Here is a 55,845-nt window from a genome sequence, read left to right on the forward strand (position 1 = left end):
AGGTGGCGGGCCGCACCATCGGCGGGCTGGGCGGCGCTGCCACAGGCATGGCGTTTTCGTTTGCCACCACCTACGCGCTGGGGCAGGTGGCCAAGCGCTATTACGCCGGTGGCCGGGTCATGAGCACGGCCATGCTGCGCGAGACCTTTCAGGGCCTGCTCACGCCCGCCAAGCAGCTGCAAACGCAGTACTTGCCACAAATTCAGCAGAAGGCAGCGACGCTGGACGCGGGCCAGATCATGGCCCTGGTACGGGGCAAATAGCGAACGCTATTTAATTGATAGCTGCTTGCGCATATTCGACTAGCGCTTGCAGCCGATTTGGCTCAAAACCCGTCCCACAGGCACGTAGTGGCCTGCTCGGACGCCCCGCAGCGCGCCACCACGCTGCGCGCACTCGTTGCCGCCGCGCAGCACCTTGCGATTCGGCAGGTAACACACCGCCCGGTGCATGACAGAATCCGACCATGCTCGACCACACGGATCCTGTCGCCTCCATCATCCCGGCCATGTCGCTCGATTCACCGTCCGACAACGCCATGGCCGCCATGTCGCGCCTGGCCCTGGGGCCCGTGAACACGGACTACTACCTGAAGGTGTTCGAGCGCTTTGACGACACGGGCCGCACGACCACCACCTGGAACTGGGCCGCCTGCCTGTGCACCCTGAACTGGATGCTGTTTCGCCAGCTGTGGGGAGCTGCGCTGGTCTACGTAGCGGCGGCCGAGGGTCTGGCACTGATCGTGTTTGGCGTGGGCCGTTCGTTCTTGCACTGGCCCGTGGGCATCGAACTGGGCGTGCTGGGCGCCTTTGCGGTGCTGGCCTTTGCTGTGCCGGGGCTGTACGGAAACGCCATCCTGTACGCCGACATCCGCAAACGCATTGCGCGTGCGCTGGCTGCATCGCGCACCGTGCCCGAAGCCTGTGCGCTGCTCGAAAAGCAGGCCAGCTCGCGCAAGCGGCTGCAGGTGCTGGTACTGGCGAATGTCGTGCTGGGCCTGGCCGCACTGATTGCCTACCTGGCACTGTCCCCCTCGGACGTGAAGCCGCTGGCACTGGAGCCCGCCGTGACGGTGGCGCAGGCCACGGCAGCCGCCCAGGCCGCTTCTGCAACCCACCCCGTGGGGGCCTTGCCGGCGCCGGAGGCCGAACATACGCCCGCCACACCCACAACGCCTGCCACCGAGGCCACCGCAGCGCCTGCAGCGACCCCAGCCCCTGCTGCTGCAGCAGTCCCCGCACCTGTGGCACCCGCGCCTGCAGCAGTCGCCCCCCCCGCCGCCGCCATTGCCGCCCCCAAATCGACCGAGCCCCCGGCCTCTGCACCGCCCGCCGCAGCCAAGGCCTCCACGCCGGCCACCAAAGCTTCTACACCCAAGCCCGCCCCACCTGCAGCATCGACCCGCACCCCCACGGCTGCGGCCAGCACCCCGGCGCCAACGCGCCGTGAGGCCGCCAGCCGCCCCGCTGCATCCGCAAAGCCCAAGGCTCCAGCCGCTGCAGCATCCAGCGCCGACACCGCGCTGCCCACGGTGGGCACAGCCCCGGGCTACTACATCAACGTGGGCCTGTTTGCTGAGGAAGCCAACGCCCGCAAGACACAGGCGCGCCTGCTCAACGAAGGCCTGCCCGCGTTCCGCCAAGAGCTGAACAATTCCAAGGGCCGCCGCATCCGCGTGCGGGTGGGGCCTTACGCCACCCGCGCCCAGGCCGATGCCGCGGCCGAGGCGATCCGCGCGATGGCGCTGGACGCCGTCGTGTTCAAGCAATAGCAACGTCTGGATGCGGCGCGTAGCTCTGTCCTACGCGCGCGAATGCCCGACGCCGACGCAGGGTCGCCGAGTCTGCAGGTACGCTGAGCCCAGAGCAACTTTGGGCGCATGCACCATGACGCGAAAGACCTCCCCGCACCACAATGCCACCCGCCGGTGGGCCACCCTGGCCGCGGTGGCTGCGGGCGCACTGCTGCTGACGGGCTGTGCCCCCTGGCGCATGTGGACGGCCGCCGACCTGGCCCGCGACGCGCGCCCCTATACCGCGCAGCCCCCACAACCCACGCAGCGCGTGCTGGTGGTGGGCGACAGCACCGCTGTGGGCACCGGGGCCAGCACTGCAGCAGACAGCCTGCCCGGGCGCATGGGCCAGGACCATCCCCAATGGCGCATCGACAACCTGGCGGCCAACGGCGCCAAGTTTGGCGACGTGGTGCAGCAGCTGGAGCGCGCAGACGGCGGCTATGACCTGGTACTGGTGCTGGCGGGTGGCAATGACGTTATCCGCTTCACCCCCGAGGACACGCTGCGCGATCAGATACAGCAGGCCGTGGCGCTGGCACGCCGGAAGGGGCAGCAGGTGGTGCTGATGCCTTGTGGCAACGTGGGCCACGCGCCCTTTTTTGTGCCGCCCCTGTCGTGGGCCATGTCACGCCGGTCCGAGGCGCTGCATGCCCTGGCGCGCGAGGTGGCCAGCGCGCAGCAGGTGCACTATGTGCGCTTGCTCAAGCCGCGCGACCAGGACCCGTTCGTGACCCGCAGCCAGGAGCTGAATGCCGCTGACGGCCTGCACCCCAGCAGCGCGGGCTATGCCGAGTGGTACCGCGAGCTGGTGGCACAAGGCGGGTTGAATGGCCTCACGCAGTAGCCCTTGTTAATCGTCCGTTGACTCGCTCTTGGACAGCCACTGCAGCACGGCATCGATGACCCACTGCGGGTCGTCCAGCGGCAGGTCGTGCCCCGCCCACGGATGCAACTGCAGCGGCAGCCCCCAGGCCTGCGCAATGGCCTGCGAGCATTGGCTGGACACCAGCCGATCCGCTTGGCTGCCCAGCAGCAATACACGCTCCACAGGCGCGGCAGTAGGCGCGCAGTACCGCGCTGCAGCCACCAGCTGGCGCACGGCATTGCGGGCCGACACGGGCCGTTGCCTGCGCACAGCGGCCCACTGCGCCACCGCGCCCGCAGCGGCGGATGGTGCGCTGCGGCTGGTGATCTGCCACACCAGCTGCTCCGCAGCTTCCGCAGATCGCCACCGCCAGGCCAGCCGCAGCAGCGGTGCGATGTTGTGCAGCTGCAGACGGTGCCAGAACGGGCTGAACGGGCGCAGGCTGGTGTTGATGAGCACGCAGCCCGCCACCTCGTGGGGCGCCACGCGCGCCCATTCGGTGGCCACCATCGCCCCCAGCGACATGGCCAGCAGGTGGTAGGGCGGCGCCACCGCATGCTGTGCCAGCTCTGCACGGCAGGCTTGCACCATACCTTGTACCGACAAGGGTGATGTCAGATGGTGGAACTGGCCGTTGCCCGGCAGGTCCAGCGCCAGCACGTCGTCGCCCGGCACCGCTTGCGCAAAGCGCTCGCCAAAGGCGCCCCAGTGCGCGGCCTCACGCGTCAGACCGCGCAGCAAGATCCATTGGCGTGGTGGGCGCGCGGGCATCTCAGTACCACGCAGCCAGGGCATCGGCACGGCGCTGCGCACGCTGCTCGGGCGCTGGCACCCAGCGTGCGTGGCTGCAGGCCGCACGCGACAGAAAGTCGAGCAGCGACAGGTGCCGCCGTAGCACCCGCTGCTGGCGGTGGTTGATGAGCGGGTTGAAGATGCCATTGCGCGAGAACAGCTGGCGCGGGTTCTTCTTGATCCACAGCCACGAGCCCATCTCCAGCGTGAGCGGCAGGAAGGTGTGCGCGGGCACCTCACGGCAGGCCTGCAGGTACAGGTGATCCCACAGGTCGCCATGGGCAAGGTACTGCGCACTCTGCGGCTCGATGATGTACTGGTGGTTGCTGTGCGCCTGCAAAAAAATGTCCTGCAGCGCATGCAGCTCGGCCAGGTGCGGAATGGGCCGGCGGGTGTGGGCAAACGGGAACCACAGCCGGTCCTTCACCCCAAAACCCGAGTGGCAGTCCAGCGCAATGCTGAACGGCCGCGCCAGCAGCTGCTGCGCTACCACGTCGCACAGCGCCTGGCTCTCGGCCTCCATGGGGTCGCCAAGCCTGCCCCGGTACCACGGCAGGCCCGCGCTCACGCGCTGCCCACCAACACCCCAGGGTACCGGGTCCACCGCATCGACGGGCGCATTGCGCATCAGGTCGACACCGCGCGGGTTGGCGCGCGTGGCAGACCACATGCCGCCAGGGTTGACGATGGGCATGAAGACCAGGCGCACACGCTCCAGCTGCTGGTGCAAGGTGGTGTCCCACTGCAGCCGCATGACCACGTTTTGCAGGTAGGCAATGACCACCTCGGCACCAATGCGTTCCAGCCCATGCACGCCGCCAAAGAACCCCACCGCAGGCACGTCCAGCGCCGGGTTGCCCAGCCCGATGGCATAGATGGGAAATTGCGGTCCCGATGCCACAGCCACCTGCTGGACGACCTGCACCTCCAGATGAGGCGCCCCCAGGTCGAGGATTTTTTCCAGCGCCGCAAGCTCGGGCAGCATGTTCAATGTGTGGGGTAAGTCGGTGTGTACGGCACGCCAGAGCGCGTGCCAAGCAGCGAGGATAGCGCCCGGGGCGCGGCACGAACAGCGTCGCGGTGGGCCTGTGGGGTTTGGGCGAACCGACGCGAAACCGTCACACAACAGCGCTACCTTGCCAGCAGTTACCACCCTTTGGAAGAGGCGCACCATGCTCTGGAAACTGTTCGGACTGCAGCGGCTGCTCGATGAGCTGTTCGATGAACGCGGATGGCTGAGCCTGGACCTGCCCCGCACCACCGGCTGGGACCACGACGATGTACCCGCCATCGCGCAAGACTGAGGCCTACCGCTGGGCCATGGGCTGGGCGATGCTGGCCTGCGCACTGGCCTGGGGCGTGGTGGAGTTTCTGGCCCTGCAGCGCGCGCGCTGGCAGCTGTGGCGCGAGCGGCTGCACACGCCTGCCCACCATTAGCGAGACCGCCGTGAGCGACCGGCCGCAGGACCTGCACGAAGAGGTGGCGAACAGTGCGCTTCACGGTGCTGCGCTGGTGGGCGCCTGCCTTGCCGTGCCGCAGCTGCTGCAATCAGCCCCCGCCGCGCATCCTGCTGCCATCTGGGGCGTGCTGGTGTTTGGGGCCACCATGGCGCTGCTGTATGGCGCCTCCACCCTATACCACGCACTGCCGCCGGGGCGGGCCAAGCAATGGGCGCTGCAGCTGGACCATGCGGCGATCCACCTGTTCATTGCGGGCAGCTTCACCCCGTTTGCGCTGAGTGCGCCAGGCCACAGACACCACATCGCGGCCCTGGTGCTGGTGTGGGTTGCGGCGCTGGCGGGCTGCTGGCTGCAGTTGCGCACGCGGCGCGCAGCACCTTGGCTCTCCACCGTCTTGTATGTGGCGATGGGTTGGGTAGCGCTGCTGGCGGCCCTGCCCCTGATGGCCCATGTGCCCGCCGTGAGTGCCGCCTGGCTGGTCATCGGCGGGGCCGCCTACACAGCTGGCGTGGTGTTTTTCGTGATGGACGCCGTGGTGCGCTATGCCCACGCTGTGTGGCATGGCTGCGTCATCGCAGGCACGGGCTGCCACGTGATCGCGGTACTGGGCTTGCAGACGGTGACCTAGCCAAGCCACCAAAAACGGTCACAGCGCACGCGCGCGCGACCGCCTCGCGGGCCCTGCACCTGCAGGCGATGCCGCATCGATGCAACGGCTGCAAACACCTGCAGCATGCAGGCCCTATCGCGCATGGCGTTATCGCACCTAAAATCACGCAGGTCCTCGCCCGCAGAGGCAGGGCCCATCGTCATTCCAATCAACGAAAAAACATCATGGCAACTGCAAAGAAAACTCCCGCTCCCGCAAAGAAGGTGGCCGTCAAGGCCGCAGCACCCGCCGCCAAGAAGGCCGCCCCTGCAGCCAAAAAGGCTGCGCCAGCCGCCAAGAAAGCTGCTGCCCCCGCCGCCAAGCCCGTGGCCGCTGCTGCACTGAAGCCCATCAAGACCGCGTTCAATAAGACGACGCTGGTCGCCCACCTGGCTGAACAGTCGGGCGTGGAACCCAAGGCCACCAAGGCCGTGCTGGCCGCGCTGGAAGCCGCCATCCTGGGCTCGGTGCACAAGAAGGGCTCTGGCGAGTTCACGCTGCCTGGCGTGCTCAAGATCGGCCTGCAGCAAGTGCCCGCCAAGAAGAAGCGCTTTGGCAAGGACCCGTTCACGGGTGAAGAGCGCTGGTTCCCCGCCAAGCCTGCTTCGGTCAAGATCAAGACCCGTGCCCTGAAGAAGCTGAAGGACGCAACCGTCTGATGCACCTGGCGCCGCAAGGCGCTTGCGTCAGCACCAGGGGCCGCAAGGCCCCTTTTTCTTTGGTGGAGCTTGCAACGGCTGCGCGACGACGCCCCCATGCACGCCCTGGGCCTTGCGCAATCAGGCCATGATGGCCCCTGGCGCCGCAGGATGGGCATACAACGCCTGCACCGCCGCCGCGCGGCGCGAGAGCACCGCCCCCTGGTTGATGTAGCCCTTGTCGGTGATCTCTCCGGCATCTGCATCGGGCGCGGAGTCCATCACCATGGCCCGCGTGGGGCACTGCGAAGACCCCACACCAGCATCGCGGCGCGCGCGCATCACGGCCTGCAGCGCTTGCTCCAGCCGCGCGGCATCGGCGGCACCGGCCGCAGACGGGAACACCAGCATGCCCACCTCATCCCGGTCATGCCCGGTGAGCACGATGTCCTGCACCAGTGGCGCCAGTTGCGACACCAGGTCCACCCGCAAAGTGCCCACCGACACCCAGCTGCCGCTGGACAGCTTGAAATCCTCCGCCACACGTCCGTTGAAGACCACGCCTTTGTCTGGCTGCTGTGCGTCCACCAGATAGCCCGCATCGCCGATGCGGTAGAACCCTTCGTGATCGAACGCGGCGGCCGTCTCGCGCGGCGCATTGCGGTAGCCCGCAAACACCGACACGCCCCGCACCCGCATCTCCAGCTTGCTGCCGTTGGGCACCAGCTTCAGCTCCAACCCCGGCAAGGGTGCACCAATGCAGCCCGCGCCCTCCAGGTGCCAGTGCGCGGTGGTGACAGCGGGCGCTGTCTCTGTGGAGCCCCACGAGGTGGTGAGCCACAGCGGCTGCGCGGGGCGCACGCGCCGGGCAACGGCCTGCAGGCGCTGCCAGGTCGATGGAGCCAGCGCCGCCGCTGCATAGAAGGCCAGACGCATGCGCGCCAGCACGTCGGCGGCCAGGCGGTCGTCGGCCTCCAGAAACGGCAGCAGCATGTCAAAGCCCCGGGGCACGTTGAACAGCATGGTGGGCTGCACCTCGCGCAAGTTGCGCACCGTCTTGTCGATGAGCCCCGGCATCGGCCGCCCCTCGTCGATGTAGAGCGTGCCCCCGTGGCACAGCACCATGTTGAGGTTGTGGTTGCCGCCAAAGGTATGGCTCCACGGCAGCCAGTCCACCAGCACCGGCTTTTCATGCGCTAAAAAGCGCCATGCCTGGGCCATCATCTGCTGGTTGGCGCAGAGCATACGGTGGGTGTTGATGACCACCTTGGGCCGGCCGGTGGAGCCAGAGGTGAGAAGGTATTTGGCATGGTCATCGGGCAGCAGCGCCTGCATGGCCTGCTGCACCTGGGGTGTCTCCTGCCCGGCAAGCAGATGCTCCCAAGGCAGCGCCCCCGGACACGCAGCGGCGTTGCGGCTGAACACGCGCACGGCGCCACTATCCCAGCCTTGCAGGGCTGGCGCATAGACGCTGGCATCGGACGCATAGACCAGACTGGGCTCCAGCACCGACAGCATGCCGTGCAGGCGGCTGTGGTCCTGAGATCGTGCGTATGCGCTCGACAGCGAGCAGGGGGTGATACCCACATGCATGGCTGCCAGCATGAGCACCGCATGGTCCACCGCGTTGTCGGACAGGATGGCAATCGGCCGCCCGGCGGGCAAGCGCAGGTCCAGCAGCGACTGCGCCACGGCGCCCACCTGGCGGCGCAGCTGGGCATAGGTCAGGCTGCGCCAGCCCTCTGCGCTGTCGCTCCGCTCGGCCAGTGCCAGGGCATCAGGCGTCTCTTTGGCCCAGCGCTCCAGCCATTCCCCCACGCAGCGGGCATAGGGTTGCAGCGCCATGGGAGAGCGCAGCGTGAAAGAACCATCGTCAAACTGGGTGCGCACGGCGCGCGCCGGGGCAATCTGGCGCTCGTCATCAAGAAAGGCTGGGTACATGGTGGGTTCTCGGGAGCGATGGAGGTTCAAACACTGAGGCGCTATGCCTCAGGCATCGAGATCGGGATCAGGTTGACCGAGCAGCCCAGACGCCTGCTTGGCGCACAACAGCTCGATGAGCAAGGCATCCCGCGCACGGGCCAGATCGCTGGCCTGCCTGTCACCCAGCGCCTGCGCCACACCTTCGGTCACCTGGCGCTGCAAGGATTCGGTCATGGACGGGGCGCCCAGGTCCTGCCACCAGCTTTCGATGGGGCCACCCAGGTGGGCCAGCAGGTGGGCGATGCCACCGTCGCCGCCCGACAGGTGCAGGTTCATGAACGGCCCCATCAGCGCCCACCGCAAGCCAGGGCCCTGCGAGATGGCGGTGTCGATGTCTTCCACGGTGGCCACGCCCTGATCCACCAGGTGGAAGGCCTCGCGCCACAGAGCGGCCTGCAAGCGGTTGGCAATGTGCCCCTTGATCTCGCGCCGCACCTGGATGGGACGCTTTCCGATGTGGGCATAGAACGCCATCGCATCAGCCACTGCCTGGGGCGCGGTGCGCTCGCCGCCGCCCACTTCGACCAGCGGGATCATGTGCGGCGGATTGAACGGGTGGCCCAGCACCACGCGCCCGGGGTGCGTGCAATCCTGCTGCATGTCCGTCACCGCCAGCCCCGAGGAACTGGACGCCAGCACCACATGCGCCGGGGTCGCGGCATCCATGCGGCGGAACAGGTCCAGCTTGAAGTCGAGCCGCTCGGGTCCGTTCTCTTGCACAAAGTCGGCCTGTGCCAGAGCGTCTTCCAGCCGCGCGTGAAAGCGCAAGCGCTGCGGGCTGGCGCCGGGCGCCAGCCCCTGCTGCGCCAGCGCCACCCAATGCGCAGCGACGGCGTCCCGCAGTCGCTGCTCGGCCCCGGGCGATGGGTCGGTGGCCTCCACGTCCAGGCCCCGCGCCAGAAAGTACGCAGCCCAGCTGGCGCCAATGGTGCCGGTGGCCACGACGGCCACGCGCTTTACGGTGTGTGCCATGCGAGACCTTTCAGGACTCGGCCGTGAAGCCGACCTTCTTCACCAGCGGCCCCCAGCGCTCGTACTCGGCCTGTTGCGAGGCCAACATCTCTGCGGGCGTAGAGCCTTTGGCGATGAGCCCCACCACAGCCAGGCTGTCCATGACGGCCTTGTCCTTGATCGCAGTGTTGATGGCAGCGTTGGCGGCGGCCACCACGGCCGCTGGCGTGCGCGCCGGAGCGTAAAAGCCGAACCATTCCTCGGTCGTGAGTTCTGGAAAGCCCTGCTCTGCAAACGTGGCGACCTCGGGCGAAAACGGTGACCGTGCCTGGCCCGAGGTGGCGATCAGCCGCAGCTTTCCCGCCTTGTGGTTGGGAATGAAGTCTCCACTGGGGGTGACCATCGACGCGATCTGCCCGCCCACCACATCGGTCACCCCCGGGATGGAACCGCGGTACGGCACATGCTTGAGGTCCACGCCGTTGTTCAAGCCCAGCAGCGCACCGATGAAGTGCGGCGTGGAGCCTGCTGCAGGCGAGCCGTAGTTCGCCTGCCCGGGGTTGGCCTTGGCCCAGGCCAGAAAGTCCTTCACCGTCTTGACGGAGGCGGGCACCAGCGGCCCCACGGCCAGACCGTGGTGCATGACAGCGCCGATGGACACCGGCACAAAGTCCTTGGCCGGGTCGTAGCTCAGGCGGCTGTAAATATGCGGGTAGATGGAGGTGCACGAAAACGGCGACAGCGTGAGCACGCTGCCATCGGCAGGCGCGCCCTTGAGCGACTCCAGCGCAATGCGGCCGCCCGCGCCGGGCTTGTTTTCCACCACCGCAGGGTTGCGGGTGTAGGGCGATGCGGCCAGCTTCTCGCCCACCCTGCGCGCCACGCTGTCGCCCGCGCTGCCAGCAGGAAAGCCGTAGAAGATCTTGACCTGGTCGATGGTCTGCGCCCAGGCGGCCAGTGGCGACAAAGCCCCCAGCGCAGAGGCGCAACCGACGTGGTGCATGAACTGGCGGCGCGTGTGCATCATCATGTGTCTCCTGTGGATGGAGCGGTCATTATTTTTTGTAGCCCCGCGCCACTCAGTCATCGCGATGACATTTGGACTCAGGGAATACGCGCACGCGCCTGTACAGCACCCGGGGGCGCAGGAGACACTCTCACCATGTTGGTCAAACTGGCGCCCCCTACCCTCACCGATCTGCTGCTGCACTCCGCCTGGTTCCCGGCCCTGGACAGCGCCGCCCAGCAGCGGGTGATGGACGATGTGCGCGAGGTCGAAGTGCTCCAGGGCAGCGCGCTGTGCCGGCGCGGCCACACCCCGGTGCACTGGTATGGCGCCATCGAGGGGTTGCTGAAGTGGACGGTGACCTCCGGCGATGGCCGCTCGGTCACGCTGGGCGGGCTGTCGGCGGGGAGCTGGTTTGGCGAAGGCACCTTGCTGCGCGGCACGCCGCGCACGGCCGACGTGATCGCACTGCGCCCCAGCCGCGTGGCGCTAGTGCCGATGGAGACCTTTGAATGGCTGCACGCCACGCAGCGCAGCTTTGACCACTTTCTGCTGCGCCAGATCAACGAGCGCATGCACTGGTTTCTGGGCAACTTCACGGCCCACCATTTGCTCGATACCGACAGCCAGGTGGCCCGTGCGCTCGCCGGCCTGTTCCACCCCTGGCTGCACCCGGGCAGCGACACGCACCTGCAGGTGTCGCAGGAGGAAATTGCCAACCTCTCCGGCGTGTCGCGCCAGCGCTGCAACGCGGCGCTGAAGCGGCTGCAGGCCGCGGGCCTGCTGGAGATTGAATACGGCGGCATCACCGTCACCGACCTGGAAAGGCTGCGGCGCCAGGTGGAATAGCGCTGTCGCTTGGACTCACTGGGGGCACGGGCTATTGCCCTGCCACCGCCCCGTCCGCAGCTATGCAGGAGTGTGGTGCGCTTGGATGAAGGCAACCGCAGCGGCCACCACCGCGTCAGGCTGGTCGCGGTGCGGAGAATGCGCGCAGTCCGGCAGCTCCAGCAGCTTGGTGCCCGGCACGCGTTGGGCAATGCCCCGGATTTGCGCCAGGGAACCGTACTCGTCGTCGCAGCCCTGGATGGCCAGCACGGGTGCGCGGATCTGGGCAACCTCGGGCTCGATGTTCCACGCGCGGAAAGCAGGGTTCAGCCAGATGCGGTTCCAGCCCCAGAAGGCGGAATCCACATCGTCGTGATAGCGCCCCAGCTTGTGGCGCAGATCGGTCTGTTCGTAGGCCTCCCGCGCGTGTTCGATGTTCTGCACCGTCACTTCTTCCACAAAGATATGTGGCGCCATCACCACCAGCCCTTGCACGCGCCGCGGCCAGCGCGCGGCCATCAACAAGGCAATCGACGCGCCATCGCTGTGGCCAAACAGCCAGGCGGCCTCCTGCACTCCCAGTGCATCGAGGAATGCAGGCACCACCTCATGTGCCTGTTGGTGCATGAAGTCCGGGCCCCACACCTCGTCCGCGCCCCGGGGGGTGGAGCGGCCATACGCGGGGCGGGAGAACACCAGCCCCCGCAGCCCGCCCGCATCGCACAGCTGGCGCGGGAAGTCCTTCCACATCGCCACCGAGCCCAGGCCTTCGTGCAGGAACACCACCAAGGGGGCGTCGCTGCGCTCGGGTGCTATCCACTGGTACTCGATATGAACCGTGCGGTTGCGCCAGACCACGGGCACGCGCTCTGTGCCCCCCACGGGGCCGGGTGCAGCGACGTTGGCATTCACGCCCGCTGCTCCCGTTCGCGCAGCCGAAAGCGCTGGATTTTGCCGGTGGCTGTCTTGGGCAGCTCGGGCAAGAACTCGATCAGACGCGGGTACTTGTAGGGCGCCAGGCGTTCCTTCACAAAGGCCTTGAGTTCATCTGGTGTGACCGCCTGCCCATCTTTGAGCACCACAAACGCCTTGGTCTTGGTCAGGCCGTCGGCATCCTGCGTGCCGATCACGGCCGCCTCCAGCACGGAGGTGTGCTGCATCAGCGTGGCCTCCACCTCGAAGGGGGACACATAAATGCCGCTGACCTTGAGCATGTCGTCGCTGCGCCCGGCGTAGGTGTAGTAGCCCTCGGCATCGCGCACGTACTTGTCGCCGCTTTTGGTCCACGCGCCCTGGAAGGTCTCGCGGGTCTTGGCGCGGTTGTTCCAATACATCAGCGCTGCACTGGGGCCCTGGATGTAGAGGTCGCCGATCTCGCCCTGCGGCACCTCGCTGCCGTCTTCGCCGCGCAGGGAAATCTCGTAACCCGGCACCGGTTTGCCCGTGCTGCCGTAGCGCACGTCGCCCGGGCGGTTGGACAGGAAGATGTGCAGCATCTCGGTCGAACCAATGCCATCAATGATGTCGCACCCGAAATGGTCCTTGAAGCGCTGTGCAATCTCGGCCGGCAGCGCCTCGCCCGCCGACGAGCACATGCGCAGCGCCACCGCGCTGCGGGAAGGCAGGCGGGGCGAGGCGAGCATGCCGGCAAAACCGGTGGGCGCCCCAAAGAACACCGTGGGCTGGTGGCGCGTCCAGCGCTCGAACGTGGCGTCTGGCGTGGGGCGTTCGGCCATCAGCACCACCGTGGCGCCCACCGACAACGGGAAGGTCAGGCTGTTGCCCAGCCCATAGGCAAAGTAGAGCTTGGCAGCGGAAAAGCACACGTCCTTGTCGGTCAGACCCAGCACCGCCTTGCCATACAGCTCGGCCGTCCACCAAAGGCTGCCCTGGGTGTGCACCGTGCCCTTGGGCTTGCCCGTGGAGCCCGAGGAATAGAGCCAGAACCCTGGCTCGTCAGGCCCCGTGCGCGCGGGCGCGGCGAGCGCGGGGGTGCTGGCCATAGCGGCCTCCATGTCCACCGCCCCCGCAGCCAACGTGCCCTGCGGCTGCGACACCACACAAGCGCGCACTTCGTGGTGGGGCGCCAGGGCCAGCGCGTCGTTCAGCACCGGCAGCAATGCTCCAGAGACCAGCGCCGCCTGCGCGCGGCAATGCGTCAGCATGTAGGCATAGTCGTCCGGCTTGAGCAGGGTGTTGACCGCCACCGGCACCACACCGGCGTAAAGACAACCCAGAAACGCCACCGGCCAGTCGCTGGTGTCCAGCATCAGCAGCAGCACGCGTTCCTCGCGCCGCACACCGGCGTTGGCCAGCACAGCCGCCAGCCGCCGCGCACGGTCTTCCAGCGCGCTGTAGCTCAGGGTCCCCTGGTCGTCGATGTAGGCAATGCGGTCACCCCGCGCGCGGTTCAGGGCGAACAGATGCTCTGCAAAATTGAACTGTTCTGGAAGGCTGTTCATGGCGTGTCTCCGTCGCGATGGCGTTGTTTTTGTGGGTGGGTTCGGGGTCAGCAGCCCAGCGCCGCGAGCACTTCGGGGCTGGCCTGCACCGCACTGCGCTGGTGATAGAAGTCCAGCGCCCGCAGGCCGCCCAGCTCGGCACCACCGCCAGCCCGGCCGGGCCCACCATGCAGCGACATGGGCATGACATTGCCGTGGCCCGTGTGCGCAGTGGCCACGGCCGGCGTCACCACATGCACCCGGCCGTTGCTCGCCGCCAGCGCAATGGCGGCCTTGGCCAGGGCCTTGTCGTCGGCGCCGTAGAGCGAGGTCACGAGCGAGCCCTGGCCTCGCTGCGCCAGGGCCAGCGCATGGGGCAGGTCGTTGTAGGGCAGCAAGGTGGCCACCGGGCCAAACACCTCTACGTCATGGACGATGGTGACCCGGTCGGCATCGCGCGCGCCCAGCAGCACCGGGCCGACGCAGGCCGCCACGGCAGGGTCGGCGTCAACCAGGGGCCGGGTTCGGCCGTCGTGCAGGACGTCGGTATGGGCGGCCAGGGCGGCAATGCCGGCCTGCACGCCATTGAACTGCGCGCGACTGACCAGCGAGCCCATGCGCACTTCCGGGTTGCGGGGGTTGCCCACCACCACGCTGGCCAGTTGGGCACTGACCGCCTCGGCCACCGCGGCGTACAACGCGGCGGGAACCAGGATGCGGCGGATGGCGGTGCACTTCTGGCCGGACTTGACGGTCATCTCGCGGACGACTTCGCGCACCAGCAAGTCAAAGGCGGCGCTGCCGGGCGCCGCATCAGGCATCAGCAGCGCGGCATTGAGGCTGTCGGCCTCGACGTTGGCGCGCACCGAACGCTGCGCCACCGCCGGATGCGCCCGCACAAGGCCCGCTGTCTCGGCAGAGCCGGTGAACGAGACCACATCAAACGGTTGCAGCGCATCCATCAGGCCCGCCGAGCTTCCCGCGATGATCGACAGTGCACCGACGGGCAACACCCCCGCGTTCACCACGTCCTGCACCATGCGCTGGGTCAGCCATGCCGTGGATGTGCCGGGCTTGACGATGACCGGCATGCCCGACAGCAAGGCGGGCGCGGCTTTTTCCCACAGCCCCCAGGCGGGAAAGTTGAAGGCGTTGATGCACAGCGCCACCCCAGGCCGGGGCACCTGCAGGTGTTGCGACTGAAAGACCGGGTCCTTACCCAGCCTGACGGCGTCCCCGTCGCGCAGCACGCGCACATCGCCCAGCGCATCACCCCATCTGGCGTATTGGCCGAGGGTGAAGATTCCCCCGTCGATGTCCACCGCTGAGTCTGTCTTGACGGTGCCGGAGTTGGCAGTGGCAATGTCGTAGTAACTGTCGCGGTGCGCCTGCAACACCTTGGCGACCGCACCGAGCATGGCGGCCCGCTCACGGTAGGTGGCGGCGCGCAGCGCAGTCCCGCCCTGTTCGCGGGCAAACGCAAAGGCCTCTGGCAGGTTCAACCCCGTGGCGTCCACCCGCACCAGGGCGGTGCCCAGTACAGGATCGCGCAGCTCGATGCCGGGCCCTGTTCCGTGTTGCCAGCGGCCGGCAACGTGGTTGGCGAGCAATTCAGTCATGCAGTCGGTCTTTCAGAGCGAGAAGGTCCATGGGGAAGCAGCGCAGGCGCCAGCACTAGCGGGTGAACTGGATCTGCCCCTCGGGCAGCAGGTACAGCACCAGCGCTCTGCCGTGTGCCACCGTGGGGTGGTGGGCACTGCCGGGCGGGTAAACGCACCATCCGGCAGGGTGGCCGTCAAACACCGCATCGCCCTCCCGCGGCATGATCAAATCGATTTCGCCCTGCGGGTGGGTGTGGTGGGGGCCTGCAATGTTTTGCATGTCCACCACGTCCACAGAAAACCGGTGCAGGGCATCTTCGGGCTTGAACACACGGCCGTAGCGAATGCCACCGCCCTCGCGTTCACACAACCACCCCTCACGCGCACCCTGAATACACGCCTCCCGCAAGCGCTGGTAGGTCGCACTGGTGGGGCCGTGTGCAGTGTTAAGCCATTGCGCGAGCGCGGCATCCAGGGGTTTGCCAGCGAGCTGGGCGGTCAGATCAGCCAGGGCTTGGTGAAATGCAGTTTTGTCGGACATGGGCGGTGGGTGCAGCTAGAGTCGGGGCCCAATCTGCACCGTTTTTGATCCACCGCCTTGCGCGCATCCAAAACATGCAGTATTTTGCCAATTAACGAACCATAGTTACCTCAAAGATCCATGTCAAGCACTATAGTGCATGCATGGCGTTTTCCCTGAGAAGGCCAGGGTGCTCCATGAAAAGGATGGGTATGAACGAAACAGAAACGGCGGGGCTGCTGGCACCCGCCTCCGCGCAGGAGGGTGCGCCGCCATCGGCTGAAGAGCCCAAGAACCCCCTTTTGGTGGCTTTGGGCGAGCGCGTTCGCAACCTGCGTGCGCAGCGGGGCCTGACCCGCAAGGCAGTGGCCGTGGCTGCCGATGTGTCGGAGCGCCACCTGGCCAACCTGGAGTACGGCACCGGCAACGCTTCCATCCTGGTGCTGCAGCAGGTGGCCCATGCCCTGCACTGCTCGCTGGCGGAGCTGGTGGGCGACTTCACGACACAATCGCCCGAATGGCTGCTGATCCGCGAACTGCTGGAACACCGCAGCGAGCCCGAACTGCGCCGCGCGCGCCTGGCGCTGCACGAGCTGCTGAGCGGGGGGCACAACGACGCAGCAAGGCACCGCCGCATCGCGCTGGTGGGTCTGCGGGGGGCTGGCAAATCCACACTGGGGCCGTTGCTGGCGCGCGAGCTGGACGTACCGTTCATTGAACTGAGCCGCGCCATCGAGGCCCTCGCAGGGTGCAGCGTGCGTGAAATCCACGACCTGTACGGCACCACCGCCTACCGCCGCTACGAGCGCAGGGCGCTGGAAGAAACGATACAGATCCACAGCGAGGTGGTCATTGCCACGCCGGGCGGCATCGTGTCGGACCCCGCCACTTTCAACGAACTGCTGGCCCACTGCACCACCGTGTGGTTGCGGGCCGCGCCCGAGGAACACATGGGGCGCGTGGTCGCCCAGGGCGACATGCGCCCGATGGCCGCCAGCAAAGAGGCCATGGACGATCTCAAGCGCATCCTGGACGGGCGCGCTGCTTTTTATTCCAAGGCCGAAATTACGGTGGACACCTCCGGCCAGACGCCCGAGCAAAGCCTGCAAGCCCTGAGTGCCAGTGTGCGCAAGGCCATGGCCCGGGCGGCGTAAAACCCCGCACGCCCCCTGAGCGGCTGCAGCCCGGACACGGGCGCCGCAGCACCCACACCCACACCCCTCCCGGCACCGCACAGCGCCACCGCCACGGTGGCCTGTGCAGTTCGCCCCCTCACACCCCTGCGCAGCCCTCATTAGCGCTGCACATCCGCCCGACTGCCATCGGCAAAAAAATGCATTGACATACCGCATAACATGCATGATGATGCACATCAACAGTAAGCAATAAGCACTATATTGCATTAATTCTCCACGGAGACCTCATGGCAGACCTCACCCACGCTCCCGAACGCGTTGACTACCGCACTGACCCCACGCAGTACCGCCACTGGACCTTGTCGGTCGAGGGCGCCATTGCACGGCTGTCCCTCGACATTGCGGAGGACGGCGGGATTCGTCCTGGCTACAAGCTCAAGCTCAACAGCTACGACCTGGGGGTGGACATTGAGCTGCATGACGCACTCAACCGCATCCGCTTTGAGCACCCCAACGTGCGCAGCGTCATCGTCACCAGCGGCAAGGACCGCATCTTTTGCTCGGGCGCCAACATCTTCATGCTGGGGGTATCCAGCCACGCCTGGAAGGTCAACTTCTGCAAGTTCACCAACGAAACGCGCAACGGCATTGAAGACTCCTCCAAACACTCGGGCCTCAAGTTCATTGCGGCCGTGAATGGCGCCTGTGCAGGCGGCGGCTACGAGCTGGCACTGGCGTGCGATGAAATCATCCTGGTCGATGACCGGTCGTCTGCCGTATCGCTGCCCGAAGTGCCTTTGCTGGGCGTGTTGCCCGGCACCGGCGGGCTGACACGCGTCACGGACAAGCGCCGCGTGCGGCACGATCTGGCCGACATCTTCTGCACCAGCGTGGAGGGTGTGCGCGGCCAGCGCGCGGTGGACTGGCGCCTGGTGGACCGTATTGCCAAGCCCGCGCAATTTGCCGCCACGGTGCAAGAGCGAGCTGCCGCCCATGCACAGACCAGCACCCGCCCCAGCGGCGCACAAGGCATTGCCCTGCCCCGCGTGGAGCGGCAGGACCATGCCGACGGCATGCGCTACCAGCACGTGACGGTGGACATCGACCGCGCACGGCGCACGGCCACGTTGTGCATCCGGGCACCTCAAGGGGCGCATCCCGCAGACACGGCCGCCATTGAAGCAGCAGGCGCCGCCTGGTGGCCGCTGGCAATGGCCCGCGAGCTTGACGACGCCATCCTGAACCTGCGCACCAACGAGCTGGACATTGGCACCTGGCTGCTGAAGACCGAAGGGGACGCACAAGCGGTGCTGGCCAGTGATGCCGTCCTGCTGGCCCACCAGGACCACTGGCTGGTGCGCGAGACCATCGGCGCACTGCGGCGCACCTTTGCCCGTCTGGATGTGTCCTCGCGCAGCCTTTTCGCGCTGATAGAGACGGGCTCAGCTTTTGCCGGCACCCTGGCAGAGCTGGCGCTGGCGGCGGACCGTACCTACATGCTGGCCCTGCCCGACGCGCCCGAGCAGGCACCAACGCTCACCCTGAACGCATTCAACTTTGGCTTGTTGCCTATGGTGAATGACCAAAGCCGCCTGCAGCGCCGCTTCTATGAAGAGGCAGGCCCACTGGAAGCGGTCCGCGCAGCCGCCGGCCGGCCGCTGGACGCGGACAGTGCGCTCGCACTGGGCCTGGTCACAGCCGCCCCCGACGACATCGACTGGGCCGACGAAATCCGCATCGCCATCGAAGAACGCGCCGCCATGTCGCCCGACGCGCTGACCGGCCTGGAGGCCAACCTGCGTTTTGCCAGCAAGGAAAACATGAACACCCGCATCTTCGGGCGCCTGACCGCGTGGCAGAACTGGATCTTCAACCGTCCCAACGCCGTGGGCGAAAAGGGCGCGCTCAAGGTCTACGGCACCGGCCAGAAGGCCGGGTTTGACCAGACGCGCGTCTGACCCCCTGCCCTGCATTCGATTTCCATCCAGAGGAGCACCCCATGAGCAGCATCAACTACAGCGAGAAGATCCCCAACAACGTCAACCTCGGCGAAGACCGCACGCTGCAGCGCGCGCTCGAAGGCTGGCAGCCCAACTTCATCAACTGGTGGGACGACGTGGGCCCTGAGGGATCGACCAATCATGAGGTTTATCTGCGCACCGCCGTCAGCGTAGACCCGAATGGCTGGGCACAGTTTGGCCATGTGAAGATGCGCGACTACCGCTGGGGCATCTTTCTGAACCCTGGCGATACCAACCGCGAAATCCACTTTGGCGACCACAAAGGCGAAAAAGCCTGGCAAGACGTGCCCGGCGAACACCGCGCCAACCTGCGCCGCATCATCGTGACCCAGGGTGACACGGAGCCAGCCTCGGTAGAGCAGCAGCGCCACCTGGGCCTGACGGCGCCCAGCATGTACGACCTGCGCAACCTATTCCAGATCAATGTGGAAGAGGGCCGTCACCTGTGGGCCATGGTGTACCTGCTGCACAAGCACTTTGGCCGCGACGGCCGCGAAGAAGCTGAAGCGCTGCTGCAACGCCAGTCCGGCGACGAGAACAACCCGCGCATCCTGGGCGCGTTCAATGAAAAGACGCCGGATTGGCTGGCGTTTTTCATGTTCACCTACTTCACCGACCGCGACGGCAAGTTCCAGCTCTCGGCGCTGGCAGAGAGCGCCTTTGACCCGCTGGCGCGCACCACCAAGTTCATGCTGACCGAAGAGGCCCACCACATGTTTGTGGGCGAAAGCGGCATCTCGCGCGTGCTGTCGCGCACTGCGCAGGTGATGAACGACCTCAAGACCGATGACCCTGCGCAGGTGCGTGCAGCGGGCGCCATCGACCTGCCCACCATCCAGCGCTACCTCAACTTCCACTACAGCGTGACCATCGACCTGTTCGGCGCAGACCAGTCGAGCAACGCCGCCACCTTCTACAGCTCAGGCCTCAAGGGTCGCTACGAAGAAGGCAAACGCACCGACGACCACGTGCTCAAGGGTCAGACGTACAAGGTGCTGGAGGTCAAGGACGGCCAGTTACTGGAAAAAGAAGTGCCCATGCTCAACGCGCTGAACGAAGTGCTGCGCGACGACTTCATCAAGGACTCCATGGCAGGCGTGGGCCGGTGGAACAAGGTGCTGGAGAAGGCCGGCGTCCCCACCCGCCTGGTGGTGCCCCACAAGGCCTTCAATCGCCAGATCGGCGCGCTGGCCGGCATCAAGATGTCGCCCGACGGCCGCGTGGTGAGCGAGGCGGAATGGACCGCACGCAAGGCCGAATGGCTGCCCACGCCCGAAGACTTCGCGTTTGTGGCGTCGTTGATGGGCCGCGTGGTCGAGCCGGGCAAGTTCGCTGGCTGGATTGCGCCCCCGGTCATGGGCATCAACCGCCAGCCGGTGGATTTCGAGTACGTGCGTTTCAATTGACCCCTGCTGAGCCTGAGCCGCCAGCGCCCGCCTCTACCAGGGGCATCCCGGCGCCTGCGGCCAGGCACAGAAGTTTTGCTCGGTATCGACTGAAGCCAGCCAACGCATGCAAGGTCACAGCACCCGTCGACAGACATTGCACGAAGAACGACTATGGAAACCCACACGCTGATCGACAACGGCATCCTGAAGCAGCACTTGATCGACCCCGAGATCTGCATCCGCTGCAACACCTGCGAGGCCACCTGCCCGGTCAATGCGATCACGCACGACGACAACAACTACGTGGTGCGGGCGGATGTGTGCAATGGCTGCATGGCCTGCATATCGCCATGCCCCACAGGTTCCATCGACAACTGGCGCGCGGTGCCGGTGGGAAGGGCCTACAGCATTGAAGAGCAGTTCAGCTGGGAAGAGCTGCCCGGCGAGCTCACTCCCCACGAACTGGTTGCGGCAGGCGCAGAACCCGCCACAGCGGCGGCAGCACCACAACAAGCCGTTGAGGCCCCGGCAGAGCCGGGCACGCAGGTGTTTCGGTCTGCCCAGTACGGAGCCACGGTACCGCCCTGGTCCGCCGCACATCCGTACACCAATCTGTTTCCACCCAAAAACCCGACCACAGCCACCGTGGTCGGCAACTTCAACTGCACCGAGGCGGGTTTTGAGAGCGAAACCCACCATGTGGTGCTCGACTTCGGCAGCATGCCGTTCCCTGTGCTGGAAGGGCAATCGATTGGCATCATCCCGCCGGGCACCGATGCGCTTGGCAAGCCGCACCACGCGCGCCAATACTCGGTGGCCAGCCCACGCAACGGTGAACGCCCCGGATACAACAACCTAGCGCTGACCGTGAAGCGCGTGACCGTGGACCACGATGGCAACCCTGTGCGTGGCGTGGCCTCCAACTATGTGTGCGACCTGAAGGTGGGCGACAAGGTGCAAGTGGTGGGGCCGTTCGGCAGCAGCTTCCTCATGCCCAACCACCCGCGATCGCACATCGTGATGATCTGCACCGGCACTGGCAGCGCTCCCATGCGCGCCATGACCGAGTGGCGGCGCAGGCTGCGCAACAGCGGCAAATTCGAAGGTGGCAAGCTCCTGCTGTTCTTTGGTGCACGCACGCAGCAGGAACTGCCCTACTTCGGCCCCCTGCAAAGCCTGCCCAAAGACTTCATCGACATCAACCTGGCTTTCTCCCGCACGCCCGGGCAGCCCAAGCGCTACGTGCAAGACCTGATGCGCGAGCGCGCCGCCGATCTGCTGGCCTTGCTGCGCGACGACAACAGCCACTTCTACGTCTGCGGCCTCAAGGGCATGGAAGAAGGCGTGGTGATGGCACTGCGTGACATAGCGCAAGAGGCAGGGCTGAGCTGGGAGACCCTGGGCGCGACGCTGCAGCGCGAAGGCCGACTGCACCTGGAAACCTATTAAGGCCGTAAAGGCCTTGGCCTGAGGTCTCTCTCTAATTCAAGCCCTGGAGCCTCCAAAAGGCCCAGCGGCTGGGCCTCTGGGCGCTGCATGGCGCTCTTTCCGTCGTGTAACAGCTGCAACGCCGGACGCTGACCGGCCGACCGGCCTTTCGTTCCTGCGAAAATAGCGGGCTTTGCCTACGGGGACCCGTTCCCTCCTGCACGCGCCGCCGGCCCCTCCCGCTCGGCCGTGCCCACCCAGTGCACAGCCTTCGCGGGATGACCCAACACCACCGACTCAACAGCTCACCCCTCGTGGTCCTGCTCCAGCAATGGACGCGGGAAGCCAGTGAGCGGGCCGCGCGTCCGGTGCCAGCCGTCAAGCCCCCCGACGTGGCAGAGCAGCTGAGCCAATGGCTGGGAACCGTGGACGCCGTCCAGCTCAGCCGGGCGCTACACGCGATCGAGACCCTGCCATCGCAGGCAGGCAGTGCACAACGCCCACCCATGGTGCTGAACATGACGGCACTCGCCGGCCTGGTAGCGAAGGTTCGGGCCGATCTCGAAGGCCAGCTGACCACCAGGCCCGCTGCACCCAAACCGCTGCGGGCCCGGGCGGACAACACGCCCGTGGAACTGCCCGACCCGGCGGTGGAGACGGATTTCGCCACCCATGCGCCACGCTATCTGGACCAGCAAAAGCAGATGGAGCTGCGGCTGCAGCCCCTGAGGGCGCAAGTGCGCCAGGCGATCGCACAGGGTACCCCCAAGTTGCGCCAGGTAGCGGCGCTGGACGCCGTCATGGAGCACATGCTGGCACCGCGTGAGCAACGGCTGTGGGCCTTGCTCCCCGCGCATCTGGAGCGCCGACTGGCGCACCGCCATCGGCAACACCAGCACCGGCTGACCGCCCAGGGGCTGACCGATGAGCCTGCGCGCTGGCGGCAGGCAGGAGGCTGGCTGTGGGCCTTCGAACGCGACATGCAGACCCTGCTCACCGCAGAGCTGCAAACGCGCATGGAACCAATTACGGGACTGCTGGAAGCGGCCCAGAACGACACGACAGGACAACAGGAATGAACAAGAGTGTGATGACAGCCATCTTTGCCACAGGCCTCGCGGCCGCTGGCTGGGTGAGCTGGGGTTTTATAGGCCACAGCCCGCTGGCACTGGCAATGACGGTGATGATCGCCGCAACGTACCTGCTGGGAGCCTGGGAGCTGATGCGCTATCGCGCGGCCACCGCCTCGCTGACGCGCGCGCTCGACGCCCGTCAAGAGCCTCCTGCGCTGGAGGCCTGGCTGGAAAGCCTGGACCCGGCACTGCGCCACCCGGTTCGGCAACGCATCGAAGGCGAGAGAGTGGCCTTGCCAGGCCCCGCGCTCACACCCTACCTGGTAGGACTGCTGGTGATGCTGGGCATGCTGGGCACCTTCGTGGGCATGGTGGTGACGTTCCACGGCGCCGTGTTCGCCCTGGAGGCCTCCGGCAACCTGGAATCCATCCGCAACGCACTGGCTGCGCCCATCAAGGGACTGGGCCTGTCGTTTGGTACGTCCGTCGCGGGGGTGGCTACGTCGGCCGCGCTGGGCCTGTTGTCCGCCCTGAGCCGCCGGGAAAGGCTGCAGGCGGTCCGCCAGCTGGATGCAGGCATCCCCACGCTGTTTCGGGCCTTCTCTTCCGCCCAACGGCGTGAGGACACCCTGCAGGCCCTGCAAGCGCAGGCCCAGGCCCTGCCGCTGATTGCCGACCGCCTGCAAGCCATGATGGAGGGGCTGGAGCGCCGCCACAGCCAGCTCAACGACCAGCTGCTGGCGCAACAGCAGGGGTTTCACAAAGAGGCCTCTGCCGCCTACACCCAATTGGCGCAGGCCGTGGGCGCATCGCTGCAAGACAGCCTGAGCACCAGTGCCCAGCAGGCCACTGCCGCCATGCGCCCGGTGGTGGAACAGGCCATGGCGACGCTGGCACAAGAGTCCCAGCGCACCCACGAAAGGCTGCGAGAACACACCAGTCAGCAGCTGCAAAATCTCAGCGCGCAATGGGAGGGCACCGCACGCAAGGTGGCCGACACCTGGGCCCAGGCGCTCGACCAGCAGACGAACACGCAGGGCGCACTGGCAACCCAGTTCGAGGGCGCATTGCAAACACTCACGCAGGCTTTTGACGACCGCTCGAAATCCCTGGTGGACTCCCTGCACGCATCAGCCGCACAGCAACAGGCCGCCCAGGCGGAGGTGGACCAACGGCGACTGCAAGGCTGGGAGCACACCATGCAGGACATGGCCCGCAACCTCGCCGCTGAATGGCAGCGTGCAGGCACCCACACCCTGACCCAACAGCAGGAGGTGGGCCGGGCCTTGGAGCGCACAGCACAGCAGATGGACCGGCAATTGCAGGCCACCACCCAGGCCTTTGCACAGCAGGCCGAAGCACTGGTCACCACGCTGCAAGCCACCGTGGCCGAAGCCCACGCTGCCCAACGGTCTGCGGACGCGCAGCGGCTTGCCGACTGGACCCAGTCCATGCACCAGATGGCCCAGGCAATCAGCGGCGAATGGCAGAGCGCCGGGGCACAGACTGCGGAACAACACCAGGCCACCAGCGCGGCACTCGCCCAAGCCGCCCAGCAGATCGAACACCGCCTGCAGTCCGCCAACAGCGCCTTCGAACAACGCTCAGAGGCCTTGCTGGCTGCCTTGCAAACCACAGCCGCCGATGCCCAGCAGGCACAGCGCGACGCCGACACGCAACGGCTGGCAGACTGGAGCCAGTCCCTGGAGAACCTTGCGCGCACGCTCAGCGCCGGATGGCAGCGCGCCGCCACCCAAACCGTGGAACAACAACGCGCCCTGGTACAGACGCTGGAGGACACCGCCACACAGGTGAGCCAGCAACTGAACGCCCAGGTGGAACGCACCTTGGGCAGCACCACTGCGCTGATGGAGCAATCCGACGCGCTGCTGCGCACACGCATCGACACCGAAGCCCAGTGGGTGCAAGCCCAGGGCCAGCGCATGGAGGCACTGACCCAGGTGTGGCGCGATGAGCTGGTCGCCCTGCGCGATGCCGAAGCCACACGCGGACAGGCAGCTGTAGACCGTCTGGAGACGCTGCAAGCCGCCGTGGCAGAGCACCTGGCCACCCTCGGCGCTGCGCTGGAAGCACCGCTCACGCGCCTGCTGCAGACCGCCTCCGACGTGCCACAGGCAGCAGCCGAAGTCATCACCCAGTTGCGACAGGAAATGACACGCCTGGGCGAGCGCGACAACCTCGCACTGGCTGAGCGCACGGCCATGACGCAGCAGTTGGGCACACTGCTGCAATCCGTGAACGAAGCTGCTGTGCAGCAGCGCGCGGCCATTGACGCCCTGGTGGGCTCGGCCGCCCAGGTACTGGAGCAGGCGGGCCAGCAGTTTGCGCAGGCCCTGGGTGCACAAGCGGGCAAGGTGGACGAGGTCGCTGCGCAAGTGGCCGCCAGCGCCATCGAGTTGTCCAGCCTCGGTGAATCCTTCCAGCACGGCGTGGGCCTGTTCAGCGCCAGCAACGACAAGCTGGTGGAGAGCCTGCAAGGCATGGAGGGCGCGCTTCGCGAGTCTATGGGCCGCAGCGACGAGCAACTGGCCTACTACGTGGCACAGGCCCGCGAGGTGATTGACCTGAGCATCAGCGCACAACAAGGCATCGTCGAAGACCTGCGCCGACTCCATGGCCGAGCCACGGCAGAACAAGGGGTGCCTGCGTGATCGGCGTGGACGACACTCTGGACGATGCCACCGACCAGACGGCACCCGTGTGGGCCGTCTTTGGCGATCTGATGGCGGGGCTGCTGGGTGCTTTTGTGTTGATCCTCGTCGGCGTGCTGGTGGTGCAGATTGACCTGGTGGCCAGCCTGCAGCAAGAAGTGCAAAAGCGCCAGATGGAAGAGCAGCGGCGCATGGCGCTCGAAAAGGCGTTGGCCGTTCCGCTGGCTGCTGGGCGCGTGACGGTGAACAACGGACGCATTGGCATCAGCGGCAGTGTGCTGTTTGCCACCGGCTCGGACGAACTGCGTACCGAGGGACGACAGTTACTCAAAAGCCTGGTCCAGCCATTGGCGGTGTATTTGCGCGAGCGCGATGAAATGCTCATGGTCAGCGGCTTCACCGACAACACCGCGTTGCTGCGCGGCAGCCAGAAACGTTTTGCGGACAACCTGGAGCTGTCGGCCCAGCGGGCCCTCACCGTGACCCGGGCGCTGATTGACGAAGGCATGCCGTCGTCCCAGGTGTTCGCGGCGGCCTTTGGTGCAGAACAACCCGTGGCTGACAACAGTGACGAAAAAGGCCGTGCACAAAACCGCCGCGTGGAGATGGCGCCCGTCCCCAAGGCTGCGCCTCAACGGCCGGCCGAGCCCCCCCGAGCCCCATGACCGATCCCCGCCTGGAGGCCTTGCGCGCAGCAGGCGCGCACCATCACGACCCCGCGCGCTTCCACTATCTGGAAGTGCTGGCACGCCGCCTGCCCGGCCAGCCGGCCGCCGTGCAGCGGCTGCTGGCGCACAAGCTGGAAGCCGCGCTGGCGAGCTACCCCCGGAAGGCGCCCCACACCACGCCATCAACTCGCCACGAACGCCATGCCAACGCGGACTCCGCGCTGGCACAACTGAATCAGTCCTTGGGAATGCCCCGGCACAGCGCCGCCGCGGGCGACCCCTTTGCGATGGACTGCGCTCCATTGCCCGCGCTCAAAAGCGTGCACCAGTTCAGCAAGGCCTGGTCCCACATCGCTGCGGAGCAGCAGGTGGTACATGCCCTGCACCGAGGGCCGGAGAATGCGGGCCCCCTCAACGCGCACAAACTGGTGCTGCGCTCCCTCAGCCTGATGCGCACCCTGTCTCCGGACTATCTGCGCCACTTCATGGCGCACATGGACACGTTGCTGTGGCTGGATCAGGCGAGCCACAAGCCTCCCACCCCCGCCCCCCGCCCAGCACGCAAGGCGCGCAGCAAGCACTGACCCGCCACGGCTGCCGCAAGGCATGCAGAGATCGCCGCTCAGTGCATTCAGATCTCAGTCCAATTATTTCGAATACCAGAATAGTCAATTAAAAACTCAGTGGTTTTTAATTGAACACCATCGGCGTACAGTTCATCCCATCGATGAGCCGAACCCTTCTGGCGACTCACCGAACCCGGAGCGAAGTGATTTTTTGTCATCACTTTGTGCACCTCACACCGGCTTTTTTTGAGACGCTTTTTTATTCAAGGATTTGCATCATGAACAAGACCGTACGCTTCCTCTCCATCGCTGCTGTTGCCGCTTTCGCCTCGTTGGGCGCCCACGCTGACGAAGCCGATGCTTCGCAATTTGCGACCCAATTCGAAACCCAACGCACCCGCGCCGAAGTCCGCGCAGAGGCCGTGGCAGAAGCCAAAACACACAGCATGGAACCTGCTGGCTCGCGCGTTGCCACCTACCAATCCACCGCCGACCGCGCTGCCGTGCGCGCCCAGGCCGCAGAAGCTGTTCGCACGGGCCAGATCTCCCACGGCGAAATCGGCAACGCCATGTAATGCAAGCCGATGCGGGCGTTTCGGCCGCCACCGCCCGGCGCATCCCCTGCGGCGGCGCGAAGGCGTCATCGGCGCACCGCATCACATTGCATCGCCCATGAACGAGCCCCCATTGCGGGGCTTTTTTCATGGGGCATCCTGTTGACGAATCCCAGTAGGGTCTGTCAGGACGGCCCCATGCGGCCTGACGAACGTTCCAGCAGGGTTTCCAGCACCTCGATACGGTGACGATGCCGGGTGGTGATGGCGTAGAAATGCTCCTGCAGCCCGGCGGAGTAGCCCACCTTGACCAGGATGCCCGTGCGCAACTCGTCCTGAACTACCACCTCGGGCAGCACGGTCAGCCAGCCGCTGTCACGGGCGATCAGGCGCAGCATGGCCATGTCGTCCACCTCGGCGCGCAATCGGGGCGTCACCCCGGCCGATGCACACAGGGCTTCAAACTGCGCACGCAGTGCATGGCGGGGGCCAGGCAGCGCCACCTCCATACCCTCCAGGTCTTCAGGTATACGTAACGAGCGCGATTGCCACACGCTGGCAGGGCCGACCAGCGAGATGGACTGGCTGCCGAGAAACTGGCAGTGCAAGGGGCGCTCAGAGTCGGAAGGCACTGACTCATTGGCCAGCACCACGTCCAGCTGGTGCTGCACCAGGCGGGTAATCAACCCCTCCAGCAATCCTGACTCCAGCGTCAGAACCACGGACGGGTCGGCCAGCAAGGGGCGGATCCAGTTCTCCTGGTAGTTGCGGGACAAAGTTGCCACACTGCCCACGCGCAGCCGGGTCACCCCCGACGCGCTGCCCTGCAGGCGCCCCAGCATTTCCTGGCCCAGACCGAAGATGTTCTCGGCATATGCCAGCACCAATTGCCCGGTGTCGGTCAGCAGCAGGCGACGGCCCTCTCGCAAAAACAGCTCCTCGCCCAGGCGCGCTTCGAGCTGCCGGATCTGGGTGGACACCGCAGACTGGGACGTATGCAGCTCTTGCGCTGCCTGCGTAAGGTGTCCCAGCTTGGCCACACGCCAAAAGTAGAACAGGTGGTTGAAGTTGAGTTGATCGAGTCTCATTGTTCTATTTTTAGTATTTTTTTGTTCTTTTCAATGTATTTTACAGAACAATAACCCCGCAGCATGATCGCCCCCAGTCTTTTTTCTGGAGGTTGAGTGATGCCATTTCTTCACGTTTTGTCCCACGCCAGCGCATGGGCACCGGGCATGCTCATGCTGGCCGCCATGGCACTGGCGCTGTGCCACAAAGGCTCGGTTGCCACGTTGTGGCGCTGGATGCTGGTCCTGTCTGGTACCGCCCTGGTAGGCTCGGTCATGGCGGCGATTGCGGCCATGGCTGGCATCGGCCGTCTGGACCTCGCAGACTGGCTCAAGGCGACGCCGATGGGCTTGTGCATGGGGGTTCTGGTGCAACTGCTGGGCACCGTCATCGCAGCGTTTTCTGCGCGGTACCTGGAGGGAGAGCCCGGACAGCCGCGCTACATGGCAGCACTGGCGGGTGTGCTGGCCGCCGTGCACGTGCTGCTGCTGGCAGACCACTGGATCGTCCTGGCCATCGCCTGGGCTCTGGTGGGCTTTGCGCTGCAACACCTGCTGTGCTTCTACCCCGACCGGGCTTTTGCCAGCCTGGCCGCCCACAAGAAGCAGATGGCGGACCGGGTGGCCGACGTATTGCTGGTCGGTGCGGCGGCACTGGCCTGGCTGGAAGTCGGCAGCGGTTCTTTGTCGGCCCTGTGGGCGCACATCGCACGCGACGGCATGTCCCCGTTGCTGCACGCCAGCGCGGTGTTGCTGACCCTGGCCGTGATTTTGCGAACGGCCTTGTTGCCCGTACATGGCTGGCTGATCCAGGTCATGGAGGCGCCCACGCCGGTGTCTGCACTGCTGCACGCAGGCGTGGTCAACCTGGGCGGGTTCGTGCTGATACGGTTCGCCCCCTTGCTGGAAAACGCCGCCGCTGCCCGCGTCGTGCTGGTCATTTTTGGGCTGGGCACGGCCGTACTTGCTGGCATGGTGATGCTGACGCGCATCAGCATCAAGGTGCGACTGGCCTGGTCTACCGTGGCGCAGATGGGGTTCATGCTGCTCGAATGCGGGCTGGGCCTGTACACACTGGCTGCGCTGCACCTCGTGGGCCACTCGTTGTACAAGGCCCACGTGTTTCTGTCGGCGTCCAACGCGGTTCGGCAAGCCCGGCTGCAAGCCATGCACAGCGCAACCCCGCCCACTGCCATCAGCCTGGCGCTGGCACCCGCCGCCGCCACGGCCACCGTGCTGCTGGTGCTGAACCTTGCGGCGGATGCGCCCTGGCCCGCCTGGTGGTCTGCCGTGCTGGGGCTGGCCTGGGCACCGCTGCTCTGGTCGCCTCAGGGCCAAGCCAGTGCCAAGACTGCGGCCTGGCACAGCCTGGCCGGGCTGATGATGGTGGCGGGCCTCACCGCAGCAGCGGTTGCCATCCACCAAGTGCCACTGGGCTTGCGCGATGCTCCGGCGCACGTGCTGGGGTGGCTGGCACTGATCGGACTTTCAGGTCTTTACCTCTTTCTGGCGCTGCTGCAAAGGCAGCCCCACATGCTGCGGACGTGGCGCCGGTGGAGCTATGCGGGGTTCTACATCGACGAGGCGTACACCCGGCTGGCCCTCTACATCTGGCCCAACGCCTGGACACCCCCTGCCCCGCGTGACGCTGTGCACCGTGTAGCAGGCCCCACGTTGCAAAGAGCCGCCCCCTGAACCGCACTGCACCCGGAGAACCCGATGATGGAATCACTGACCGACTGCCCCACCGAGGAGCTCGCGGCGCCAACGCCCACGCACGCCGCGCAGCACCCGGCCTCGCACAACGACATCGACACCGCCTGCGCACAAGCGTGCCAGGCTATCGCACCGGCCTGGCCCCTGGACCGTGCCATTGCAGTCAACCCGCACTGGGCGCGCATCGGCATGCCGGTGCGCCAGGTGGCTGCGCGCATGGCAGCGCTGGGCGGCATTCAGGTCTTTCCCGGGCGCGACCGGCAACTGCAAGCGTGGACGGAAGGACGCATCAGCGCCCAGGACCTTGATCAGGCGATCCGCCAAGTGCCTCAGGCGCAAGCCTGCAGGTTGACGGCCGAAGACTGCGTACAGGCCCTACACAACACCCAGCCTGTGGAGCAGTTGCCGCTGCTGATCGATGTGCTGGACAACGATCCCCACCGCCACACCCGCTTGTCCTGGCGCCAAGCCATCACCCACCAGGTGAGCCAGACTTGTGCCGCGTATTTCGACCAGACACAGGCCGACTGGCAGCCCCAGCGATCCGAGGGCCTGTATGCGTTCTGGCGCGAGACTCTGCAGCACGACCACTCCATCGGCCTGCTGATGGGCTTGCCACACCTCGCCGAGGCCTTGGAGGCCTTGCCCGCCACCCGGGAAGACGCCGAACGCTGGGTACTGCACAGGCTGCGTCTTCCGAAGGCAGTGTGGCCAGACTATCTGGAGTCGGTGCTGCTGACGGTGAATGGCTGGGCTTCGTGGTGCGCCTATCTAGGCTGGCAGGCCCACCTGAACCAGACGACCGACCCGCACCTGCGGGAGTTGCTGGCGATCCGGCTGGCATGGGGTGCGGTTCTACTGCATTGCAAGGACGATGCCGCAGGCACCCATGCCTTCCAGGCGCTGCAACAGGCCTGGGGCCAGGCCCCAGCCTTGTTGCGACGGGCAGAGCAGGCTCTGCTGGTCGACGAAGTGTGGCAAGTAGCTCTGGAATTCGGCTACCAGCGCCAACTGGCTCAGCGGCTGCTCGGTGCCGGCAGTGCCCCGCCCAACCAGCACGAGATCGAGGTGCAAGCCGCTTTTTGTATTGATGTGCGCAGCGAGCCACTGCGGAGGTCCCTGGAGGCCATCTGGCCTGCGGTGCAGACCATCGGGTTTGCGGGATTTTTCGGCCTGCCTCTCGCCTACACACCGCTGGGCACCAGCGCTCGCACGCCCCACCTGCCAGGCCTGTTGGCTCCCGCAGTAGAAGCCACTGACTGCATCGTGCCGTCTACCACCGGGGCGTTGCAGACCGATGCGACGCTGCAAGCAGCAGCTACCAACGCACGCTCCAGGCGCTTTGCGCTGGCCGACCAATGGCTGTCCGCCAGCCGCTGGCCGGGTGCGGCGTTCTCGTTTGTCGAGGCGGCGGGCGTGGGCTATGCGGGCAAGCTGGGCCAATGGCTGCGGCCCTCCCGGCAAGCCAGGGCCAACGATGCGCTGGAAGGACTGCCTGCGCGCTATCGCCCCCTGTGCCGGCCCCAGCTCACGGGGCTGGACATCGGCGCCAAGGCGTCGCTGGCAGCGCGGGTGCTGCGCTCCATGGGGCTGGACGGTTATCTGGCGCCCCTGGTACTGCTGGTAGGGCATGGCAGCCAATCGGCCAACAACGCCCATGCAGCAGCGCTGGACTGCGGTGCATGCTGCGGCCAGACCGGCGAAGTCAGCGCCCGCAGCCTGGCACAACTGCTGAACGAACCTGCCGTGCGTACGGGCCTGGCGGAACAAGGCATCGCCATTCCGGAGTCCACAGCCTTCGTGGCGGCCCTGCACAACACCACAACCGATGAGATCGAGGGCTTTGACCTGGACCTGCTGCCCCCAGCCGCTCGCCAGCGGTGGGACAGCCTACAGCCGGTGCTGCACCATGCCAGTGACCAGGTCCGCAGAGAACGGGCGCCGCACCTGCACATCGACCCACGGGCGCCGCACGATGACCTGCTGAAGCAATTACGCCGGCGCGCCAACGATGGCGCCCAGACACGCCCGGAATGGGGCCTGGCGGGCAACGCAGCCTTCGTCATCGCACCCCGGCACAGGACGCTGGGCGCAGCACTGCAAGGACGCAGCTTTCTGCACGACTATGAAGCCCAGAGAGACCCCGACGGCAGCCTGCTGGAGGCGCTCATGACCGCGCCCATGCTGGTCACCCACTGGATCAACTGGCAGTACCACGCATCCACCTGCGACCCCACACGCCTGGGGAGTGGCAACAAGGTGCTGCACAACGTGGTGGGCGGAAACATCGGCGTCTTTGAAGGCAACGGCGGCGATCTGCGCATCGGCCTGTCGCAGCAGTCGGTGCACGACGGCAAGCGCTGGGTCCACGAACCGCTGAGGTTGACCGTGGTGATTGATGCGCCCCGCCAGTCCATCGACGCAGTGATCCATCAACATGCCGTCGTCAAGCAACTGGTGGACCACGGGTGGCTGCACCTCTGGCGGTGGGAAGGCGCCGACCTGATGCGCTATGACCAGGGTGTCTGGGAGCCGCTGCACACGGAGAACTGGTGATGCACCCCAGTGCACGCCCCTACGCAGACCGCCGCATCGCCTTACTGACCCAGCATGGCAAGGAGCGGGTCATCGCGCCCGCGCTGGAGCCGGGTCTGGGTTGCACGATTGAACATGTCAGCGGGTTCGATACCGACCTGCTGGGCACCTTCACCCGCGAAACGGCACGTGCGGGCTCGCAACTGGATGCAGCACGGCGCAAAGCCCGCAAGGGCATGGAGCTTTCCGGCCTCGATGCCGGCCTGGCCAGCGAGGGCAGCTTTGGTCCCGATCCGTTCACAGGAATGGTGCCCTGGAACGTGGAGCTGATCGCCTGGCTGGACGACCGCATGGGCATCGAAGTCGTCGGCATGGCACAAGGGCCTGCGCGCAGCGGGCACCTGCTGAGCGATGACTGGAGTGCCGTGGAGGCATTTGCGCAGCGCGAGGGCTTCCCGCAGCACCGGCTGGTGCTGCGCCCGGAGAGCCAGGACGACACCCGCATGCACAAAGGCATCGCGGACTGGGACCGGCTGCGGCACTGCTTCGATGCCTGCCAAGCCCAGGCCAGCAACCGCCAGGTCTTTGTGGAGACGGACCTGAGGGCCTTTGCCAACCCCACCCGCATGCGCCTCATCGAGCAAGCTGCGCAGGACTTGCTGCAGCGATTGCAGTCCAGCTGCCCGGCCTGCAACACCCCGGGTTACTGGGTCACCGAACGCATACCGGGGCTTGCCTGCTCTGCCTGCGGACGGCCTACCGCGTCCTGCCGCGCTGAGGTATGGTCGTGCCCACGGTGCGAATACCAATCCAGGGTGAACAAAGCCACGCGGGCATTGGCAGATCCTCGCCACTGCGCGTATTGCAATCCCTGACTTGCAATCACAGCGGTCCCGCGTTCAGCACAGTGGTTTGAACACTGACCGGCGAGGCATCACAAAGCAAACAACAACTGGCCAATCGATCAGTCAGTTGTTGGTAAAAAACGGGGTGTTCAACAGCTCACTCCACAGTAACGCTCTTGGCCAAATTTCGGGGCTTATCGACATCCGTCCCCCGCGCGCAGGCCGTATGGTACGCCAGCAGCTGCAGCGGCACCACGTGCAGCAGCGGGCTCAACGCGCCGTAGTGCTCGGGCATGCGGATCACGTGGATGCCTTCGCTGCTTTCGATGTGGGTGTCGCCGTCGGCCAGCACGTACAGCACGCCGGCGCGGGCGCGCACCTCCTGCATGTTGCTCTTGAGCTTTTCCAAGAGGGCGTCGTTAGGCGCTACCGTCACCACCGGCATGGCGCTGGTCACCAGGGCCAGGGGGCCGTGCTTGAGTTCACCGGCCGGGTAGGCCTCGGCGTGGATGTAGCTGATTTCCTTGAGCTTGAGCGCGCCCTCCAGTGCGATGGGGTAATGCAGCCCTCGGCCCAGAAAGAGCGCGTTTTCCATACGCGCAAAGTCTTCAGCCCAGCTGATGAGCTGGGGTTCGAGCGCCAGCACGGCCTGCAGGGCCACGGGCAGGTGGCGCATGGCCTTGAGGTGGGCGGCCTCCTGCTCTTCACACAGGCGGCCCTTGCTCTGCGCCAGGGCCAGCGTCAACAAGAACAGGCCTGCCAGCTGCGTGGTGAAGGCCTTGGTGCTGGCCACGCCAATCTCGACCCCAGCGCGGGTGATGTAGGCCAACTTGCATTCGCGCACCATGGCGCTGGTGGCGACGTTGCAGATGGTGAGTGTGTGGTGCATGCCCAACGACTGCGCATGGCGCAGTGCCGCCAGGGTGTCGGCGGTTTCGCCGCTTTGGCTGATGGTGACGACCAGTGTGCGCGGGTTGGGCACGCTGGTGCGGTAGCGGTATTCGCTGGCCACTTCCACCTGGGTGGGGATGCCCGCGATTTCTTCGAGCCAGTATTTGGCGGTGCAGCCGCTGTAGTAGCTGGTGCCGCAGGCCAGGATGAGCACGTTGTCGATTTCCTTGAACACGCGCCAGGCGGCGGCGCCGGGCTCGCCATGCTGGCCCGCGCCATCAAACAGCTCGGGCACGATGCCGGCCAGGCCTTCCAGCGTGTCGGCAATCGCGCGGGGCTGCTCGAAGATTTCCTTTTGCATGTAGTGGCGATACGGCCCCAGCTCGGCAGCGCCGCTGTGGGCCTGCACGGTGCGCACGGGGCGCTGCCCGGTGGTTAGCGCATTGCCGTCCTTGCCCACGATCCAGTAGCGGCCCAGCTGCAGGTCCACCAGATCGCCCTCTTCCAGATAGACGATCTGGTCGGTGACGCCCGCCAGAGCCATGGCGTCGCTGGCCAGAAAATGCTCACGCGATGACGAGGCGCCGGTTGCGTCCTTGCCCACGCCCAGGATCAACGGAGACCCGGCGCGTGCCCCCACCACACGGTGGGGTTCGTCCTTGTGCATGACCGCGATGGCGTAGGCACCATGCAGTTCGACCACGGTGGCCCGCACGGCGTCGAACAGGTCGCCGCTGTAATGGCTGTCCACCAGGTGGGCGATGACCTCGGTGTCGGTCTGGCTTGCAAACACATAGCCGCGTGCCTGCAGGCGGGCGCGCAGTTCTTCGTGGTTCTCGATGATGCCGTTGTGCACCAGCGCCACCCGGCCTGCGGCGTGCGCATGGGCGTCTGCGCCCGTGCCGTGGCTGAAATGCGGATGGGCGTTGTGCACGGCGGGCGCGCCGTGGGTGGCCCAGCGGGTGTGGGCAATGCCGGTGGCGCCGTCGATGTGCTCGGTGCTTACCTGGTCCAGCAGCTCGGCCACGCGGGCGGTGCTGCGGGCGCGCTGCAGGCCGGCAGGGCGCGTGGCGTCCAGGCTGGACGCATGCACGGCCACGCCGCAGGAGTCATAGCCCCGGTATTCAAGCCGCTGCAGGCCCTGCACGAGGATGGGAACGATGTTGCGCGTGGAGACTGCGCCGACGATGCCGCACATGGTGGTTGCCTTTGGTTGGAATGTGATGGGATGCGGCGATGGTAGGCAGCGCCTCAAAAAATTATTGATTGATATTTTCAGCAATGTGAACTTTAATTTCACCAATCATCAGTAGTGAAATTTTTGTTCATTTTTTGACTTTCAATGGAATCCATAACACTCGACGCCATTGACCTGCAACTGCTCAACCTGTTGCAGACCGATGCCGCGCAAAGCAACCAAGCCCTGGCCGAACAGGTGCACGTGTCGCCCCCCACCTGCCTGCGCCGCGTCAAGCGACTGCACGATGCGGGGCTGATCGAGCGGCAGGTAGCCATCCTGCAGCCCGACCGGCTGGCGGCCCTGCAAGGCCACGGGCTGGCGTGCATCGTGGAGGTGTCGCTGGACCGCCAGGGGGCCGAACAGCTCGACGCCTTCGAAGCCCGCGCCGTGCAGGAGGCAGCCGTGCAGCAGTGCTGGCGCGTCTCGCCCGGGCCCGACTTTGTGCTGGTGGTGCACACGCGGGACATGCCGGGCTACCTGGCGCTGTCGCAGCGGCTGTTTACCGGCGATGCCAACGTGCGCAATGTGAAGGCGTTCTTTGCGACCCGACGGGCCAAATTTGAGACCAATGTGCCGGTAGCGCTAGATTGACATGCGCTAGCTGCTATCGATTTATTAGCAAAATCACCTGCATCCTCATCGGCGCCCTCTCACCACCTCGCCCCTCAGCCCCACCCCTGACAGGCCCGGCAGTGCATACCACCACCCAGCAGCGTCATCCATGCGACTCATGGGAATGGCCCACGGTCATTTCTTGCTGGTATCGCCTGACCGGGCGTTGTAAGCTCCCCCGCAGTTTCAACCTACCTGGCCGGTGAATGCCCGCGTGGCAGCACCGCCCCTCCCCTGCCCCCCATGCCGACGCCCCGCCGCCAGATGCCCCGCCGCATCTACCCCTTGCGCATCCTGGGCATGGGGCTGGGCGGCATGGTGGTGGCGACGGTGCTGTGGGAGCGCCAGGCATCTCCCACGGCCTGGACGGCGCTGCTGCTGGCCACGCTGGTGTGGCCGCACGTGGCCTACCTGCTCACACGCCGCGCGGCCGACCCGTACGCCGCCGAGGTGCGCAACCTGCTCATCGACTCGGCGCTGGTCGCTGCGCTGGTGCCGCTGATGCACTTCAACCTGCTGCCCAGCGTGATGCTGCTCACCCTGACCATGGTGGACAAGATCACCACTGGCATCCGGGGGCTGTGGGTGCGCGCCCTGTGGGTGATGCTGGCGGCCGGTGTGGCCAGCACTGCGGTCATGGGGCTGCACTGGGCGCCCGAGACCTCCATGCGCGTGATGGTGGCCTGCCTGCCGGTGATGTCGCTGCACACGTTGTCGGTCAGCGCCGTCAGCTACCAACTCATCCGGCAGTCCGCGCGCCAGAACCAGATGCTGGACGAACTGCGCCGCGTGGACGCACTGACCGGCCTGTTCGGGCGCGGCCACTGGCAAGAGCAGGCAGAGGCCGCACTGCGCAGCCACCACACCACCGACGAGCCCGCCTGCATGCTGATGCTGGACATCGACCATTTCAAGGAGATCAACGACGCCTACGGCCACACCGTGGGTGATGAGGTCATCCGCGCGCTGGCGCATGTGGTGCGGGGCAATGTGCGCGCCGGTGACTGCGCGGGGCGCTATGGCGGGGACGAATTCGCCATCGTGCTGCCCGGCATGCATGCGCGCGACGCCCTGGCCATTGCCCAGCGCATCCGCGAGCAGACAGAAGGTGTGCGCCTGCGCAGCCTGCCCGAACTGCGCATCACCAGCAGCATCGGCGTGGCCCCGGCCGACCACCGCCACAGCAGCCTGCGTGCGTGGATCGACGCTGCCGACGCAGCGCTGTACGTCGCCAAAAACGGCGGACGCAATCAAGTGGCGGGGTGCATGGAGCCAGCGCTGGTGCCGGCGGTGTAGCAGCCAGCACTGCGGCCGGCTTTAGGACTCCTTGGCGACTGCTGGATTCACCGGCCAACTCACCCGCACCGTGCAACCAGCGCCCGGCACCGCCGTCGCGCTGATCTGTGCGCCGTGGCGCTGCGCAATGGCGCGGCACAGTGCGAGCCCCGTGCCCACCCCCTCGAACTCCATCTCGCGGTGCAGGCGCTGGAACACGCCGAACAAGCTGCCCGCGCGCGCCGGGTCAAAGCCCACGCCGTTGTCCTGCACCGTGAAGGCAACCTGGCCCGCCGGTGCTGCATCCGCCAACACCGTGATGCACGGCTGAGCCACGGGGCGGGTGAACTTGAGGGCGTTGCCCAGCAGCTGCACCAGCAGATCCTGCAGTAGCGCGGGGTCGGCTTGCAGCGTGGGCAGGTCGGCAGCCACACGCCACTCCACAGCGCGCCCCGCTTCGGCTGGGGCCAGTGTGGCGCGCGCTTGGGCCACGGCATCGGCCAGCGGCACGGGCTGCAGGCGCAGCGGTGCCCGGCTGGTGCGCACCAGGGCTTGCAGCCCATCGATCATGAGCCCCATGCGGCGGGCGGACTGGTCCATGGTGGCGAGGAAGCCCAGGGCCTCTTGCACCTCGGCGCCCTGCACCACCTCGGGCGGCAGGTCGCCCAGTACCTCGCGCACCAGCGTGCCGTATGACGTCACATGCCGCAGCGGCGCACGCAGGTCGTGCGAGACGGCGCGCAAGAACTCCTCCTGCGCCGCCGCCATGTCGGCCGCCTGCTGCTGGCTGCGGGCCAGTTCGGCGCGCAGTTGCTGCAGTTCGTGATCGATGCTGGAGCCTGACTCGTTCATGGCTTGGGTTGCTTGGCGGGGCGATTCCAGTTGGCAATGCTCACCTGCTTGCCCCGCGCCACGCTCAGCGCGCCGGGCGCCGTGCTCTTGGTGATGGTGCTGCCGCCCCCCACCGTGCCGCCTGCGCCAATGGTCACGGGCGCCACCAGCACGCAGTTGCTGCCAATGTGCACATCGGCCTCGATCACCGTGCGGTGCTTGTTGGCGCCGTCGTAGTTGGCGGTGATGCTGCCCGCGCCGTAGTTCACGCGCTCGCCCACGGTGGCGTCGCCCAGGTAGGCCAGGTGGTTGGCCTTGGCGCCGTCGGCCAGTGTGCTGTTCTTCACTTCCACAAAGTTGCCGATGTGCACTTCGCGGCCCAGTTGCGCGCCGGGGCGCAGGCGGGCAAAGGGGCCAATCAGCGCGCCCTCGCCCACCGTGGCACCAGCCTTTTCGCCGTCGATGTGGGTATAGGGGTGGATGACTGCGCCTGCCGCAATGCGTGCGTTGGCGATGCAGCAGTTCGCGCCAATGCTCACGCCCTCGCCCAGTTCCACGCGGCCGGTGAAGACGCAATTCACGTCAATCTCCACGTCCTGGCCACAGACCAGTTCGCCGCGCACGCCAGTGCGGGTGTCGTCGCGCAGGTCAAAGCGCGCGGGGTCGGCCAGGCGCACACCTTGCTCCATCAAGGCGCGGGCCTGACGCAGTTGGTGGGCACGCTCCAACTCGGCCAGTTGCAGCGGGCTGTTGACGCCCGCCACCTGCAGCGCGTCGGTGATGCGGTGGGCCACCACGGGCACGCCGTCGGCCACGGCCATGGCGACGATGTCGGTGAGGTAGTACTCGCCCTGGGCGTTGTTATTGGTCAGCCGCGCCAGCCAGGGCGTGAGCCGCCGCGCGGGCACGGCCATGATGCCGCTGTAGACCTCGGTGATGGCGCGCTGGTCTTCGGTGGCGTCCTTGTGCTCGACGATGCCTTGCACGGCGCCGTCGGCGTTGCGCACGATGCGGCCGTAGCCCGTGGGGTCGGGCAGGGTCACCGTCAGCAGGGCCAGCTTGTCGCCTTCGCTGACCGCCACCAGCGCGCGCAGGGTGTCGGCCTGCGTCAGCGGCACATCCCCCGACAGCACCACGGCCGTGCCGTCGTCCCGCAGGTGGGGCACGGCTTGCTGCACGGCATGGCCGGTGCCCAGTTGTGGCTCCTGCCGCACGAATTTCAAGTCAAAAGTGCTGGTAGCGCTAGTCGCGCTTGCGGTAGCTGCTTCTACTTCTGTAGCACCATGGCCGGTGATGACGATGGCGCTGCGTGCCTGCAGGTGCGCGGCCTGGTCCAGCACGTGGTGCAGCAGCGGGCGCCCGGCCAGGCGCTGCAGCACTTTGGGGATGCGGCTTTTCATGCGCGTGCCTTTGCCGGCCGCCATGATGAGGATGTCGATTGGGGTCATGAAAATGGAAGGGAGGTTGCGCAGCACAAGCCCGGCGCGCGGGCATTGACTGGATTATCGGCTGCGGCCCATGGAGCGCAAAATGCTACATAAACAATAGCTGCCAGCGCATGATTGACTATCGCTTGCGGCCTATTTGAACCAAAACCTGGCGCTACAACAGCGGCATCAGCCGGGGCGGCGTGTCGTAGTACTCGGCAATGCGCGCCAGCGCGCGGGTGTTGAGCAGGCGCAGCCGCCCGTTTTTCAGCTCGTGCAGGCCCAACTGGGCCAGGCGCCGCAGCGTCTTGTTGGTGTGCACCAGCGACAGCCCGAGCGCATCGGCAATGTGCTGCTGGTTGAGCGGAAAGCCCACCGAACCATCTTCCACCAGCCCGATGCGGTCGAGCCGCCGGTACAGGTGCATCAGCAGCATGGCCACGCGCTCGGTGGCGTTGCGGCGGCCGGCGGTGAGCAGGTTGTCGTCCACATGGCCCTCCTCGTGCGCCGACAGCCAGGTGATGTCGTAGCCCAGACGCGGGTGTTCACGGAACAGCGCCCACAGGCTGTCGTTCTGGAACACGCACAGCGAGCAGTCGGTCAGCGCCTCGATGCCGTGCGCCGATACATCACCAAACTCCTGCTGCAACCCGACCAGATCGCCGGGCAGCAAGAAGTTGAGGATCTGGCGGCGCCCGTCGCTCAGCGTCTTGTAGCGAAACGCCCAGCCGGAATACAGCGTGAACAGCTTGGCGTTGGTCTGGTTCTCGCGCACCAGCGCACCGCCGGCTTCCACCGCCATGGTCTCGCTGCGAAAGCCCTGGATGAAGTCCAGCACCTCCGGCTTCACGGCGGTGAATGCACCGGTCTTGCGCAGCCGGCAATTGCTGCAGGCCGGAGGACAGACATGGGCGGGCAAGGTGGCGTTCATGAAGGAGCGATTCTAGGGACGGGAATCATGCCGAAACAGCTCGTTGCAACAAAGCTGCACGCGATGTGCCATCGCTGTCGCCTCTATGTCTTTTGACATTGCGCGGGCACCTTGCGCCCCCTACATTGGGCTGCATCTATGAATCTATCCCCCGCCCTGTACGAGGTGCTCTACGTGAGCACCATCGCCCCCGATCAACCGCTGAGCGTGGTGGCCGAAATTGCGGGGCGCGCGCGCTTTGTGAATGCCGAACTGGGCATCACGGGCCTGCTGATCTTTGACGGACAGCGCTTTTGCCAGCAGCTGGAGGGCCCGCAAAAAGCCGTGCTCAAGCTCATCGAGCGCATCCGCAACGACCCCCGCCACATCAACGTCGAGGTGTTGCACCACGGCCCTCTGGCGGGGCGGCGATTCCAGCACTTCAGCCTGGCATTCAGCACCGTGGAAGACGTAGATGCACTGGCCCGCATGGAACTGCTGGATGGGGATGCGGCGCTCGCCGCGTTCGAGGCCGTGCGGGGCGAGCTGGTGCTCTGACCCGCCGCCTCGCACCGCTTTCAACTAAGAGCGGCTAACAAAACACAGCGAAGCGGTTCTGGCCAGGCGCTGTGTCGCAGGCAGTACGAGCAGTACGACAAGACACAGCAACGACGCCAGAAGAGTTTTGTTAGCCGCTCTAAACCATTCCTAGGTCCAGCGCCGCAGGATCAGCGTAGCGTTGACGCCGCCAAACCCAAAGCCGTTGAGCATGGCATGCGTCAGGGCCATGGGCCGGGGCCGCAGCGCCACCAGGTCCAGCCCGTCGGCCAACGCATCGGGCTGGTGCAGGTTCAGCGTGCCGGGCACCACCTGGTCGCGCAGCGCCAGCGTCGTGAAGATGGCGGCCACCGCGCCTGCTGCGCCCAGCAGGTGCCCGGTGGCCGACTTGGTGGAGCTGATGGCCACCGGCGCGTTCGCACCAAACACCCGCCGGATGGCGGCCAGCTCGCCCCGGTCGCCCACGCCGGTGGAGGTGGCGTGCGCGTTCAGGTGCTGCACGTCCTGAGCCGTGAGGCCCGCCTGCGCCAGCGCGGCCTGCATGCTGCGCGCGGCGCCGTCACCGTCTTCGGGGCCGGAGGTGATGTGGTACGCGTCGGCCGACGTGCCGTAGCCCACCAGCTCGGCCAGCGGCGTGGCGCCGCGCGCCAGCGCGTGGTCCAGCGCCTCGATCACCAGCATGCCTGCGCCCTCGCCCATCACAAAGCCGTCGCGCTGCGCATCGAACGGGCGCGATGCCTGATCAGGCGTGTCGTTGAACGCCGTACCCAAGGCCTTGGCCGCCGCAAAACCGCCCAGGCTCACACGGTCGATAGCGGCCTCGCTGCCGCCGCACACGGCCACATCGGCCTCGCCGCTGCGAATCAGGCGCGCGGCATCGCCAATCGCCTGCACGCTGGCGGCGCACGCGGTGACCGGTGCCCCCAGCGGTCCCTTGAGCCCGTGGCGGATCGACACCTGCCCCGCCGCCAGATTGACCAGGAACGACGGCACCGTGAACGGCGACAGCCGCTGCGGCCCGCGCGTGTCGGTGGTGCGCACGGCCTCGGCAATCGCACCAAAGCCGCCGATGCCCGAGGCGATCACCGTGGCCGTGCGCTCACGCGCCCGCTCGTCGGCCGGCGGCCAGCCCGCCTGGGCCAGCGCCTGCTGCGCAGCGCCCAGGGCAAAGGGGATGAAGCGGTCCATCTTGCGCTGGTCTTTGGACGAGACGATGGCGTCCACATCCCAGCCGCCCTCGGGGTCTTGCGCTGCATCGGGCACCCGCCCCGCGACCTTGGCGGCGATGCCCTCGGTCACCGCGTCCGGCAGGCGCGACAGGCCGGAGCGCCCGGCCAGCAGGCGCTGCCAGGCCAGCTCCACGCTACAGCCCAACGGCGACACCAGGCCCATGCCCGTGACCACCACGCGGCGCATCAGGCCACTCCCTTGTTGCTACACACACCACTTGTTTTTTGCATGGATTCACCTCGTCAGACAGTTGGGCGCAGCGGTTCTGCACCTTTATGATTGCAATCGTCATCATAAACCGCAAACCCATTTTTGCGTACGACCGCAATCAATAAGGGGCTTTCATGAAGGTTTCCAAAGCACAGGCCGCAGAGAACCGGCAAGGCATCCTGGACGCAGCAGCCCGCCTGTACCGCGAGCGGGGGCTGACCGGCGTGGGCGTGGCCGACATCACGCGCGATGCTGGGCTGACGCATGGCGGGCTGTACCGGCATTTCGCCTCCAAAGAAGCGCTGGTGCAAGAGGCGTGCACCAAGGCGTTCGACTGGTCCATCCCCGTGCTGGATGGGGAGCGGCCCCACGCCACGGTGAGTGACCGCGTCCGGCGCTACCTCTCACCCGAACACCGCGATGCGCCGGGCTCGGGCTGCCCCGTGGCCGCGCTGGCGGTGGACGCTGCGCGGGCGGGCGGCGGGGTGTCTGAAGTATTTGCCCAGGGCATCGAGCGCAACATCCAGCGGTTTGCCCAGTTGCTGGCCGACAGCGCCGCCGATGCGGACAGCAGCGCCGCGCCATCGCCACAAGACCGCGCCCGCGCCATCCATGTGCTGGCCACCATGGTCGGCGGGATGGTGCTGGCGCGCGCCACCGCAGCGGCCCAGCCCGCGTTGTCGAACGAGCTGATGCAGACGCTGCAGACGCAGCTGACAGACTGGCTGGAAGACGGTACCCCCAGCCCTTCGGACCGATAAAAAAAGGGCTGCCAGCGCTTGTTCAACAAGCACCGGCAGCCCTTCGAGAGTCACATCACCGGGGGCAAGGCGCCCCAGGGATCAAATCAGGCGCAGCAGGCGTCGCCCCAGGCAGGCGCCCCATTGCCCACCGACGCACGGCGCCACCAGGCGGCAGGGCGAGCATCGGCGGCATCGCCGCGCACCCAGCGGTACTGCAGGCGGCGGCCGTTCAGGGGTTCGACCACCACCGACTGGCCGGCCGCCACGGGCAGCGACTGACCTGCGCACAGGAACATGTCGCTGCCGTCGCCAAGACCCTGGCCCAGCGTGACCCAGGCCTGGCCTTCGGCAATGCGCAGGGTCATCGCGGCCTTGGGGGCCAGGGTGACGGCGGCGCCTGCGGCCACCTGCCCCGCCTCACCGGCGGCAGCGCCCGTGGCGCGGGAAGATGCAAACAGATGCAAAGCGTGAGAGGCTGTCATGGCTTTCTCCGGGTTAACCCTAATATGACCGTATGGTGCGCCGGTTGCAGAACAACGTCCAATGAAAAGCACGGCACCGATTGATGCTTTTCCTGCATGAGCCGCTCAAACGGTCCTGCGCTGTAGCGGTGCTGCTATCCGAAGCAGAGCAAACCGGGCCAGGCCAGCGGCAAACCGCCCCCCAGCGCCCGCCACACCGGCCAGCGCCGTGCCCAGCGCACGGCCGCCCTGTCCCAGCGCCTGTCCCAAGTCGCGCAGCGGCTGCACCACGCCACATTCCCAGTCCCGGGCGGCCTGGCTGGCGGGCCTTGTCAGCGCAGAGGCTGGCGGCGTATCCCAGCGGAAGGCCACCGCCTCCGCGCTGCCCTGGGGGTTCCACGCCTCCATCACCACATGCTGCCCCGGCGCAACCGCCAGCTGTTCGCCCGGCTGCAGCACATGGTCTACCGCGGCGCCCGGCAGGTCCGCCAATGCGCCGCGCAAGGTGACCCACGCCTGCCCCTGGGCGATCTGCAGCACGCCATGGGAGTTGGGCCGCAAGGACAAGGCTTGGCCTGTAGCCAGTTTCCAGCAACCGGTCGCGCGACGGCCAGCCGTGGCGGCGTGGACGGATTGTTGCGATTCCAGAACGTTGCGGGCGGACATGACAGGCTCCTTGGCTTCAGTAAAACGTGTTGAGGAGCCTGAATGGTGCGCCTTGCACCGTACACAGTCCAATGAAAACGCGGTACGCTATTCATTCCATCGACGCATGAATCATCCTTTGCAGGAATGCCGCCATGACCTCTGCCGAATACTCCCCCGCCGTCTTGCGCACCCGGCCCGTGGCGACAGGGCACTGGCGCGCCTTCCTGGCCGTGGCCAAGCACCTCAACTTTCGTGCGGCAGCCGACGAGCTGGCCCTCACCCAGTCGGCCGTGAGCCGCCAGATCCAGGCGCTGGAAGAAGAAGTGGGCGTGCCCCTGTTCCTCCGGCACACCCGCGCGGTGGAGCTGACCAGCGCGGGCGCGCAGTTGCAGCGTGCCGTGGGCCCGGCGCTGGAGCGCATGGACGCGGCTGTGCGCCTGGTGCGCCAGACGGCCGGGCGCCGCAGTGTGGCCATCACCACCTGGGCCAGCTTTGCATCGATGTGGCTGATCCCGCGCATGGAGGAGTTCCAGCGCGACAACCCGGGCATCGACATCCGCATTGATGCGAGCGACGTGCAGGTGGACCTGGAAACCTCGGACGTGGACCTGGCCCTGCGCTACGCCATGCCCGCCGGCGCCACGCAAGGCGGCATCCGCCTGTTTGGCGAGCAACTGGCCGTGGTGGCCAGCCCCTGGCTGCTCAAGAGCGGCAAGCCGCTGCGCACGCCGGCCGACGTGGCGCAGTTCACCCTGATCGAGGCGGGCGACGCCCACCGCACCCACTACCTGGAATACCTGAGCTGGCGCCGCTGGTTCGACACACGCGACCTGACCAAGCTGCAGCCCCAGCGCTGGCTGTACTTCAACTACGCCCACCAGATCGTGCAGGCCGCGCTGGCCGGCCAGGGCCTGGCGCTGGCCCGCATGCCACTGATTGCCGATGCGCTGGCCGCAGGCGACCTGATAGAGGTGCTGCCCGGTCACCGCATCGACTCGCCCCTGGCCTACTGGCTTATGGTCGGGCCGCGCAGCGCGCAGCGGCCAGAGATCAAGGCCTTCTGCGCCTGGCTGCAGGTGCAGGCCGAAGCCACCCGCCAGGCGATTGGCGATGTGCCCGACCCAGATTTGAACGACAACCTGGACGGGTCATGAAAAAAGCGCTGAGCCGTACAGCCTCAGCGCTTTCATTTTGATAGCCGCCAGCGCATATTCCTCTAGCGCTTGCAGCTGTTTTAACCCCAAATCAGGCCAACGTTACCCGTGCAAACTTGCGCTTGCCCACCTGCACCACGTAGGTGCCGGCGGCCAGCTTCAGGCCCTTGTCGCTGACCACGCTGCCTTCCACGCGCACCCCGCCACCGTCGATCAGGCGGTTGGCCTCGCTGGTCGAGGGGGCCAGGTTGGCCTGCTTGAGCAGTGCGCCAATGCCCAGCGGCGCGCCCGACAGGCTCACCTCAGGGATCTCATCGGGCACGCCGCCCTTGCTGCGGTTGATGAAGTCCTGCTCCGCCGCGTCGGCGGCGGCAGCGCTGTGGAAGCGCGTGGTGATCTCCTTGGCCAGCATCACCTTGGCGTCCTTGGGGTTGCGCCCGCCCTCCACCTCGGCCTTGAGCGCGGCAATCTCGGCCAGGCTCTTGAACGACAGCAGGGTGAACCAGTCCCACATCAGCGTGTCGCTGATCGACAGCACCTTGGCGAACATGGTGTTGGCGTCCTCGGCGATGCCGATGTAGTTATTCTTGGACTTGGACATCTTGTCCACGCCGTCCAGGCCCACCAGCAGCGGCATGGTGAGCACACACTGCGGTTCCTGGCCGTATTCCTGCTGAAGGTGGCGGCCCATGAGCAGGTTGAACTTCTGGTCCGTGCCGCCCAGTTCCAGGTCGCTCTTCAACGCCACCGAGTCGTAGCCCTGCATCAGCGGGTACAAGAACTCATGCACCGCGATGGACTGACCGGAGTTGAAACGCTTGTGGAAGTCGTCGCGCTCCATCATCCGGGCCACGGTGTAGCGGGATGCCAGCTGGATCATGCCGCTCGCGCCCAGGGGTTCGCTCCACTCGCTGTTGTAGCGGATCTCGGTCTTGGCCGGGTCCAGCACCATGCTGGCCTGCTTGTAATAAGTCTCGGCGTTCACCTTGATCTGCTCTGGCGTGAGCGGCGGGCGCGTGCTGTTGCGGCCCGAGGGGTCGCCGATCAGGCTGGTGAAGTCGCCGATCAGGAAGATGACCTGGTGGCCCAGATCTTGCAATTGCCGCATCTTGTTCAGCACCACCGTGTGGCCGATGTGGATGTCGGGGGCCGTGGGGTCCAGGCCCAGCTTGATGCGCAGCGGCTGGCCGGTGGCCTCCGAGCGCGCCAGCTTCTTGACCCATTCGTCCTGTGGCAGCAGCTCTTGCACACCGCGCAGCGAGATTTCGAGGGCTTGTCTTACACCATCAGAGACCGGGGTTGTTGTAACAGCAGATTGATTCATAAGGGTTTTTTGGGATGTCTAGACAGCATGCACCGCTATACTTCAGCCCACATTGCAGAGGCGGATTCTAGTGGGCCCGCCGTTTCGACCTGTTTTTCATCAACCTGTCGAATGGCTGCAGCCTGACAGTCTGTGCTCCTGGCCCCGCCCCGCATACGCACCGGGGGTGTGCCACGGAACCGCAATCACCCTGGGGATAGACCTTTGATTCACGGCCTCACTACGGTCCGCACCGCCAGCATCGCTTTGCTTGACCGGCTGTCCCGCACAATCCAGCAACATCCCAAACGCATCACCGCCGCCGTAGCAGCCATCCTGCTGACGGGCGGCGGCGGCGCATTTGCCGTGGCCTCCTTTGCACCCGATCCGGCCGAGCTGCCGGTGCGCATGGTGAACTACCCGGTCGAATCGCTGGCTGAGAACATGGTGCTGGGCCAGTTGGATGCGCCCAGCTTTTCGCTGTTCCGCTCCGAACAGGTGCGCAGCAGTGACACCCCCGAGTCGCTGCTGCAGCGCATGGGCGTGGCCGACCCGGCCGCCGCTGCCTTCATGCGCAGCGACACGCCGGTGCGCCAGAACGTGCTGGGCCGCACCGGCCGCATCGTGTCGGCAGAAACCACAGACGACCACCGCCTGATCCGCCTGACGGTGCGCTGGGTGCCGGACGACAGCGGCAACTTCCGCCGCCTGATTGTCGAACGCACGGGCGACAACAAGTTTGCGACCCGCATCGAAACCGCCAAGATGACGACCAACAGCCGTCTGGCGGGCGGCATCATCCACAGCTCGCTGTTTGCCGCCACCGACGCGTCGAACATCCCCGACGCCGTGGCCGTGCAGGTGGCCGAACTGTTCTCGGGCAACATCGACTTCCGCCGCTCGCTGCGCAAGGGCGACCGCTTCTCGGTGGTGTACGAAACCCTGGAAGCCGACGGCGAGCCCCTGTCCAGCGGCCGCGTGCTGAGCGCCGAGTTCGTCAACAACGGCAAGACCCACCAGGCCATCTGGTTCCAGGAGCCCAACGCCGCCAAAGGCGCCTACTACACGTTGGACGGCGAAAGCATGCGCCGCGCGTACCTGACCTCGCCCGTCGAGTTCTCGCGCGTGACCAGCGGCTTCAAGATGCGCCTGCACCCCATCCTGCAAACCTGGCGCGCCCACCTGGGCACCGACTTTGCAGCCCCCACAGGCACCGCCGTGCGCACCGTGGGTGATGGCGTGGTGGAGTTTGCGGGCGTGCAGAACGGCTACGGCAACGTGGTGTTCGTCAAGCACCGCAACCAGCACGTTACCGTGTATGCCCACCTGAGCCGCATCGACGTGCGCCAGGGTCAGTCGGTCGAGCAAGGCCAGACGCTGGGCGCCGTGGGCGCCACCGGCTGGGCCACTGGCCCGCACCTGCACTTCGAGTTCCGCGTCAATGGCGTGCACCAAGACCCGATGACCATCGTCGCCCAGAGCGAAGCCGCCGCACCGGTGTCTGCAGCCGCCCGCCCTGCGTTTGACCGCCTCGCTGCCAACATGCGCGTTCAGCTGAACGCGGCCGCGCTCATAGAGCAGGCCAGCGCAGACTGATCCCGGCTTACCAACGACGCACCCCACCCGTCAGGCCATGTCCGATCTGTACATCGGCCTGATGTCGGGCACCTCGCTCGACGGGATCGACGGGGTGCTGGCCGATTTCTCGGGCCCGCGCCTACGGGTCACGCACCACGCCAGCGCCGCCTTTGCCCCCGCACTGCGCGCCGAGCTCTTGGCCCTCAACACCCCCGGCGACAACGAGCTGCACCGCGCAGCGCTCGCAGGCAATGCGCTATCCCGAGCCTACGCCGAGGTGGTACATACCCTTTTGCAGCGCAGCGGCCACCCGGCAAGCGCCATCCGAGCGATAGGCGCCCACGGGCAGACGGTGCGACACCGCCCCCAGGAATTTGACGGCACAGGCTACACCCTGCAGCTGGGCAGCCCCGCCCTGCTGGCCGAGCTGACGGGCATCACCGTGGTGGCCGACCTGCGCAGCCGCGACGTGGCTGCAGGCGGCCAGGGTGCGCCGCTGGTGCCCGCCTTCCACCAGGGCGTGTTCGGCCGGCCGGATGAGACGGTGCTGGTGCTGAACATTGGCGGCATCTCCAACCTCAGCGTGCTGGGGGCAGATGGCAGTGTGCTGGGCTTCGACTGCGGCCCGGGCAACGCCCTGATGGACCACTGGTGCCAGCAGCACACGGGCCAGCCGTTTGACAAGGACGGCGCCTGGGCCGCCACCGGACAGGTGCTGCCGGGCCTGCTGGCCGCGTTGCTGCAGGAGCCCTATTTGCACAAGGCGCCCCCCAAGAGCACAGGGCGCGACCTGTTCAACCCCGCCTGGCTGGCCGCACACCTGCAGCCCTTTGCGCAGGCCACTGCGGCCGATGTACAGGCTACATTGACCGAATTCACCGCAAGCGCTAGTGCAATATGCGCCAATAGCTATCTAAACAATAGCAAAATCCTGGCCGTATGCGGTGGTGGCGCGCTCAATGGCCAGCTCATGCAGCGGCTGCAGGCCGCCTGCCCGCCCCTGCGGGTGGTAACCACCGATGCGCTGGGCCTGCCCGCCCTGCAGGTGGAAGCCGCCGCGTTTGCCTGGCTGGCGCGCCAGGCGCTGAACGGGGCACCGGGCAACCTGCCCAGCGTGACGGGCGCCGTGGGCCCTCGCGTGCTGGGCGCGGTGTACCCGGCCTGAAACGCCCGGTCTACACAGTCCTGGGCAGGGCGATCAGCCGTGGTCCCCGGCATCGACCGAGGCGCCTGCCTGGGTGCCGGACCGGTCTTGCGGCGACAGTTGCCAGAAGATACCGGCCGATGCCACCGTGATCAGCCCCATGCAGGCAAACGTGGCCTGAAAGACTTGCAGGGTCTGCGCTGCGCCCGAAGGCTGGAAGAAATCGGTGAACGCCGCCAACACGGCCCCTGCTGCAGCCACCCCCATGCCCATGGCCACCATCTGCACCATCGACAGCAGGCTGTTGCCGCTGCTGGCCATGTCGTGCCCCAGGTCCTTCAGGGTCACGGTGTTCATGGCCGTGAACTGCAGCGAGTTCACCGCCCCAAACACCGCCAGCTGCACCACATGCACCCACAGCGGTTGCGAGGGCGCCGCCAGCCCGAAACTGGCCATGGTCACCCCCACCAGCAGCGTGTTGCCCACCAGCACCTGGCGGTAGCCAAAGCGGGTGATCAGCGTGGTGGTGAACCGCTTCATGGACATGCCCGCCACCGCCACGGGCAGCATCATCATGCCCGCCTGCAGCGGCGAATAGCCCATGGTGACCTGCAGCAGCAACGGAATCAGGAACGGCATGCACGAGCTGCCCAGCCGCGCAAACAGATTGCCCAGCAGCCCGATACGCAAGGTGTCCACCGAGAACAGCCGGGGCGAAAATAGCGGGTCAGGCCGCCGCGCCGCGTGCAGCCAGTAGGCCACCAGGCTGGCCAGCCCGAAGATCATGAGCACCAGCACACTCGCCTGCCGCAACCCTAAGCTGGCCAAGCCATCCAGCGCCAGCGACAGCGCCACCATGCCAAAGGCGAGCATCAGATAGCCCGCCAGGTCAAACCGTGCCACCGTCGGCGCAGCCACCCCGGGCATGTAGCGCATGGTGGCGGCACAGCCCACCAGCCCCACCGGCACGTTGATCAGAAAGATCCAGTGCCAGGAAGCCACCTCGACCAGCCAGCCTCCCAGGGTCGGGCCGATCAGCGGACCAATCAGCCCCGGGATCGCCACAAAACTCATGGCCTGCAAGAACTTCTCGCGCGGGAAGGTGCGCAACACCACCAAGCGCCCCACCGGTAGCAGCAGCGCGCCCCCCAGCCCCTGGAGCACCCGGGCGGCCACCAGCTGGGTCAGGCTGTGCGACAGCGCACAAAACACCGAGCCCGCCACAAAAAACACGATGGCCAGAAAGTACACCCGGCGCGCACCAAACCGGTCGGCCACCCAGCCCGACGCGGGGATCAGCATCGCCATGGCCAGCGAGTACGCCACAACCACCGACTGCATGCGCAGCGGGCTCTCGCCCAGGCTCTGCGCCATGGCGGGCAGCGCGGTATTGACGATGGTGGCGTCCAACGTCTGCATGAAAAAGCCGACGGCCACCAGCCACAGCAGCACTTTCTGGGAGGGTTCCTGATGCATGGGTTGCAGAGCTTTCCAAACGAAACAAGCGGCCCCATGAAAAAACCGCCCGAAGGCGGTTCATTCAGTCAGCAGCGGGGGTGCAGGTCTTTGCCTGGCACAACGATCTTTAAGCCGAGAAGCTGGAGCCGCAGCCGCAGGTGGTCGTGGCGTTGGGGTTCTTGATCACGAACTGCGCGCCTTGCAGGTCTTCCTTGTAGTCGATCTCGGCGCCCACGAGGTACTGGTAGCTCATGGCGTCGATGAGCAGCGACACACCGTTCTTGGTCATGGTGGTGTCGTCTTCGTTCGTGATTTCATCAAAAGTGAACCCGTACTGGAAGCCGGAGCAGCCGCCGCCCTGCACAAACACCCGCAGCTTCAGGTCGGGGTTGCCTTCTTCGGCAATCAGGTCCGCCACCTTGGCCGCCGCGCTGTCGGTGAACAGAATGGGGGCGGGCATTTCGGTCTGGATGTTTTCGGCAACTGCGCTCATGGGGTACTCCGGGTTCAGGGTTTGTACGGAATACTACTGCAAACCTCTCGGGAATTCAGATCACTGGCTGTTTGACGCTAACTTCAGTGGGGGCTTTTCTTCCACCAGCACCGCCGTAGGAATCAACTGCCCCGCGATCACGGCCCCTTGGTGCATCTCCAGCGCCTTGTAATGCACATTGCCGGTGATCTGCGCCTTGGGCTGCAGCTCCAGCAGTTCGCCCGCATGCACGGGACCCAGCACCTGGCCGTTGATGATCACGTGGTCGGCATGCACCGCGCCCTCGACCCGCGCGGTTTCGGAGATCACCAGGATGCTGGGCTGGTCCGCCGCTGCCCGGATATCGCCGACTACATCGCCATCAATGCGCATGCCCTCGGCAAAATGCACATTGCCTTCGATCTTGGTGCCCTGCGCCACCAGGCTTTTGATGGGTGGCTGCTTTTTGCGCGAGAACATGGTCGGAAGACTCCTGAAGGAGCAGGCGGTACAAAAGCCCGCTTGCGAAGGGAAAACGTGCCAACAAATCGGCAGGTCGTGGGCAGCGGCTACTGCGTGGGTTGCCTCGGCGAGGGCATCGAAACCAGATCAGCGCATCCACAGTCGACCCGCACTATTCGATGGCCATGGTCTGGCTGGTGCGTACGGTGGCGCCCTCCAGCACGCGCGCGGTCACGGTTTTTACCACGGCCTGGGGGGGCAGATCGAGCACCCCCTCGATGCGGCGGTACTGCTTGACCTGCAGCGGCTGGCCCTGGGGAGGCTGGGTCTGTGTCCACGGTTTGCCGTCCAGCGTGCCCGCCAGCACCAGTTCCAGGCGCCCGTTGAACTCGGGTGCATTGCGGGCCGCCTGGATGACCAGCACCTGCCAGCGCAGTTGCATCCCGCCCAGCACCTCAGCCTGCAGCGCGCGAATGGCCAGCCCATCGGTCTTGGCGGCAGGGATTAGCTTTTCGAAGAAGCCCAGGTCCTCGCGCAGCGTGCGGTTGTCGGCTTCGAGCTGGCGTACCTGCGCCATCAGGCTTTCCTTGGCGGCGCGCTCGGTAGCCAACAGGCTCTCGGCGGTCAACGCCACCGTCTGGCGCTCCTGGCCCTCTTCGCGCAGGCGGCTGATCTCTGCCCTCATCTGAACCACTTCATCGCGGGACACGGTATCGATCCCGGCAATGGACTTGCCGAACTCGAAGGCCCACAACGCCACGGCGGCGCAAAAGCCCATGACCACGGCCAGGGCCAGCCAACGAAAGGGCCAGGGCAAGGCGCTGCGGATGGCCACCCGGGGGGCGCTGATGGTCAACCGACGGCGAAGCAGGCGAAAGCGCATGGGCTCAACGGGCAGGCCCGGGAAGGCGCTCCCCCAAAAAAAGAAAAGAGCGCACCATAAACGAAAAAACCGCCCGAAGGCGGTTTTTCTCTGTAAAGCACTCGCAGGGAGCGCTTTGCAGTGGATGCTGCCCAGGGCAGCATCCGGCAGGGCCCAAAGCTTAACGCTTGGAGAACTGCTTGGCGCGGCGTGCGGAGTGCAGACCGACCTTCTTACGTTCGACTTCACGTGCATCACGGGTCACGAAGCCGGCTTGGCTCAGGACGGACTTCAGGGATGCGTCGTAATCGATCAGGGCACGGGTGATGCCGTGGCGGGCAGCGCCAGCCTGGCCGGATTCACCGCCACCGTGCACGTTGATCTGGATGTCGAAGCTTTCGACATGGTTGGTCAACGCCAGCGGTTGCTTGGCAATCATGATCGAGGTTTCGCGGCCGAAATACTGCTGAATGTCTTTGCCATTCACAGTGATCTTGCCGGAGCCTTTTTTCAGAAACACGCGGGCGACGCTGGACTTGCGACGGCCGGTGCCATTGTTCCATTCACCAATCATCTCAAGGCTCCTTAGATTTCCAGCACTTTGGGCTGCTGGGCGGTGTGTGGATGCTCAGCACCACCGTACACCTTGAGTTTCTTGATCATCGCGTAGCCAAGGGGACCCTTGGGCAGCATGCCCTTGACAGCCTTTTCCAGCGCGCGGCCGGGGTGCTTGGCTTGCATGTCGCGGAAGTTCGTGGCCGTGATACCGCCGGGGTAACCCGAGTGACGGTAGTACACCTTGTCCAGGGACTTGGTGCCGGTGACCTTGAGTTGGGCTGCGTTGATAACGACGATGAAGTCACCGGTATCGACGTGAGGCGTGTAAATGGCCTTGTGTTTGCCGCGCAAACGGAGAGCAACTTCGCTGGCTACTCGTCCGAGGACCTTGTTGGTCGCGTCAATCACAAACCACTCGTGCACGACCTCAGCGGGCTTTGCGCTGAAAGTAGTTGTCATGAGTTTTCTCTTGAAAGAGGGGTTTGGCGGGTCCTTTTCCACGGTCGGTGCTTCTCTGAAGGAAGCCTCTTAGGTGGCAAAAAGTCTTCGCCGCGGGACCACAAAAGCGCTGCGAAGCCTTCCATTATACGAAAGAGCCCGGTCGCCGCGCAAGTGGACCGCAGTCCTGGCCCCAAAGCGGTCAGTTGGGCGTCTGGCGGCGGCGCTGCTCGTCGGCTTCGTACCGGCGGCGGTTCTCCACGCAAATGGCTTGATTGGCCTGGGACGGTTTCTGGCACTCCTGGTGGATACACATGGGGCGGGCCAGGAAATTAGCGTCAGCGCACACCTCCTGCGGCGAAGGCAGGCGGGGTGGCGGTGCAGGACGGGGCTTGGGTTCAGCCACCACGGGGGGGGGCGCAGGCACAGGCTCTTCGTGCACCACGATGGGGGTGGGGGCCGGCTCGGCAGTCACACGCTTGGTGACACGGGCGGAGGGCTTGGGCGCCGAGGCAACCACAAAGGCGGGAACAGCGGCTGCGGCAGAAGCCGTGTCGGCCGGCGTGCCAGCACCTTCCGAGGCCACGGCCGCTGCGTCTGCGCCAGCCGTCCCAGGCGCACTGACGTCCACCAGCGCGGCCGCTGACGAAGCGCCTGCCGCTGGCGGCTCGGCCATCTCGGTGATGATGTCATCGCGCGGCGGTTTGCTGCTTTGGCTCCAGCGCCAAGCGCCTCCGGCGACCACGGCCACCAGCGCCGCCACCACAATGCCCGCCACCAAGGGCGAACGCCGCGATGAGGATGTGGGCTTGCCGTTGCCACGCACCAGATCCCGCTCCAAGGGTGCGGACCGCCGGTCCGCCGCACGCGAACCGCTAGCGCCCGGCGAGCGGTGGTGCGGCAGATCCTCAAAGCGGGAATCGCCCTCAGCGACCACGGTGTCGCCAGCGTCGATGAACACCGTGTCGCCCGCATCGGCCGCCACCGTGTCAGGACCCGCCAGCATGACCGTGTCCCCGCCAAAGTCATCGCCGGGACGGCCCGCCTGCACTGGGGACGGTGCCGCTGCGGCCGCTTCCGCGCGCTGGGCCTGCGCCTGGATCTCGGCCACGATGCCCGGGGCTGAGGTCACATCCACGGTGGGCGTGGGCAGCCCCGGGCCAGGCTGGTCGGCGGGCTCCACCCAGATGTCGCCCAGTTCCGCCCGAAAGTCGAAGTGCTGCACATCGTCCGGCGCCGAGGTCATCTCCATGGTCTGGAGAAAGGCATCGATGCTCTGCGGCCGGTCCTCGGGCCGCAGGGCCAGGGACTGCGATATCGCAGCAACAAACGGCGCCGAATACTCCACGCCAAACTGCCGCTTGACGGTTTTGGCAATGCGGGAGAACGACACCATGCGGTCGCGGATGGAGCGCAGCGTGGCAGGCAGGGGCGTGTCGTTGGCCAGACAGCCGTGCATGACCGCTGCCAGAGAGTACAGATCGCTCCAAGGCCCCTGGCGCAGTTCCTCGTCACCGTCGGAATACTGCTCGATGGGCGCGTAATTCACCTTGAGCACGGCCGTGTGCTTGCGGTCCTGGTCATTGATGGCGTGCCGGGCGGCACCAAGGTCCAGCAGCACCGGCGGGCCGTTGTCCTGCAGGAAGATGTTGTCTGGCGAGATGTCGCGGTGCAGCGTGTTGCCGTCGTGCAGCACACGCAGCGCATCCAGCACCGACCACAGCAGCTTGCGCAGCCAGGCCTCGGGCGGCGGCGTGCGCATCTGGGCACGGGCCTGCTTGAAGGTCATTCCCGAATACAAGGGCATGACCATGTAGGCCGTGTTGTTGGCCTCCCAGAAGCGGAACACCTTGACCAGCGAGGGGTGGTCAAACTGCGCCAGCAGCCGCGCCTCGCCCACAAAAGACACCAGGCCTGCCTGGAAGGTTTGCTGATCGGACGAAGACCGCACCCAGAGCGATTGCCCCTGCGAGCGACCGGCCAGCGCCGAGGGCATGTATTCCTTGATGGCCACCGCCCGGTGCAGAGAATGGTCAAACGCCTTGTAGACCATGCCAAAACCACCCACCCCCAGCAAACCCAGGATCTCAAACTCCGCCAGGCGTGTGCCAGGGGGCAGCGCATCGATATGGCTGACACCGCTGGCGGGGGCTGTGCTGGAGCTTTCGGTCATGGTCAGAA

The 55,845-nt window shown here is 66.3% G+C and carries 52 protein-coding genes (1 of these 52 cut by a window edge); 27 read left to right on the forward strand and 25 right to left on the reverse strand.

Going from position 1 to position 55,845, the window contains the following annotated elements; genetic code table 11:
- The 3 genes from ACODSM_RS11415 to ACODSM_RS11425 all read left to right on the forward strand — a co-directional run.
- Positions 1-263: the final stretch of a YcjF family protein gene (locus ACODSM_RS11415; RefSeq protein ID WP_192420499.1), read on the forward strand. The gene continues 712 nt to the left of window position 1, outside the view; 263 of the gene's 975 nt are visible here — the last part of the coding sequence; its start codon lies beyond the left edge, outside the window; the stop codon is at positions 261-263.
- Positions 264-466: 203 nt separating this feature from the next.
- A complete protein-coding gene (locus tag ACODSM_RS11420; RefSeq protein ID WP_488805336.1) occupies positions 467-1,771 on the forward strand; it encodes an SPOR domain-containing protein in 1,305 nt (434 codons plus the stop codon).
- Between the two features lie 115 nt (positions 1,772-1,886).
- Positions 1,887-2,639: an SGNH/GDSL hydrolase family protein gene (locus ACODSM_RS11425; protein WP_488805337.1), complete on the forward strand. Its 753-nt coding sequence runs from the start codon at positions 1,887-1,889 to the stop codon at positions 2,637-2,639.
- Positions 2,640-2,645: 6 nt separating this feature from the next.
- On the opposite strand, the gene ACODSM_RS11430 is transcribed toward ACODSM_RS11425, so the two are convergent.
- Both ACODSM_RS11430 and ACODSM_RS11435 read right to left on the reverse strand, forming a co-directional pair.
- Positions 2,646-3,431, reverse strand: coding sequence for an alpha/beta fold hydrolase (locus ACODSM_RS11430; RefSeq protein ID WP_488805338.1), 786 nt, complete (start codon positions 3,429-3,431; stop codon positions 2,646-2,648).
- A 1-nt stretch (position 3,432) separates the two neighbouring features.
- The gene (locus ACODSM_RS11435; protein WP_488805339.1) at positions 3,433-4,437 is read right to left on the reverse strand and encodes a M14 family zinc carboxypeptidase; all 1,005 of its coding nucleotides are present in this window, start codon (positions 4,435-4,437) and stop codon (positions 3,433-3,435) included.
- Between the two features lie 187 nt (positions 4,438-4,624).
- Here ACODSM_RS11435 and ACODSM_RS11440 point away from each other — a divergent pair, with 187 nt between their 5' ends.
- The 4 genes from ACODSM_RS11440 to ACODSM_RS11455 all read left to right on the forward strand — a co-directional run bounded on the left by ACODSM_RS11440 (position 4,625) and on the right by ACODSM_RS11455 (position 6,221).
- The gene (locus ACODSM_RS11440) at positions 4,625-4,756 is read left to right on the forward strand and encodes a hypothetical protein (protein WP_255342784.1); all 132 of its coding nucleotides are present in this window, start codon (positions 4,625-4,627) and stop codon (positions 4,754-4,756) included.
- Complete coding sequence (locus ACODSM_RS11445; protein ID WP_172727655.1) at positions 4,731-4,889, forward strand: hypothetical protein; 159 nt, start codon at positions 4,731-4,733, stop codon at positions 4,887-4,889. Before ACODSM_RS11440 ends, ACODSM_RS11445 begins: the two co-directional genes overlap by 26 nt.
- Positions 4,890-4,899: 10 nt before the next feature.
- A complete protein-coding gene (trhA, locus tag ACODSM_RS11450) occupies positions 4,900-5,541 on the forward strand; it encodes a PAQR family membrane homeostasis protein TrhA (protein ID WP_060985638.1) in 642 nt (213 codons plus the stop codon).
- A 206-nt stretch (positions 5,542-5,747) separates the two neighbouring features.
- Positions 5,748-6,221, forward strand: a complete 474-nt coding sequence (locus ACODSM_RS11455; protein WP_488805340.1) for an HU family DNA-binding protein — start codon at positions 5,748-5,750, stop codon at positions 6,219-6,221.
- Positions 6,222-6,341: 120 nt separating this feature from the next.
- On the opposite strand, the gene ACODSM_RS11460 is transcribed toward ACODSM_RS11455, so the two are convergent.
- The 3 genes from ACODSM_RS11460 to ACODSM_RS11470 are packed head-to-tail and all read right to left on the reverse strand — an operon-like array spanning position 6,342 to position 10,158.
- The gene (locus ACODSM_RS11460) at positions 6,342-8,141 is read right to left on the reverse strand and encodes a feruloyl-CoA synthase (RefSeq protein WP_488805341.1); all 1,800 of its coding nucleotides are present in this window, start codon (positions 8,139-8,141) and stop codon (positions 6,342-6,344) included.
- 48 nt (positions 8,142-8,189) lie between these two features.
- Positions 8,190-9,155, reverse strand: a complete 966-nt coding sequence (locus ACODSM_RS11465) for a 3-hydroxyacyl-CoA dehydrogenase NAD-binding domain-containing protein (protein WP_488805342.1) — start codon at positions 9,153-9,155, stop codon at positions 8,190-8,192.
- 10 nt (positions 9,156-9,165) lie between these two features.
- Positions 9,166-10,158 (reverse strand): Bug family tripartite tricarboxylate transporter substrate binding protein, encoded by a 993-nt coding sequence (locus tag ACODSM_RS11470; RefSeq protein ID WP_309828753.1) that lies wholly within the window; start codon positions 10,156-10,158, stop codon positions 9,166-9,168.
- A gap of 138 nt (positions 10,159-10,296) precedes the next feature.
- Between ACODSM_RS11470 and ACODSM_RS11475 the strand changes: the two genes are divergently transcribed.
- A complete protein-coding gene (locus ACODSM_RS11475; protein ID WP_488805343.1) occupies positions 10,297-10,989 on the forward strand; it encodes a Crp/Fnr family transcriptional regulator in 693 nt (230 codons plus the stop codon).
- Positions 10,990-11,049: 60 nt separating this feature from the next.
- Here ACODSM_RS11475 and ACODSM_RS11480 read toward each other — a convergent pair whose 3' ends face one another.
- From ACODSM_RS11480 to ACODSM_RS11495, 4 genes are read right to left on the reverse strand one after another with little or no spacing between them, the layout of a single operon-like run.
- Positions 11,050-11,880, reverse strand: coding sequence for an alpha/beta fold hydrolase (locus tag ACODSM_RS11480; protein WP_488805344.1), 831 nt, complete (start codon positions 11,878-11,880; stop codon positions 11,050-11,052).
- Positions 11,877-13,430 carry a benzoate-CoA ligase family protein gene (locus ACODSM_RS11485; RefSeq protein ID WP_488805345.1) on the reverse strand — a complete coding sequence of 518 codons (1,554 nt, stop codon included), beginning with the start codon at positions 13,428-13,430 and terminating at the stop codon, positions 11,877-11,879. Before ACODSM_RS11485 ends, ACODSM_RS11480 begins: the two co-directional genes overlap by 4 nt.
- A gap of 47 nt (positions 13,431-13,477) precedes the next feature.
- Complete coding sequence (locus ACODSM_RS11490; RefSeq protein WP_488805346.1) at positions 13,478-15,028, reverse strand: 3,4-dehydroadipyl-CoA semialdehyde dehydrogenase; 1,551 nt, start codon at positions 15,026-15,028, stop codon at positions 13,478-13,480.
- A 55-nt stretch (positions 15,029-15,083) separates the two neighbouring features.
- The gene (locus ACODSM_RS11495) at positions 15,084-15,551 is read right to left on the reverse strand and encodes a 4-hydroxylaminobenzoate lyase (protein ID WP_488805347.1); all 468 of its coding nucleotides are present in this window, start codon (positions 15,549-15,551) and stop codon (positions 15,084-15,086) included.
- Positions 15,552-15,742: 191 nt separating this feature from the next.
- On the opposite strand from ACODSM_RS11495, the gene ACODSM_RS11500 reads away from it, so the two are divergent.
- The 9 genes from ACODSM_RS11500 (at position 15,743) to ACODSM_RS11540 (ending at position 27,057) form a co-directional block, all read left to right on the forward strand.
- Positions 15,743-16,684, forward strand: a complete 942-nt coding sequence (locus ACODSM_RS11500; protein WP_060985647.1) for a helix-turn-helix transcriptional regulator — start codon at positions 15,743-15,745, stop codon at positions 16,682-16,684.
- 269 nt (positions 16,685-16,953) lie between these two features.
- Entirely contained in the window at positions 16,954-18,624 is a 1,671-nt protein-coding gene (boxC, locus tag ACODSM_RS11505) for a 2,3-epoxybenzoyl-CoA dihydrolase (RefSeq protein WP_488805348.1), read from the forward strand.
- A 41-nt stretch (positions 18,625-18,665) separates the two neighbouring features.
- Positions 18,666-20,093, forward strand: a complete 1,428-nt coding sequence (boxB, locus tag ACODSM_RS11510) for a benzoyl-CoA 2,3-epoxidase subunit BoxB (RefSeq protein WP_060985649.1) — start codon at positions 18,666-18,668, stop codon at positions 20,091-20,093.
- Between the two features lie 153 nt (positions 20,094-20,246).
- Positions 20,247-21,524, forward strand: a complete 1,278-nt coding sequence (gene boxA / locus ACODSM_RS11515; RefSeq protein WP_488805349.1) for a benzoyl-CoA 2,3-epoxidase subunit BoxA — start codon at positions 20,247-20,249, stop codon at positions 21,522-21,524.
- A gap of 257 nt (positions 21,525-21,781) precedes the next feature.
- The gene (locus ACODSM_RS11520) at positions 21,782-22,582 is read left to right on the forward strand and encodes a DUF3348 family protein (protein ID WP_488805350.1); all 801 of its coding nucleotides are present in this window, start codon (positions 21,782-21,784) and stop codon (positions 22,580-22,582) included.
- Positions 22,579-25,248: a DUF802 domain-containing protein gene (locus ACODSM_RS11525; RefSeq protein WP_488805351.1), complete on the forward strand. Its 2,670-nt coding sequence runs from the start codon at positions 22,579-22,581 to the stop codon at positions 25,246-25,248. Before ACODSM_RS11520 ends, ACODSM_RS11525 begins: the two co-directional genes overlap by 4 nt.
- On the forward strand, positions 25,245-25,913 hold the full coding sequence (locus tag ACODSM_RS11530; protein WP_488805352.1) for an OmpA family protein: 669 nt from the start codon (positions 25,245-25,247) through the stop codon (positions 25,911-25,913). Before ACODSM_RS11525 ends, ACODSM_RS11530 begins: the two co-directional genes overlap by 4 nt.
- On the forward strand, positions 25,910-26,500 hold the full coding sequence (locus ACODSM_RS11535; protein ID WP_488805353.1) for a DUF2894 domain-containing protein: 591 nt from the start codon (positions 25,910-25,912) through the stop codon (positions 26,498-26,500). Before ACODSM_RS11530 ends, ACODSM_RS11535 begins: the two co-directional genes overlap by 4 nt.
- Positions 26,501-26,760: 260 nt before the next feature.
- Positions 26,761-27,057 (forward strand): DUF4148 domain-containing protein, encoded by a 297-nt coding sequence (locus ACODSM_RS11540; RefSeq protein WP_488805354.1) that lies wholly within the window; start codon positions 26,761-26,763, stop codon positions 27,055-27,057.
- Positions 27,058-27,221: 164 nt separating this feature from the next.
- Here the strand turns inward: ACODSM_RS11540 and ACODSM_RS11545 are convergent, their stop codons facing one another.
- Positions 27,222-28,124 (reverse strand): LysR family transcriptional regulator, encoded by a 903-nt coding sequence (locus ACODSM_RS11545; RefSeq protein ID WP_488805355.1) that lies wholly within the window; start codon positions 28,122-28,124, stop codon positions 27,222-27,224.
- A 99-nt stretch (positions 28,125-28,223) separates the two neighbouring features.
- Here ACODSM_RS11545 and ACODSM_RS11550 point away from each other — a divergent pair, with 99 nt between their 5' ends.
- The 3 genes from ACODSM_RS11550 to ACODSM_RS11560 are packed head-to-tail and all read left to right on the forward strand — an operon-like array spanning position 28,224 to position 33,229.
- A complete protein-coding gene (locus tag ACODSM_RS11550; RefSeq protein WP_488805356.1) occupies positions 28,224-29,798 on the forward strand; it encodes an NADH-quinone oxidoreductase subunit L in 1,575 nt (524 codons plus the stop codon).
- A gap of 24 nt (positions 29,799-29,822) precedes the next feature.
- Positions 29,823-32,375 carry a YbcC family protein gene (locus tag ACODSM_RS11555; RefSeq protein WP_488805357.1) on the forward strand — a complete coding sequence of 851 codons (2,553 nt, stop codon included), beginning with the start codon at positions 29,823-29,825 and terminating at the stop codon, positions 32,373-32,375.
- Positions 32,375-33,229, forward strand: coding sequence for a DUF6671 family protein (locus ACODSM_RS11560; RefSeq protein WP_488805358.1), 855 nt, complete (start codon positions 32,375-32,377; stop codon positions 33,227-33,229). The genes ACODSM_RS11555 and ACODSM_RS11560 overlap by 1 nt, the downstream gene beginning before the upstream one ends.
- Before the next feature lie 127 nt (positions 33,230-33,356).
- On the opposite strand, the gene glmS is transcribed toward ACODSM_RS11560, so the two are convergent.
- Positions 33,357-35,288: a glutamine--fructose-6-phosphate transaminase (isomerizing) gene (gene glmS / locus ACODSM_RS11565; protein ID WP_488805359.1), complete on the reverse strand. Its 1,932-nt coding sequence runs from the start codon at positions 35,286-35,288 to the stop codon at positions 33,357-33,359.
- Between the two features lie 144 nt (positions 35,289-35,432).
- Between glmS and ACODSM_RS11570 the strand changes: the two genes are divergently transcribed.
- Both ACODSM_RS11570 and ACODSM_RS11575 read left to right on the forward strand, forming a co-directional pair.
- A complete protein-coding gene (locus ACODSM_RS11570) occupies positions 35,433-35,921 on the forward strand; it encodes an Lrp/AsnC family transcriptional regulator (protein WP_488805360.1) in 489 nt (162 codons plus the stop codon).
- Between the two features lie 264 nt (positions 35,922-36,185).
- The gene (locus ACODSM_RS11575) at positions 36,186-37,238 is read left to right on the forward strand and encodes a diguanylate cyclase (RefSeq protein ID WP_488805361.1); all 1,053 of its coding nucleotides are present in this window, start codon (positions 36,186-36,188) and stop codon (positions 37,236-37,238) included.
- A 21-nt stretch (positions 37,239-37,259) separates the two neighbouring features.
- Here ACODSM_RS11575 and ACODSM_RS11580 read toward each other — a convergent pair whose 3' ends face one another.
- From ACODSM_RS11580 to ACODSM_RS11590, 3 genes are all read right to left on the reverse strand, one after another.
- The gene (locus ACODSM_RS11580) at positions 37,260-38,069 is read right to left on the reverse strand and encodes a sensor histidine kinase (RefSeq protein ID WP_488805362.1); all 810 of its coding nucleotides are present in this window, start codon (positions 38,067-38,069) and stop codon (positions 37,260-37,262) included.
- Positions 38,066-39,496, reverse strand: coding sequence for a bifunctional UDP-N-acetylglucosamine diphosphorylase/glucosamine-1-phosphate N-acetyltransferase GlmU (gene glmU, locus ACODSM_RS11585; protein ID WP_488805363.1), 1,431 nt, complete (start codon positions 39,494-39,496; stop codon positions 38,066-38,068). The genes ACODSM_RS11580 and glmU overlap by 4 nt, the downstream gene beginning before the upstream one ends.
- Positions 39,497-39,650: 154 nt before the next feature.
- Entirely contained in the window at positions 39,651-40,406 is a 756-nt protein-coding gene (locus tag ACODSM_RS11590) for a Crp/Fnr family transcriptional regulator (RefSeq protein ID WP_110960304.1), read from the reverse strand.
- Positions 40,407-40,544: 138 nt separating this feature from the next.
- On the opposite strand from ACODSM_RS11590, the gene ACODSM_RS11595 reads away from it, so the two are divergent.
- Positions 40,545-40,943, forward strand: a complete 399-nt coding sequence (locus ACODSM_RS11595; protein WP_488805364.1) for a BLUF domain-containing protein — start codon at positions 40,545-40,547, stop codon at positions 40,941-40,943.
- 150 nt (positions 40,944-41,093) lie between these two features.
- Here ACODSM_RS11595 and fabF read toward each other — a convergent pair whose 3' ends face one another.
- On the reverse strand, positions 41,094-42,359 hold the full coding sequence (gene fabF / locus ACODSM_RS11600; protein WP_488805365.1) for a beta-ketoacyl-ACP synthase II: 1,266 nt from the start codon (positions 42,357-42,359) through the stop codon (positions 41,094-41,096).
- 158 nt (positions 42,360-42,517) lie between these two features.
- Between fabF and ACODSM_RS11605 the strand changes: the two genes are divergently transcribed.
- Positions 42,518-43,144, forward strand: coding sequence for a TetR/AcrR family transcriptional regulator (locus ACODSM_RS11605; RefSeq protein ID WP_209817978.1), 627 nt, complete (start codon positions 42,518-42,520; stop codon positions 43,142-43,144).
- A gap of 86 nt (positions 43,145-43,230) precedes the next feature.
- Here the strand turns inward: ACODSM_RS11605 and ACODSM_RS11610 are convergent, their stop codons facing one another.
- Positions 43,231-43,608 carry a DUF2917 domain-containing protein gene (locus tag ACODSM_RS11610; RefSeq protein WP_488805366.1) on the reverse strand — a complete coding sequence of 126 codons (378 nt, stop codon included), beginning with the start codon at positions 43,606-43,608 and terminating at the stop codon, positions 43,231-43,233.
- A 105-nt stretch (positions 43,609-43,713) separates the two neighbouring features.
- The gene (locus tag ACODSM_RS11615) at positions 43,714-44,253 is read right to left on the reverse strand and encodes a DUF2917 domain-containing protein (protein ID WP_488805367.1); all 540 of its coding nucleotides are present in this window, start codon (positions 44,251-44,253) and stop codon (positions 43,714-43,716) included.
- Between the two features lie 134 nt (positions 44,254-44,387).
- On the opposite strand from ACODSM_RS11615, the gene ACODSM_RS11620 reads away from it, so the two are divergent.
- Positions 44,388-45,389 (forward strand): LysR substrate-binding domain-containing protein, encoded by a 1,002-nt coding sequence (locus ACODSM_RS11620; protein ID WP_488805368.1) that lies wholly within the window; start codon positions 44,388-44,390, stop codon positions 45,387-45,389.
- 91 nt (positions 45,390-45,480) lie between these two features.
- On the opposite strand, the gene tyrS is transcribed toward ACODSM_RS11620, so the two are convergent.
- Positions 45,481-46,713, reverse strand: coding sequence for a tyrosine--tRNA ligase (tyrS, locus tag ACODSM_RS11625; protein ID WP_488805369.1), 1,233 nt, complete (start codon positions 46,711-46,713; stop codon positions 45,481-45,483).
- A 204-nt stretch (positions 46,714-46,917) separates the two neighbouring features.
- Here tyrS and ACODSM_RS11630 point away from each other — a divergent pair, with 204 nt between their 5' ends.
- Both ACODSM_RS11630 and ACODSM_RS11635 read left to right on the forward strand, forming a co-directional pair.
- A complete protein-coding gene (locus tag ACODSM_RS11630; RefSeq protein ID WP_015015714.1) occupies positions 46,918-48,288 on the forward strand; it encodes a M23 family metallopeptidase in 1,371 nt (456 codons plus the stop codon).
- A 37-nt stretch (positions 48,289-48,325) separates the two neighbouring features.
- Positions 48,326-49,435, forward strand: a complete 1,110-nt coding sequence (locus ACODSM_RS11635; RefSeq protein ID WP_488805370.1) for an anhydro-N-acetylmuramic acid kinase — start codon at positions 48,326-48,328, stop codon at positions 49,433-49,435.
- 33 nt (positions 49,436-49,468) lie between these two features.
- Here the strand turns inward: ACODSM_RS11635 and mdtD are convergent, their stop codons facing one another.
- The 7 genes from mdtD to ACODSM_RS11670 form a co-directional block, all read right to left on the reverse strand.
- A complete protein-coding gene (gene mdtD / locus ACODSM_RS11640; protein ID WP_488805371.1) occupies positions 49,469-50,890 on the reverse strand; it encodes a multidrug transporter subunit MdtD in 1,422 nt (473 codons plus the stop codon).
- Positions 50,891-50,999: 109 nt separating this feature from the next.
- The gene (erpA, locus tag ACODSM_RS11645) at positions 51,000-51,365 is read right to left on the reverse strand and encodes an iron-sulfur cluster insertion protein ErpA (RefSeq protein ID WP_008907234.1); all 366 of its coding nucleotides are present in this window, start codon (positions 51,363-51,365) and stop codon (positions 51,000-51,002) included.
- A gap of 60 nt (positions 51,366-51,425) precedes the next feature.
- A complete protein-coding gene (locus ACODSM_RS11650; protein ID WP_060986949.1) occupies positions 51,426-51,824 on the reverse strand; it encodes a bactofilin family protein in 399 nt (132 codons plus the stop codon).
- Positions 51,825-51,978: 154 nt separating this feature from the next.
- Positions 51,979-52,689 (reverse strand): DUF6776 family protein, encoded by a 711-nt coding sequence (locus ACODSM_RS11655; RefSeq protein ID WP_110960311.1) that lies wholly within the window; start codon positions 52,687-52,689, stop codon positions 51,979-51,981.
- 160 nt (positions 52,690-52,849) lie between these two features.
- Entirely contained in the window at positions 52,850-53,242 is a 393-nt protein-coding gene (rpsI, locus tag ACODSM_RS11660; RefSeq protein ID WP_015015719.1) for a 30S ribosomal protein S9, read from the reverse strand.
- Positions 53,243-53,253: 11 nt separating this feature from the next.
- Positions 53,254-53,685: a 50S ribosomal protein L13 gene (gene rplM / locus ACODSM_RS11665; protein WP_015015720.1), complete on the reverse strand. Its 432-nt coding sequence runs from the start codon at positions 53,683-53,685 to the stop codon at positions 53,254-53,256.
- A gap of 181 nt (positions 53,686-53,866) precedes the next feature.
- Complete coding sequence (locus ACODSM_RS11670; RefSeq protein ID WP_488805372.1) at positions 53,867-55,837, reverse strand: serine/threonine protein kinase; 1,971 nt, start codon at positions 55,835-55,837, stop codon at positions 53,867-53,869.
- Positions 55,838-55,845 lie beyond the last annotated feature (8 nt).

The sequence above is a fragment of the Acidovorax sp. FG42 genome (genome assembly GCF_057809195.1).

Bases quoted from the DNA above. Each gene is read 5' to 3' on its own strand.
- ACODSM_RS11465 (WP_488805342.1), bottom strand. From the start codon at position 9,155: ATGGCACACACCGTAAAGCGCGTGGCCGTCGTGGCCACCGGCACCATT.
- ACODSM_RS11550 (WP_488805356.1), top strand. From the start codon at position 28,224: ATGCCATTTCTTCACGTTTTGTCCCACGCCAGCGCATGGGCACCGGGC.
- ACODSM_RS11555 (WP_488805357.1), top strand. From the start codon at position 29,823: ATGATGGAATCACTGACCGACTGCCCCACCGAGGAGCTCGCGGCGCCA.
- mdtD (WP_488805371.1), bottom strand. From the start codon at position 50,890: ATGCATCAGGAACCCTCCCAGAAAGTGCTGCTGTGGCTGGTGGCCGTC.
- ACODSM_RS11590 (WP_110960304.1), bottom strand. From the start codon at position 40,406: ATGAACGCCACCTTGCCCGCCCATGTCTGTCCTCCGGCCTGCAGCAAT.
- ACODSM_RS11520 (WP_488805350.1), top strand. From the start codon at position 21,782: ATGACCCAACACCACCGACTCAACAGCTCACCCCTCGTGGTCCTGCTC.
- rpsI (WP_015015719.1), bottom strand. From the start codon at position 53,242: ATGATTGGTGAATGGAACAATGGCACCGGCCGTCGCAAGTCCAGCGTC.
- ACODSM_RS11420 (WP_488805336.1), top strand. From the start codon at position 467: ATGCTCGACCACACGGATCCTGTCGCCTCCATCATCCCGGCCATGTCG.
- ACODSM_RS11495 (WP_488805347.1), bottom strand. From the start codon at position 15,551: ATGTCCGACAAAACTGCATTTCACCAAGCCCTGGCTGATCTGACCGCC.
- ACODSM_RS11610 (WP_488805366.1), bottom strand. From the start codon at position 43,608: ATGACAGCCTCTCACGCTTTGCATCTGTTTGCATCTTCCCGCGCCACG.
- ACODSM_RS11460 (WP_488805341.1), bottom strand. From the start codon at position 8,141: ATGTACCCAGCCTTTCTTGATGACGAGCGCCAGATTGCCCCGGCGCGC.
- ACODSM_RS11655 (WP_110960311.1), bottom strand. From the start codon at position 52,689: ATGCGCTTTCGCCTGCTTCGCCGTCGGTTGACCATCAGCGCCCCCCGG.
- erpA (WP_008907234.1), bottom strand. From the start codon at position 51,365: ATGAGCGCAGTTGCCGAAAACATCCAGACCGAAATGCCCGCCCCCATT.
- ACODSM_RS11595 (WP_488805364.1), top strand. From the start codon at position 40,545: ATGAATCTATCCCCCGCCCTGTACGAGGTGCTCTACGTGAGCACCATC.
- ACODSM_RS11485 (WP_488805345.1), bottom strand. From the start codon at position 13,430: ATGAACAGCCTTCCAGAACAGTTCAATTTTGCAGAGCATCTGTTCGCC.
- ACODSM_RS11430 (WP_488805338.1), bottom strand. From the start codon at position 3,431: ATGCCCGCGCGCCCACCACGCCAATGGATCTTGCTGCGCGGTCTGACG.
- ACODSM_RS11560 (WP_488805358.1), top strand. From the start codon at position 32,375: ATGCACCCCAGTGCACGCCCCTACGCAGACCGCCGCATCGCCTTACTG.
- ACODSM_RS11425 (WP_488805337.1), top strand. From the start codon at position 1,887: ATGACGCGAAAGACCTCCCCGCACCACAATGCCACCCGCCGGTGGGCC.
- ACODSM_RS11535 (WP_488805353.1), top strand. From the start codon at position 25,910: ATGACCGATCCCCGCCTGGAGGCCTTGCGCGCAGCAGGCGCGCACCAT.
- ACODSM_RS11440 (WP_255342784.1), top strand. From the start codon at position 4,625: ATGCTCTGGAAACTGTTCGGACTGCAGCGGCTGCTCGATGAGCTGTTC.
- ACODSM_RS11445 (WP_172727655.1), top strand. From the start codon at position 4,731: ATGTACCCGCCATCGCGCAAGACTGAGGCCTACCGCTGGGCCATGGGC.
- ACODSM_RS11540 (WP_488805354.1), top strand. From the start codon at position 26,761: ATGAACAAGACCGTACGCTTCCTCTCCATCGCTGCTGTTGCCGCTTTC.
- tyrS (WP_488805369.1), bottom strand. From the start codon at position 46,713: ATGAATCAATCTGCTGTTACAACAACCCCGGTCTCTGATGGTGTAAGA.
- ACODSM_RS11605 (WP_209817978.1), top strand. From the start codon at position 42,518: ATGAAGGTTTCCAAAGCACAGGCCGCAGAGAACCGGCAAGGCATCCTG.
- ACODSM_RS11635 (WP_488805370.1), top strand. From the start codon at position 48,326: ATGTCCGATCTGTACATCGGCCTGATGTCGGGCACCTCGCTCGACGGG.
- ACODSM_RS11470 (WP_309828753.1), bottom strand. From the start codon at position 10,158: ATGCACACGCGCCGCCAGTTCATGCACCACGTCGGTTGCGCCTCTGCG.
- boxB (WP_060985649.1), top strand. From the start codon at position 18,666: ATGAGCAGCATCAACTACAGCGAGAAGATCCCCAACAACGTCAACCTC.
- ACODSM_RS11455 (WP_488805340.1), top strand. From the start codon at position 5,748: ATGGCAACTGCAAAGAAAACTCCCGCTCCCGCAAAGAAGGTGGCCGTC.
- ACODSM_RS11615 (WP_488805367.1), bottom strand. From the start codon at position 44,253: ATGTCCGCCCGCAACGTTCTGGAATCGCAACAATCCGTCCACGCCGCC.
- ACODSM_RS11575 (WP_488805361.1), top strand. From the start codon at position 36,186: ATGCCGACGCCCCGCCGCCAGATGCCCCGCCGCATCTACCCCTTGCGC.
- ACODSM_RS11500 (WP_060985647.1), top strand. From the start codon at position 15,743: ATGAACGAAACAGAAACGGCGGGGCTGCTGGCACCCGCCTCCGCGCAG.
- ACODSM_RS11490 (WP_488805346.1), bottom strand. From the start codon at position 15,028: ATGACTGAATTGCTCGCCAACCACGTTGCCGGCCGCTGGCAACACGGA.
- ACODSM_RS11650 (WP_060986949.1), bottom strand. From the start codon at position 51,824: ATGTTCTCGCGCAAAAAGCAGCCACCCATCAAAAGCCTGGTGGCGCAG.
- boxA (WP_488805349.1), top strand. From the start codon at position 20,247: ATGGAAACCCACACGCTGATCGACAACGGCATCCTGAAGCAGCACTTG.
- fabF (WP_488805365.1), bottom strand. From the start codon at position 42,359: ATGCGCCGCGTGGTGGTCACGGGCATGGGCCTGGTGTCGCCGTTGGGC.
- boxC (WP_488805348.1), top strand. From the start codon at position 16,954: ATGGCAGACCTCACCCACGCTCCCGAACGCGTTGACTACCGCACTGAC.
- ACODSM_RS11475 (WP_488805343.1), top strand. From the start codon at position 10,297: ATGTTGGTCAAACTGGCGCCCCCTACCCTCACCGATCTGCTGCTGCAC.
- ACODSM_RS11525 (WP_488805351.1), top strand. From the start codon at position 22,579: ATGAACAAGAGTGTGATGACAGCCATCTTTGCCACAGGCCTCGCGGCC.
- ACODSM_RS11570 (WP_488805360.1), top strand. From the start codon at position 35,433: ATGGAATCCATAACACTCGACGCCATTGACCTGCAACTGCTCAACCTG.
- glmU (WP_488805363.1), bottom strand. From the start codon at position 39,496: ATGACCCCAATCGACATCCTCATCATGGCGGCCGGCAAAGGCACGCGC.
- ACODSM_RS11670 (WP_488805372.1), bottom strand. From the start codon at position 55,837: ATGACCGAAAGCTCCAGCACAGCCCCCGCCAGCGGTGTCAGCCATATC.
- ACODSM_RS11435 (WP_488805339.1), bottom strand. From the start codon at position 4,437: ATGCTGCCCGAGCTTGCGGCGCTGGAAAAAATCCTCGACCTGGGGGCG.
- glmS (WP_488805359.1), bottom strand. From the start codon at position 35,288: ATGTGCGGCATCGTCGGCGCAGTCTCCACGCGCAACATCGTTCCCATC.
- ACODSM_RS11580 (WP_488805362.1), bottom strand. From the start codon at position 38,069: ATGAACGAGTCAGGCTCCAGCATCGATCACGAACTGCAGCAACTGCGC.
- rplM (WP_015015720.1), bottom strand. From the start codon at position 53,685: ATGACAACTACTTTCAGCGCAAAGCCCGCTGAGGTCGTGCACGAGTGG.
- ACODSM_RS11545 (WP_488805355.1), bottom strand. From the start codon at position 28,124: ATGAGACTCGATCAACTCAACTTCAACCACCTGTTCTACTTTTGGCGT.
- ACODSM_RS11620 (WP_488805368.1), top strand. From the start codon at position 44,388: ATGACCTCTGCCGAATACTCCCCCGCCGTCTTGCGCACCCGGCCCGTG.